Annotated in this window: 48 protein-coding genes (2 of these 48 only partly in view); 18 read left to right on the top strand and 30 right to left on the bottom strand. The window is 71.2% G+C overall.

The window, feature by feature from the left end; genetic code table 11:
• The 9 genes from AB0K28_RS40265 to AB0K28_RS40305 form a co-directional block, all read right to left on the bottom strand.
• Nucleotides 1–1,191 carry the start of a ThuA domain-containing protein gene (locus tag AB0K28_RS40265; RefSeq protein ID WP_364380742.1) on the bottom strand. The gene continues 2,277 nt to the left of window position 1, outside the view, so 1,191 of the gene's 3,468 nt are visible here — the first part of the coding sequence; it begins with the start codon at nt 1,189–1,191; its stop codon lies off the left edge, out of view.
• A gap of 27 nt (nt 1,192–1,218) precedes the next feature.
• Complete coding sequence (locus AB0K28_RS40270) at nt 1,219–2,052, bottom strand: sugar phosphate isomerase/epimerase family protein (protein WP_364380745.1); 834 nt, start codon at nt 2,050–2,052, stop codon at nt 1,219–1,221.
• Nucleotides 2,053–2,089: 37 nt separating this feature from the next.
• Nucleotides 2,090–3,304, bottom strand: coding sequence for a substrate-binding domain-containing protein (locus AB0K28_RS40275; RefSeq protein ID WP_364380748.1), 1,215 nt, complete (start codon nt 3,302–3,304; stop codon nt 2,090–2,092).
• Nucleotides 3,291–4,241, bottom strand: coding sequence for an ABC transporter permease (locus AB0K28_RS40280; RefSeq protein WP_364380751.1), 951 nt, complete (start codon nt 4,239–4,241; stop codon nt 3,291–3,293). The genes AB0K28_RS40275 and AB0K28_RS40280 overlap by 14 nt, the downstream gene beginning before the upstream one ends.
• Complete coding sequence (locus AB0K28_RS40285; protein WP_345408947.1) at nt 4,238–5,233, bottom strand: ABC transporter permease; 996 nt, start codon at nt 5,231–5,233, stop codon at nt 4,238–4,240. The genes AB0K28_RS40280 and AB0K28_RS40285 overlap by 4 nt, the downstream gene beginning before the upstream one ends.
• Entirely contained in the window at nt 5,234–6,667 is a 1,434-nt protein-coding gene (locus AB0K28_RS40290; RefSeq protein WP_364380754.1) for a sugar ABC transporter ATP-binding protein, read from the bottom strand.
• A gap of 85 nt (nt 6,668–6,752) precedes the next feature.
• Nucleotides 6,753–8,450 carry a ThuA domain-containing protein gene (locus AB0K28_RS40295; RefSeq protein ID WP_364380757.1) on the bottom strand — a complete coding sequence of 566 codons (1,698 nt, stop codon included), beginning with the start codon at nt 8,448–8,450 and terminating at the stop codon, nt 6,753–6,755.
• Nucleotides 8,451–8,461: 11 nt separating this feature from the next.
• Complete coding sequence (locus tag AB0K28_RS40300) at nt 8,462–11,281, bottom strand: PQQ-dependent sugar dehydrogenase (RefSeq protein ID WP_364380759.1); 2,820 nt, start codon at nt 11,279–11,281, stop codon at nt 8,462–8,464.
• Between the two features lie 34 nt (nt 11,282–11,315).
• Nucleotides 11,316–13,676 (bottom strand): ricin-type beta-trefoil lectin domain protein, encoded by a 2,361-nt coding sequence (locus tag AB0K28_RS40305; protein ID WP_345408954.1) that lies wholly within the window; start codon nt 13,674–13,676, stop codon nt 11,316–11,318.
• A 211-nt stretch (nt 13,677–13,887) separates the two neighbouring features.
• Between AB0K28_RS40305 and AB0K28_RS40310 the strand changes: the two genes are divergently transcribed.
• Nucleotides 13,888–14,625, top strand: a complete 738-nt coding sequence (locus AB0K28_RS40310; protein ID WP_364380762.1) for a FadR/GntR family transcriptional regulator — start codon at nt 13,888–13,890, stop codon at nt 14,623–14,625.
• Nucleotides 14,626–14,642: 17 nt separating this feature from the next.
• Here the strand turns inward: AB0K28_RS40310 and AB0K28_RS40315 are convergent, their stop codons facing one another.
• Nucleotides 14,643–17,423, bottom strand: coding sequence for a glycoside hydrolase N-terminal domain-containing protein (locus tag AB0K28_RS40315; protein WP_364380765.1), 2,781 nt, complete (start codon nt 17,421–17,423; stop codon nt 14,643–14,645).
• Between the two features lie 653 nt (nt 17,424–18,076).
• Here AB0K28_RS40315 and AB0K28_RS40320 point away from each other — a divergent pair.
• Genes AB0K28_RS40320 through AB0K28_RS40330 form a run of 3 tightly spaced genes read left to right on the top strand, consistent with a single transcriptional unit; the run spans nt 18,077 to nt 24,291 of the window.
• The gene (locus AB0K28_RS40320) at nt 18,077–20,797 is read left to right on the top strand and encodes a beta-L-arabinofuranosidase domain-containing protein (protein ID WP_364380768.1); all 2,721 of its coding nucleotides are present in this window, start codon (nt 18,077–18,079) and stop codon (nt 20,795–20,797) included.
• Between the two features lie 26 nt (nt 20,798–20,823).
• Entirely contained in the window at nt 20,824–22,638 is a 1,815-nt protein-coding gene (locus AB0K28_RS40325; protein ID WP_364380771.1) for a family 43 glycosylhydrolase, read from the top strand.
• A 30-nt stretch (nt 22,639–22,668) separates the two neighbouring features.
• Nucleotides 22,669–24,291 carry a ricin-type beta-trefoil lectin domain protein gene (locus AB0K28_RS40330; RefSeq protein ID WP_364380774.1) on the top strand — a complete coding sequence of 541 codons (1,623 nt, stop codon included), beginning with the start codon at nt 22,669–22,671 and terminating at the stop codon, nt 24,289–24,291.
• A 59-nt stretch (nt 24,292–24,350) separates the two neighbouring features.
• On the opposite strand, the gene AB0K28_RS40335 is transcribed toward AB0K28_RS40330, so the two are convergent.
• On the bottom strand, nt 24,351–25,547 hold the full coding sequence (locus AB0K28_RS40335) for an FAD-dependent oxidoreductase (RefSeq protein WP_364380777.1): 1,197 nt from the start codon (nt 25,545–25,547) through the stop codon (nt 24,351–24,353).
• Between the two features lie 390 nt (nt 25,548–25,937).
• Entirely contained in the window at nt 25,938–27,074 is a 1,137-nt protein-coding gene (locus AB0K28_RS40340; protein ID WP_364380780.1) for a winged helix DNA-binding domain-containing protein, read from the bottom strand.
• Between the two features lie 32 nt (nt 27,075–27,106).
• On the opposite strand from AB0K28_RS40340, the gene AB0K28_RS40345 reads away from it, so the two are divergent.
• Nucleotides 27,107–27,499: a hypothetical protein gene (locus AB0K28_RS40345; RefSeq protein WP_345408970.1), complete on the top strand. Its 393-nt coding sequence runs from the start codon at nt 27,107–27,109 to the stop codon at nt 27,497–27,499.
• Here the strand turns inward: AB0K28_RS40345 and AB0K28_RS40350 are convergent.
• From AB0K28_RS40350 to AB0K28_RS40360, 3 genes are read right to left on the bottom strand one after another with little or no spacing between them, the layout of a single operon-like run.
• Complete coding sequence (locus AB0K28_RS40350; RefSeq protein WP_364380783.1) at nt 27,426–28,301, bottom strand: hypothetical protein; 876 nt, start codon at nt 28,299–28,301, stop codon at nt 27,426–27,428. The two genes, AB0K28_RS40345 and AB0K28_RS40350, sit on opposite strands and share 74 nt — an antisense overlap.
• Before the next feature lie 16 nt (nt 28,302–28,317).
• Nucleotides 28,318–28,932, bottom strand: a complete 615-nt coding sequence (locus AB0K28_RS40355) for a class I SAM-dependent methyltransferase (protein WP_364380786.1) — start codon at nt 28,930–28,932, stop codon at nt 28,318–28,320.
• Nucleotides 28,933–28,959: 27 nt separating this feature from the next.
• Entirely contained in the window at nt 28,960–29,670 is a 711-nt protein-coding gene (locus AB0K28_RS40360) for a TetR/AcrR family transcriptional regulator (RefSeq protein ID WP_364380788.1), read from the bottom strand.
• Between the two features lie 190 nt (nt 29,671–29,860).
• On the opposite strand from AB0K28_RS40360, the gene AB0K28_RS40365 reads away from it, so the two are divergent.
• Entirely contained in the window at nt 29,861–30,601 is a 741-nt protein-coding gene (locus tag AB0K28_RS40365) for a siderophore-interacting protein (RefSeq protein ID WP_364380791.1), read from the top strand.
• Nucleotides 30,602–30,618: 17 nt separating this feature from the next.
• On the top strand, nt 30,619–30,861 hold the full coding sequence (locus tag AB0K28_RS40370; protein WP_364380794.1) for a hypothetical protein: 243 nt from the start codon (nt 30,619–30,621) through the stop codon (nt 30,859–30,861).
• Between the two features lie 61 nt (nt 30,862–30,922).
• Here the strand turns inward: AB0K28_RS40370 and AB0K28_RS40375 are convergent, their stop codons facing one another.
• Nucleotides 30,923–32,776 (bottom strand): PHB depolymerase family esterase, encoded by a 1,854-nt coding sequence (locus AB0K28_RS40375; protein WP_345408984.1) that lies wholly within the window; start codon nt 32,774–32,776, stop codon nt 30,923–30,925.
• 188 nt (nt 32,777–32,964) lie between these two features.
• Between AB0K28_RS40375 and AB0K28_RS40380 the strand changes: the two genes are divergently transcribed.
• A complete protein-coding gene (locus AB0K28_RS40380; RefSeq protein ID WP_364380797.1) occupies nt 32,965–33,438 on the top strand; it encodes a MarR family transcriptional regulator in 474 nt (157 codons plus the stop codon).
• Here the strand turns inward: AB0K28_RS40380 and AB0K28_RS40385 are convergent.
• Entirely contained in the window at nt 33,419–34,492 is a 1,074-nt protein-coding gene (locus tag AB0K28_RS40385) for a zinc-binding alcohol dehydrogenase family protein (protein WP_364380800.1), read from the bottom strand. The two genes, AB0K28_RS40380 and AB0K28_RS40385, sit on opposite strands and share 20 nt — an antisense overlap.
• Before the next feature lie 114 nt (nt 34,493–34,606).
• On the opposite strand from AB0K28_RS40385, the gene AB0K28_RS40390 reads away from it, so the two are divergent.
• Nucleotides 34,607–35,368, top strand: coding sequence for a helix-turn-helix transcriptional regulator (locus AB0K28_RS40390; RefSeq protein WP_364380803.1), 762 nt, complete (start codon nt 34,607–34,609; stop codon nt 35,366–35,368).
• 48 nt (nt 35,369–35,416) lie between these two features.
• Here AB0K28_RS40390 and AB0K28_RS40395 read toward each other — a convergent pair whose 3' ends face one another.
• A complete protein-coding gene (locus tag AB0K28_RS40395) occupies nt 35,417–36,010 on the bottom strand; it encodes a TetR/AcrR family transcriptional regulator (RefSeq protein WP_364380806.1) in 594 nt (197 codons plus the stop codon).
• Between the two features lie 101 nt (nt 36,011–36,111).
• On the opposite strand from AB0K28_RS40395, the gene AB0K28_RS40400 reads away from it, so the two are divergent.
• Nucleotides 36,112–36,861: an SDR family oxidoreductase gene (locus AB0K28_RS40400; protein ID WP_364380809.1), complete on the top strand. Its 750-nt coding sequence runs from the start codon at nt 36,112–36,114 to the stop codon at nt 36,859–36,861.
• 11 nt (nt 36,862–36,872) lie between these two features.
• Here the strand turns inward: AB0K28_RS40400 and AB0K28_RS40405 are convergent, their stop codons facing one another.
• The 3 genes from AB0K28_RS40405 to AB0K28_RS40415 all read right to left on the bottom strand — a co-directional run bounded on the left by AB0K28_RS40405 (nt 36,873) and on the right by AB0K28_RS40415 (nt 39,428).
• A complete protein-coding gene (locus tag AB0K28_RS40405) occupies nt 36,873–37,904 on the bottom strand; it encodes a hypothetical protein (RefSeq protein WP_364380812.1) in 1,032 nt (343 codons plus the stop codon).
• On the bottom strand, nt 37,901–38,710 hold the full coding sequence (locus tag AB0K28_RS40410) for a hypothetical protein (RefSeq protein WP_364380815.1): 810 nt from the start codon (nt 38,708–38,710) through the stop codon (nt 37,901–37,903). The genes AB0K28_RS40405 and AB0K28_RS40410 overlap by 4 nt, the downstream gene beginning before the upstream one ends.
• Nucleotides 38,711–38,789: 79 nt before the next feature.
• Nucleotides 38,790–39,428, bottom strand: a complete 639-nt coding sequence (locus tag AB0K28_RS40415; protein ID WP_364380818.1) for a TetR/AcrR family transcriptional regulator — start codon at nt 39,426–39,428, stop codon at nt 38,790–38,792.
• Nucleotides 39,429–39,452: 24 nt separating this feature from the next.
• On the opposite strand from AB0K28_RS40415, the gene AB0K28_RS40420 reads away from it, so the two are divergent.
• The 3 genes from AB0K28_RS40420 (at nt 39,453) to msrA (ending at nt 43,064) form a co-directional block, all read left to right on the top strand.
• Nucleotides 39,453–40,919, top strand: coding sequence for an FAD-dependent monooxygenase (locus tag AB0K28_RS40420; protein WP_364380821.1), 1,467 nt, complete (start codon nt 39,453–39,455; stop codon nt 40,917–40,919).
• Between the two features lie 120 nt (nt 40,920–41,039).
• On the top strand, nt 41,040–42,548 hold the full coding sequence (locus AB0K28_RS40425; RefSeq protein ID WP_364380824.1) for a HAMP domain-containing sensor histidine kinase: 1,509 nt from the start codon (nt 41,040–41,042) through the stop codon (nt 42,546–42,548).
• A 9-nt stretch (nt 42,549–42,557) separates the two neighbouring features.
• Nucleotides 42,558–43,064, top strand: a complete 507-nt coding sequence (gene msrA, locus AB0K28_RS40430) for a peptide-methionine (S)-S-oxide reductase MsrA (RefSeq protein ID WP_364380827.1) — start codon at nt 42,558–42,560, stop codon at nt 43,062–43,064.
• A 51-nt stretch (nt 43,065–43,115) separates the two neighbouring features.
• On the opposite strand, the gene AB0K28_RS40435 is transcribed toward msrA, so the two are convergent.
• Nucleotides 43,116–43,745, bottom strand: a complete 630-nt coding sequence (locus AB0K28_RS40435; protein ID WP_345409003.1) for a TetR/AcrR family transcriptional regulator — start codon at nt 43,743–43,745, stop codon at nt 43,116–43,118.
• 202 nt (nt 43,746–43,947) lie between these two features.
• On the opposite strand from AB0K28_RS40435, the gene AB0K28_RS40440 reads away from it, so the two are divergent.
• Entirely contained in the window at nt 43,948–44,865 is a 918-nt protein-coding gene (locus AB0K28_RS40440) for an NADP-dependent oxidoreductase (RefSeq protein ID WP_364380830.1), read from the top strand.
• 122 nt (nt 44,866–44,987) lie between these two features.
• On the opposite strand, the gene AB0K28_RS40445 is transcribed toward AB0K28_RS40440, so the two are convergent.
• The gene (locus tag AB0K28_RS40445) at nt 44,988–46,169 is read right to left on the bottom strand and encodes an MFS transporter (protein ID WP_364380833.1); all 1,182 of its coding nucleotides are present in this window, start codon (nt 46,167–46,169) and stop codon (nt 44,988–44,990) included.
• Between the two features lie 223 nt (nt 46,170–46,392).
• Here AB0K28_RS40445 and AB0K28_RS40450 point away from each other — a divergent pair, with 223 nt between their 5' ends.
• Together AB0K28_RS40450 and AB0K28_RS40455 are read left to right on the top strand one after the other, a co-directional pair.
• Nucleotides 46,393–47,019, top strand: coding sequence for an ATP-dependent Clp protease proteolytic subunit (locus tag AB0K28_RS40450; protein ID WP_345409011.1), 627 nt, complete (start codon nt 46,393–46,395; stop codon nt 47,017–47,019).
• On the top strand, nt 47,016–47,606 hold the full coding sequence (locus tag AB0K28_RS40455) for an ATP-dependent Clp protease proteolytic subunit (RefSeq protein ID WP_355425154.1): 591 nt from the start codon (nt 47,016–47,018) through the stop codon (nt 47,604–47,606). The genes AB0K28_RS40450 and AB0K28_RS40455 overlap by 4 nt, the downstream gene beginning before the upstream one ends.
• A gap of 7 nt (nt 47,607–47,613) precedes the next feature.
• Here the strand turns inward: AB0K28_RS40455 and AB0K28_RS40460 are convergent, their stop codons facing one another.
• Together AB0K28_RS40460 and AB0K28_RS40465 are read right to left on the bottom strand one after the other, a co-directional pair.
• A complete protein-coding gene (locus tag AB0K28_RS40460; RefSeq protein ID WP_364380836.1) occupies nt 47,614–47,976 on the bottom strand; it encodes a helix-turn-helix transcriptional regulator in 363 nt (120 codons plus the stop codon).
• 224 nt (nt 47,977–48,200) lie between these two features.
• Nucleotides 48,201–49,325 carry an ROK family protein gene (locus AB0K28_RS40465; RefSeq protein ID WP_364380839.1) on the bottom strand — a complete coding sequence of 375 codons (1,125 nt, stop codon included), beginning with the start codon at nt 49,323–49,325 and terminating at the stop codon, nt 48,201–48,203.
• Between the two features lie 72 nt (nt 49,326–49,397).
• Here AB0K28_RS40465 and AB0K28_RS40470 point away from each other — a divergent pair, with 72 nt between their 5' ends.
• On the top strand, nt 49,398–50,618 hold the full coding sequence (locus AB0K28_RS40470; protein ID WP_364380842.1) for a Gfo/Idh/MocA family oxidoreductase: 1,221 nt from the start codon (nt 49,398–49,400) through the stop codon (nt 50,616–50,618).
• A gap of 11 nt (nt 50,619–50,629) precedes the next feature.
• On the opposite strand, the gene AB0K28_RS40475 is transcribed toward AB0K28_RS40470, so the two are convergent.
• The 5 genes from AB0K28_RS40475 to AB0K28_RS40495 form a co-directional block, all read right to left on the bottom strand.
• Nucleotides 50,630–51,322, bottom strand: a complete 693-nt coding sequence (locus AB0K28_RS40475) for a hypothetical protein (protein WP_364380845.1) — start codon at nt 51,320–51,322, stop codon at nt 50,630–50,632.
• The gene (locus AB0K28_RS40480; RefSeq protein WP_364380848.1) at nt 51,319–51,852 is read right to left on the bottom strand and encodes a hypothetical protein; all 534 of its coding nucleotides are present in this window, start codon (nt 51,850–51,852) and stop codon (nt 51,319–51,321) included. Before AB0K28_RS40480 ends, AB0K28_RS40475 begins: the two co-directional genes overlap by 4 nt.
• Nucleotide 51,853: 1 nt before the next feature.
• On the bottom strand, nt 51,854–53,170 hold the full coding sequence (locus tag AB0K28_RS40485; RefSeq protein WP_364380851.1) for a hypothetical protein: 1,317 nt from the start codon (nt 53,168–53,170) through the stop codon (nt 51,854–51,856).
• A 79-nt stretch (nt 53,171–53,249) separates the two neighbouring features.
• On the bottom strand, nt 53,250–54,221 hold the full coding sequence (locus AB0K28_RS40490; RefSeq protein WP_364380854.1) for a helix-turn-helix domain-containing protein: 972 nt from the start codon (nt 54,219–54,221) through the stop codon (nt 53,250–53,252).
• A gap of 352 nt (nt 54,222–54,573) precedes the next feature.
• The gene (locus tag AB0K28_RS40495; protein WP_364380857.1) at nt 54,574–55,437 is read right to left on the bottom strand and encodes a serine/threonine-protein kinase; all 864 of its coding nucleotides are present in this window, start codon (nt 55,435–55,437) and stop codon (nt 54,574–54,576) included.
• Between AB0K28_RS40495 and AB0K28_RS40500 the strand changes: the two genes are divergently transcribed.
• Nucleotides 55,397–56,995, top strand: partial view of a hypothetical protein gene (locus AB0K28_RS40500; RefSeq protein ID WP_364380860.1) — the 5' portion only. Its footprint extends 822 nt past the window's final position; 1,599 of the gene's 2,421 nt are visible here — the first part of the coding sequence; the start codon lies at nt 55,397–55,399; its stop codon lies beyond the right edge, outside the window. The two genes, AB0K28_RS40495 and AB0K28_RS40500, sit on opposite strands and share 41 nt — an antisense overlap.

The following is a 56,995-nucleotide window of genomic DNA, read 5'->3' on the forward strand; positions in this document are numbered from 1 at the left end:
GGCGAGGTAGCCGCCGGTGTGGCCGGGCTCGTCGACGTTCCGGTACGCCGGAATCTCGATGATCTTCTTCTCGCTGGCCGGGTCGAGGGCGGTGCCGTTGAAGGTGAAGCGCGACACCCGGTTCACCTCGCCGCCGCTCGCGGGCGAGTAGTTGAGGTAGATCCAGCCGTTGTCGGCGAAGTCCGGGTCGAGCGCCAGCCCGATGCCGCCGTCCTCGCCGCCGTCGTAGACCGGCAGGGTGCCGATGACGCGCGTGCCGCCGCCGTTGGCGGGGATGAGGTTCACCTTGCCGGAGCGCGAGATGTAGAAGACGTCGCCGTCGGCGGCCACGTCCAGCTCCATGGGCTGGTCGGGCGCGCCGTCGAGGGTGACCTTCTGGTAGCGGGCCTCGACGGTGCCGCCGCAGTCGCCCGGCGCCGCGCCGGCCGCCCACTGCACGGCGCCCAGCAGGTGCTGCCGGAACAGCGGCTCGCTGTAGGAGGACGCCTGGTGGCCCATCGCGGTGGCGAACACCCGGCCGCCCTCCGGCTGGTGGCACCAGGAGATCGGGTGGTCGGCGCCCATTCTGCTCGACCCGGCGTCATAGGTGGTCTCGTCGGCGGTCACCAGCACGTGGACCGAGCCCCGCATGTTCGTGTCGAAGTTGTACCACTCCTCGGTGCGGGTCCACCGGTCGGGTAAGCCCTGGGTGGCGGGGTGGACCTGGTCGGCCACCTTGGCGGTGCCCTGCACGATCGACGAGTGCGCGGTCATGTGGGCGCCGGCCAGGACGACCTCGTCCCACCAGGGGAACTGCGCCTCGATGTTCATGTCGGTGGCGTTGTGGATCGCCACGACGCCGCGCCCGCCGCGTACGTACGACTGGAAGGCCTGGCGCTGGGCGTCGTTGTCCCACACCATGCCGTTGGTCTGGAACATGATCACCGCGTCGTAGGTGCTCATCGCCGCGCTGGTGAAGACGGAGGAGTCCTCGCTGTGGTCGAGCTTGAAGTCGTTGTCGGCCGCCAGCTGCTGGAACATCGCGACGCCGGCGGAGATGGAGTCGTGCCGGTAGGCGCCGCCCGCCGTCTCGGTGAACAGCAGCACCTTGAACGGGTCCGCGAGCGCGTGCGCGACGGGCGGTGACGACGACAGCAGCAGCAGTCCTGACAGGGCCGCGGCCAGGGCGGTGAGCAGGCGTGATCTTCGCATGGGAGAGCTCCTGAGGGGGTGGATGGTTCACAGCGCGCGCAGGTACGCCAGGCCGTCCACGGCCAGGGCGTCCTGGCTGCGCGCGAGCGGCCGCCAGATGGAGGCCGCGGTGGCGATGCTCCGGTTGTGCGCGGTGAACGACTCGATGACGAGCGGGCCCTGATAGCCCACCTGGCGCAGGGCCTGCGTGAAGCCGGGCCAGTCGAACCGGTCGGCGCCCGGCGTGCCGCGGTCGGTGCCGCACACCTGGACGTGCGCGAGGCGGTCGGCCGCGGCCAGGACGGCCAGGGCGGGGTCCTTCTCCTCGATGTTCAGGTGGTAGACGTCGAGTGCCAGGTGGCAGTCCTCCGGCAACGTCTCGAGCGCCTGCTCGACGGTGTTGACGAGGCTGGTCTCGTACCGGTTGAGCGGCTCGACCGCGAGTTTCACGCCGCGCCCGGCGGCGTGGTCCAGGACGGGGCGCAGGTTCTCGCGCAGCTCGGCGCCGGCCTTCCCGCGCTCGTACGGCGACAGCCGCCACGTGCGGCCGACCGACGCGTACGCCGGCCCCGCGACCACCGGCGACCCGACGGTCACCGCCACGTCGACGCAGTGCCGCAGGTAGTCCTGGGTGTCGCGGACGGTCCGCGGGGAGGCGGCCACGAGCTCGCGTCCCGGCGGCATGACCAGCACCACGGACGCGGCCAGCCCGTGCTCGGCCAGCACCGCGGCGGCCTTGTCCGGGTCCCAGTCGCCGGGCCGCTCGACGGGCAGCTCGATGACGTCGAAGCCCCACCGGGCGATGCGGGGGGCGAGCCTGGCCAGGTCGTCGTCGGTCAGCGGGGAGACCCAGACCCAGGTGTTCACTCCGATGGAGAACATGGCGTCCCTCTTCGTCGTCGTTCGCGGGGGGGAGCGGTCAGCTCCGCTTCCCGCCCCAGTCCTCCGGGAAGCCGGGCAGGTCCTCACAGCCGCACAGCGCGTAGTGCAGGGGCGGCATGCCGGGCTTGAGGTGGGCATTCAGGGTGTCGGCGGTGACCTTCGGCTGCGGCAGGTTCCACGTCTCGGGCACCTCCTGGCCCTTGAGGATCCTCAGCGCGGCGATGACGGGGGTGCGCCACTGGTAGGTGGGGTACGTGGGTGCGACGGCGGTGAGGCCGGCGTCCTTCCACTTCTGCAGGAAGTCCTGCTGGTCCTCGCCGCTGATCGGCGGCACCGGCACGCCGGCGTCCTCGAACGCCTCGATCGCGGCCACGGCCGTGGCGCCCGCGTCCATCCAGACGCCGTCGATGGTGCCGTGCCGCTGGATGTAGTCGCCGACGATGCTCTTGGTCTTGGCGGCGTCGCCGTCGGTGAACTCCACGCCCACCACCTGGACGCGGCTGTCGTCGAAGACCACCTTCGCCGCCGACCAGCGGGTCTCCAGCACGTCCACGCCGGGCAGGATGCGCAGCGCCAGCACCTTCCCGCCGGCCGGCACCTTCTCGGCGAGGAACTCGGCGGCGTCGGCGCCGAAGGCGTAGCCGCCGATGGGCTTGATGAACGTCACCGGGCAGCCGGTCCGCACGCCCCGGTCGAACACGATGACGGGCACCTTCTCGCAGGCGGCCGCCACGGCGGGGGTGAGCGTGGCGGTGGTGTTCGGCGAGACGATCAGCGCGTCGCAGCCCTTGTCCTGCAGCTCGGCGATGTCGGAGATCTGCTTGTCGTCCTTGCCCTCGGCGTCCAGCACGGTGAACGTCTCGATCTCGTCGTGCAGGCCCACCTCGGCCTGCATGGTCTTCCAGCCGACCTGGCGCCAGGGGTTGTCGACCGCCGCGTTGGAGAAGCACAGGTGGTAGGGCCCGTCCTTCTTGTACCGGGTCGTGTCGACCATCTTCGGGGCGATGGCCTGCTCCCACGGCTTGTCCGCGGGGCCCTCCGGCTCCTGGGAGCGCATGGCCAGCTGAGCGTCGAAGTCGGCCTGAACGAAGAACGCCGACTGCGCGCCCGTGCCTGAGCCCTGGGTGCTTTCGGCGGACGCCTCCGAGGTGGTGGTGGCGGCCGGCTTGTCGACGGTGCAGGCGGCGGTGCAGGCGACCGCGAGGGCGCCGGCCGCCATGAGCGCGGCGGCTGCGGCCTTAGGGCGCGGCATGTGCGTCTCCTCTTGACGGGAAGGGTTTCCTGGGGAGCCGGACGGCTCCTGCCGCGACCGCGGCGATGATGATGACGCCCTGCACGGTGGACTCCAGTGCCCCCGAGATCCCGTACAGGTTGAGCAGGGTGAACAGCGCCTCCAGCGTGCAGGCCCCGGCCATGGCGGCGACCACGGAGCCGCGCCCGCCGCCCAGCGCCACGCCGCCGAGCACGACCGCGGTGATGGCGGAGAACTCCAGCCCCTGCCCCACCTGCGCCGAGACCCCGGCGAACCCGCCGAGCAGGACGGCCGCGACCGCCGCCGACAGGCCGGAGAGCATGAACGCGTAGATCTTGACCCGGTCGACCCGGACGCCGGACAGCGCGGCGGCGCGCGCGTTGTCGCCGGTGGCCACCAGCGTCCTGCCGAAGCGGGCGCGCGTGAGCGCGATCGCCGCCGCGCCCGCGGCCAGCAGGATCAGCACCGACCACGGCACCGGCCCGAACCCGCCGCGGCCGAACGCGCGGAAGCCCTCCGACAGCGCGCCACGTGGCGCGCCGCCGGTCCAGAGGAAGACCGCCCCGCTGAGGACGAGCAGCATGCCGAGCGTCACGATGAACGACGGCACCCGCAGCTTGGTGGTGAGCAGGCCGTTGACCAGGCCGACGAGCAGCCCGGCGACGAGCAGCAGGGCGAGGACCGGCCAGGTGGCGGACTCCTCGCCGTCGATGAGCCGGGCGGCGATCACCACCTCGGCCGTCACCAGCGAGCCGACCGACAGGTCGAACTCACCGGAGACGATGACGAAGTACTGCCCCGCGGCGAGGATCACCAGCGGCGCGGCCCGCTTGAGCAACGCCAGGAACCCGGCCGGCTCCAGGAACAGCGGGTTGGCGACCGCGATCGCGACCAGCAGGGCCGCGAGGACGGTGAGGATGGGCAGCGCTCGTCTCATGTCACCCGCCTGGTGCCACGCCGGGCATAGACGGCCACCGCGACGACGATGACCGCGCCGCGGACCACGTCCTTGGCGAAGGAGTCGACTTCGAGCTGGTTGAACAGGGTGTCCAGGACGGCCAGCAGCAGCACCCCGCCGACCGTTCCCGCGACGCCGCCCCTGCCGCCGGCCAGCGCGGTCCCGCCGAGCACGACCGCGGCGATGGACTCCAGGTCGTACCCGCCGTCGGGGCCCACCGTGGGCGCTCCCGCCCCGAGCCTGGCGGCCAGCAGCAGGCCCGCGACGCCGGCGCAGAGCGAGCAGAGCACGTGGGTGATCACGATGACGCGGGACGTGCGGATCCCGGACAGCCGGGCGACGTCCTCGCCGCCGCCCACCGCGTAGATCCGGTGGCCCAGCCGGGTCCGCGCCAGCAGGACCCAGGCCGCCACCGCCACGCCCGCCCAGAGCATGGCCGAGACGGGGACGGGTCCGGCGCGCGCGTAGCCGAGGAGCTGGAACGACTCGGGCACCTCGCCGGCCGGGCCGTCGTACAGGTGGTCGACGACGCCCTTGATGATCAGGCCGACGCCGAGCGTGGCGATGAAGGCGTGCACCCGGAGCCGGGTGATGACCAGCCCGTTGACCAGCCCCACCAGCGCGCTGACGGCCAGCACGGCGGCGCAGGCCGCGACGACGTTGCCGCTCTGGCCCGCCATGACCTCCGCCGCGACCAGCGAGGTCAGGCTGATGAGGTACGCCACCGACAGGTCGAGCGAGCCGGCCAGGATCGCCAGCGTCTGCCCGATCGCCACGATGCCGAGGGCCGCGGAGCGCTGCTGGATGCCGACGACGCTCTCCAGGGTGAGGAACCGGCCGCCGTCGAGCGCGACGATGAGCCAGCCGGCCGCGAGCAGGGCGAACAGGGCGAGGAACACCACGCGCGCGGGATCGCGCAGGTGCCCGGCCAAACCGCCGCCGGTGCGGCCGGTGCGGGCGAGCAGGTCCATTCAGGCCACCTCGCCCGCGGCCAGGCGCATGACGGCCTCCTCGGAGGCACCGGCCGGCAGCGTGCCCGCGACGCGGCCGTCGCGCAGCACGACGATGCGGTCGCTCATGCCGATGAGCTCGGGCAGCTCGGACGAGATCATCATGATGGCCGTGCCGTCGCCGGCCAGGTCGCGCATGAGGTCGTGGATCGCGGCCTTGGCCCCGACGTCCACGCCCCGCGTCGGTTCGTCGAACAGCAGCACCCGTGGCGCCATCGTCAGCCACTTGACGAGCACGACCTTCTGCTGGTTGCCGCCGGACAGGTAGCGGACCTCCCGGTGCGGGGGCGGCAGGCGCACCCGGTCGAGCAGGCCGCTCATCAGGGTGCTGTTCCCGCCGCCGGTCGCGCGGGCGGCGAGCAGGACGTTGTCGCGTACGGACTGGCCCAGCGCGAGCCCCTCGGCCTTGCGGTCCTCGGTCACGAGCCCGATGCCGTGAGCCATGGCCTCGCGGACCGAGCGCGGGCGCGCGGGGCTCATCTCGCCCGTGGTGAACGGCTCCGCGCCGAAGATCGCCTTGGCCAGCTCCGTCCTGCCGGACCCCTGCAGGCCCGCGACGCCGACGATCTCCCCGGCGCGCAGCTCCAGATCGATGTCGCGCAGCTGGTGGTTGCCCGCCCCGCGCAGGCTGAGGCGTACCTCGCCGGCGCCCGCCGAGCGGGGCGGGTAGTAGGTGCCGAGGTCGCGGCCCACCATGAGGCGGATCAGCTCGTCACGGGTCACCTCGCCGGCGGGGACCGTGGTGACGCGGGCGCCGTCCTTGAGCACGGTGACCCGGTCGGCGAGGTCGAGCACCTCGCGTAATCGGTGGGAGATGTACATGACGGCGACGCCGCGCTCGCGCAGCCGCCGGATCAGCCGGTAGAGCAGCGCGACCTCGTGCTCGGCGAGCGCCGCGCTGGGCTCGTCCATGACGAGGAGCCGGGCGTGCACCGACAGCGCCTTGACGATCTCGACGATCTGCTGCTGGGCGACCGGCAGGCGCTTGACGGTGGCGCGGGGGCCGATCTGGGTCTCCCCCAGCTCGTCGAGGAGCGCGGCGGTGGCCCGCTCCATGGCGGCGCGGTCGACCAGGCCGCGCCTGACGGGCTCGCGGCCGAGGAACACGTTCTCGGCGACCGTGCGTTCTGGCAGCAGGTTGAACTCCTGGTGGATGATCGCGATGCCGGCGCGCTGCGCCTCCAGCGGGTGGGCGAAGGAGACGGGCCGGCCGTCGACCTCGATCACGCCCTCGTCCGGCGCGTGCACCCCGCAGATGATCTTCATGAGGGTGGACTTGCCCGCGCCGTTCTCGCCGACGACGGCGTGCACCTCGCCGGCCTTCGCCTCCAGGTCCACCCGGGACAGCACCCGCACGCCCAGGAAGCTCTTGCCGATGCCGCGCAGCCTCAGCACCGGGCCGCCTGCCTGGTCGTGCGGGTGGTGGATCGTGTCCTCATGCTCCTCCTGACGGGGACCCCGGATGGTGGCCTGGACCGCTTCAGGTGCGGGTCCAGCGCTGGTTGGTGCCGCCGTGGCAGGACCAGATGTGCACCTTGCTGCCGTTGGCGGTGCCGTAGCCGCTGACGTCCAGGCACTTGTTCGCTCCTACGGCGGTGATCGTGCCGTCGGCGTTCAGACGCCACTTCTGGTTGTTCTGGCCGTTGCAGCTCCAGGTGATGACCGCCGCGCCGTCGGCCGTGCTGCCGCCGTTGACGTCCAGGCACCGGTTGCCGTGCACCCGCAGCTCGCCCGCGGCAGTCGGGGTCCACTGCTGGTTCGCCTGGCCGTTGCAGTCCCAGATCTGCATCTGCGTGGCGCCGGCGTCCAGGCAGCGGTTCGAGCCCACGCCGCGCAGCGCGGTCGCGCCGCCCGGGGCGCCGGTCAGTTCCTTGATGCGGATGTCGCGGAAGGACACGACGTCGCCGGGGCCGTGGTTCTGGATGCCGATGTGGCCCTGCTGGAGCGAGCGGGCCGGGTCGGCGTTGGTGAAATCGTTGATCTTGGTGCCGTTGAGGAAGACCTGCAGCCGCTCGCCCTCGACCAGCAGCTCGTAGGTGTTCCATTGGCCCGGCGGGTTGAGCGCGGCGTCGCGGGCGGCGAGGTCGGCGGCCTGGAAGCCGTAGACGGCCCCGGTCGTCCTGTCGGCGGCGTCGGTCGCGTCGATCTGCACCTCGTACCCGGTGTCGAGCGCCGTGGCCGGGTCGGTGGTCGCCGGGAATCCGATGATGACGCCGGAGTTGGAGTCGCCGGTCAGCTTCCAGTCGAGCTTGAGCGAGTAGGAGCCGAACTCCTTGGTGTCGTACCACAGCATGCCCATGCCGCCCTCGGAGGTCAGCGTGGCGTTGCCGCTGGTGAAGGAGCCGGGGCCGGCCTGCGACCAGCCCGCGGTGGAGCCGTTGTAGAGGGCCGTGTAGCCGGTCTCGGGGCGGCAGTCGGCGTTGACGGCGCCGGCCGCGTACCGGATGCCGCCGAGCAGCAGCGCGCGGAAGTCCGGGTCGGCGTACGACTCCTGGGTGTGCCCGAGCCCGGTGTAGAACGCGCGGCCGGACGCCTGCGTGCGGCACCACGTGATCGGGTGGTCGCCCATGCTGCCGCCGCTGTAGCTGCTCTCGTCGAGGCTCTGCAGCACCCGGACGTTCTGGCGGGGGTTGGTGCGGTAGTTGTACCACTCGTCGGTGCGGGTCCAGGCCGGCCCGAGGTGCGCGGTCGCGGCGTGCGCCCGGTCCTCGTTGCGGACGGTGGCCTGCTGGATCGCCGGGTGGCTGCTGAACCAGGCGCCCATCAGCTGCCCGTAGTAGGGCCAGTTGTACTCGGTGTCGGCCGCCGCGTGCACTCCGACGTAGCCGCCTCCGCCGTCCACGTACGCCTCGAAGGCGGCCTGCTGGCTGCTGTTGAGCACGTCGCCGGTGGTGCTGAGGAAGACGACCGCCTGGTACTGGGCCAGGTTGCCGGTGGTGAAGGCGGCGGAGTCCTCGGTGGCGTCCACGTCGAAGTCGCCCGCGCCGCCGAGGTCGCGGATGGCCTGGATGCCGGCGGGGATGGCGTCGTGCCGGAAGCCGGCCGTCTTGGAGAAGACCAGCACCTTGAAGGCGGCGGCCTCGGCCGGGACGGCGTGGACGGCCATCGCCGCCGCCGCGGTGATCGCCACCGCCGCGGCCGACAGGCGTTTCAGCAAGGGGGTGGGTTGACGCAGCATGGGGGGTCCTTTCAGACGCGGGTCCAGCGCTGGTTGTTTCCTCCGCCGCAGGTCCAGATGCGCGCCTTGGTGCCGCCCGCGGTGGCGGCGACCTCCAGGCACTTGTTCGCTCCTACGGCGGTGATCGTGCCGTCGGCGTTCAGACGCCACTTCTGGTTGCTCTGGCCGTTGCAGTCCCAGATGATCACCGCGGTGCCGTCGGCCGTGCCGGCGCCGTTCACGTCCAGGCACTTGCCGCTGTAGACCCGCAGCTCGCCGCTGGAGGTAGCGGTCCACTGCTGGTTCGCCTGGCCGTTGCAGTCCCAGATCTGCACCGCAGCGCCGTTGGCCTGTGAGGCGCCGTCCACGTCCAGGCAGCGGTTCGAGCCCACGCCGCGCAACGCGCTCGTGCCGCCGGGGTCGCCGGAATCGCCGGTGGACAGGGTGAAGGCGTCCACGTCGAACAGGTAGCCCTGCCCCGTCGGGCCGCGGAAGACGAGGGAGAGCGTCGTGGTCCCGGCCGGCGCGCCGCTGAGCGCGGCCGAGACGTCGGTGAAGGTGTCCCAGCCGCCGGTGCTCGTCACGGTCGCGGTGCCGAGCAGCGTGCCCGTCGCCGAGCCGGCCCGCACCTCGATCCTGCCGCCCGCGCCCGCCGAGGACACGCGGGCGGTGAACCGCGTCGCGCCCGCGAGCTGGTACGGCTGGAAGGAGATCCAGTCGCCGTCGTCGATGAAGCCGGCCGTCACCCCGCCTTCCGCGGTGGCGTGCTCGGCCGTCTGGATGCCCTGGTGGGCGCCGAAGTGCTCCGCCTGGCGGTGCCGCGGCTGCAGGGTGCGGGCGCTGGTGGAGGTGAGGCCGCCGCCGTCGGTGTACGACGCCTCGAAGACGCCGTAGATGTTGGCCGCGGCGTCGTGCTCGCCGTCCACGGGCACCGCGATGGAGCCCGTGCAGCCGCTCGTGGAGGTGATCTGGTGCCGGTGGCTGTCGTGGCCGAGGAAGTAGGCGACGGTGACCTCGTCGCAGTCGATCGTGCCGTCCTCGGGGTCGCTGACGGTGACCTGGAAGGGCACGGTGTCGCCGAAGGAGAACAGCCGCCCGTCGGCCGGGGTGGTGAGGGTGACGGTGGGCGCGGTGTTGCCGACGGTCACGATCAGGCTCGCCGTGCCGGTCAGCCCCTGCGGGTCGCGGACCGTGAGCGTCACCGTGTAGGTGCCCTCCGTGGTGTAGGTCCTGGTCGGGTTCGCCGCCGTGGAGGTGGCGCCGTCGCCGAAGTCCCACGCGTACGTCAGCGCGCCGCCCTCCGGGTCGGAGCTGCCCGCGGAGGAGAAGGCCACCGTGAGCGGCGCCGGCCCTGACGTCTTGTCGGCGGACGCCTTGGCGATCGGGTTGCGGTCGGCGTCGCCGATGTACTCGATGCGGTAGAGGGCCTGGTTGTTGGCGCCGGTGCCGTAGTCGAGGACGTACAGGGCGCCGTCGGGGCCGAAGGCCATGTCCATGACCTGCGTCCCCGACCAGGGGAAGGCGGCGATCTCGCCGTACCCGCCGTCCTGCTCGACCTCGATCGCCTTGATCCAGCGGCGGCCGTACTCACCGGCGAAGAAGCGCCCGTCGAGCGAGGAGGGGAACTTGACGGCCGAGTTCAGAGCGGGGTCGTAGCGGTAGACGGGGCCGCCCATGGGCGACTCCGCGCCGGAGCCGAACTCGGGCGGGCTGCCGGCGTCGCCCGCGTACCGGATCCAGGCGGGTTGCGCCGGGGGCAGGGTGGTCCGGCCGGTGTTGCGGAAGGAGTCGTTCGTCGGCCCGCCCGCGCAGTTGTACTTCGGGCCGGTGCTGTTGGTGGCGAAGTTCCACGCGTTGTAGGTCTCCGTGGTGGTGTTCGTGCCCGTGCAGTACGGCCATCCGTAGTTGCCCGGGCCGGTGACGCGGTTGAACTCCACCTGCCCGCTGGGCCCGCGGCTGGAGTTGGTGACGCCGGCGTCGGGCCCGTAGTCGCCGAGGTAGACGACGCCGGTCGCCTTGTCCACGCTCATCCTGAACGGGTTGCGGAAGCCCATCGCGTAGATCTCCGGCCGGGTGTTCGCGGTGCCCGGCGGGAACATGTTGCCGCCGGGGATGGTGTAGCTCCCGTCGGGCTGGGGTGTGATGCGCAGCAGCTTGCCGCGCAGGTCGTTGGTGTTGGCGGCGGAGCGCTGGGCGTCGTACTGCGGGTTGCGGTTGGTGCGCTCGTCCAGCGGGGAGTAGCCGCTCGACTCGAACGGGTTGGTGTCGTCCCCGGTGGTGAGGTAGAGGTTGCCGGCGGCGTCGAAGTCGATGTCGCCGCCCACGTGGCAGCACTGGCCGCGGTCGTTCGGCACCCGCAGGACCACCTTCTCGCTGCTCATGTCGAGGGTGTCGTCCGCGTTGAGGGTGAAGCGGGACAGGTGCAGCTCGCCCTTCCACTGGTCGAACTGGGACTGCGTGCCCGTGCTCGGCGCGTCGCCGCCGGGGGTGTTGAGCCGCGGCGAGTAGTAGAGCCAGATGTGCCGGTTGGAGGCGAAGCCGGGGTCGGCCGCGACGCCCTGCAGGCCCTCCTCGTCGTGGGTGTAGACGTTGAGCCGGCCGGCCACCTTCGTGGTGCCCGCGGCGTTGGTGACGCGTACCGTGCCGTCGCGTGCCGTGTGCACCACCGACCGGTTCGGCAGCACGGCCAGGGACATCGCCTCGCCCAGCTCGGAGCCGCCCGAGGCGAGGGACACCTGCTGGTAGTCGGAGGCCGGGATGTCGGCGGCGGCCGGGGTGGCGCCGAAGGTGAGCGCTGCGGGGGTGATGAGCGCCAGCGTGGTCAGCAGCGTGAGCCACGGGTGTCGGGACATGGTGTTCTCTCCTGCGGCACTTCGGGGGATGGTGTCAGGCGCGGGACCACTGCTGGTTGGTGCCGCCGTGGCAGGTCCAGATGTGCACCTTGCTGCCGTTGGCGGTGCCGTAGCCGCTGACGTCCAGGCACTTGTTCGCTCCTACGGCGGTGATCGTGCCGTCGGCGTTCAGACGCCACTTCTGGTTGTTCTGGCCGTTGCAGTCCCAGATGATCACCGCGGTGCCGTCGGCCGTGCCGGCGCCGTTCACGTCCAGGCATTTCCCGCCGTAGACCTGCAGCTCGCCGCTGGAGGTAGCGGTCCACTGCTGGTTGCTCTGGCCGTTGCAGTCCCAGATCTGCACCTGCGCGCCGTTCGTCTGCGAGGCGCCGTTGACGTCCAGGCAGCGGTTCGAGCCCACGCCGCGCAGCGCGGTCGCGTCGGCCGGGCCGTCCGAGCCTTCGGGGCCGGCGGCGGCGATCACGGCCTGGGCTCCGGACGGCCAGGCGCCGTTGGTGACGGTGACGTTGCTGTTCACCACGTTGCCGCGGTCGCCGTTGGTGACGTTGGTGCTGCCGTTGGTCGACCAGTTGCCGGTGACGGTGAAGTTGCCCATGTTCTCGCCGTACCAGTAGTTGGCGGTGGCCCAGGTGCCGGTGTCGGCCAGGACGTTGTTCCTGACCGTGTAGTACCGGGAGCCCTCGTCGAAGTAGATGCCGAACCAGCCGTTCGTCCGCCGGCAGTGGTTGCCGCTGATCACCGCGCCCGGGTTCCACGACAGCGTGTAGATGCAGCCGCCGTCGGTCATCTGCCGCATGACGTCGTGCACGTAGTTGCCGACGAGCCGGTTGCCCGATGCGGTGGTGGGCGTGGTGTAGCGGGGCTGGAAGTCGTACAGGCCGCGCTGGGCGTAGTGGTCGCTGCCGCCCGGCTCATTGGCGCCCCAGCCGTACCCGATCGACATGCCGGTGTAGGGCAGGTTGTAGACCTCGTTGTGGGAGACGTCGGTGCCGGTGACGTACGTGGTCAGGACCGAGACGATGCCCCGGTGGTCGAGGCCGAGGTCGTGGATGCGGTTGTGGCTGACGGTGATGTTCCTGTTGACCATCCGCTGGTCGCTCGGGTGGTGGGCGTCGGCGCGGACGCCGCCGGCCACGATGCCGCCGGCCGCGCTGTGGGCGATCTCCGACCGGGTGACCGTGATGTCGGAGGCGCCGAGGCCGACCCCGCTGGCGTGGGCGTTGGCGTCGTTGCCGATGCCGATGGCCGTCTGTCCCAGGTTGACGAAGCGCGAGCCGGTGAAGGTGATGGTGTTCGCGGCGGAGACCTGGACGGCGGCGGGCGACTGGAACCAGTGCGGCCGGGTCGCCTCGAACTCGCGGCAGCCCTGGTGGCAGGCGCTGAAGGCGGGCCGGTTCCAGTCGCCGGCGATGTAGGCGCCGGTCTGCTGGTCCACGTAGCCCTGGTCCCTGCCCGGTCCGAGCCAGCTCGTGCCGGTGAAGGTGATCCCGCTGAACGTGATGTGGTGCGCGGGCGCGCCGTAGGTGCCGCCGACGTGCACCAGCGACTGCAGCACCGGCAGCTCCACGCTCACCCCGGCCATGTCCTGCCCGGGGAGCGGGATGTAGGACAGGGCGCCGGTCGCGGGGTTCAGGTGCCACTCCCCCGGTGTGTCGAGGAACTCGTAGGCGTTGACCAGGTAGAGCGGGCCCGCCCGGTGCGGGCTGGTGAAGGTGTCGTAGCCGAAGTTGTTGTTGCTCCAGGCGGGCTGCCGCATCGTGATGAGGTTGCCGCTGATGCTCTGCACCGGGGCGTACCGGTCGGTGAACGAGCCGACGCTCTCCATCTCGACCCTGCCCGGGTCGGCGAGGTTGTTCAGGTAGCCGAGCGCGCTGCTGGTGAACCTCATCCCGGCGCTGCTCGCGGTGAAGTCGGAGCGGTTGACGGCGGTGCGGGCCCGGGTGGCGAGCGCCCCGTCCACGTACAGCTGCCGGGTGTCGCTGCCGGCGGCGACGGCGGCGCGCCAGATGTTCCTGCCGGGGTCGGCCAGTGTCCAGCCGGTGACCGGGCGGGCTCCGCTGATGACCGGGACGGCGCCCTCGGCGGCCTGCCACCTGACGGTGTGGCCGTTGGCGCCGGAGTCGGCGGCGGTCAGCCGGAGCGGCGCGGACAGCCGGTACACGCCGCCGGCCAGCTCCACGACGATGTCGCCTGACATGCCGGCGGTCCGCTCCCTGACCGCCTCCTGGGCCGCGGCCAGTGAGCACGGCTGGGCGGAGGTGCAGGCGGTGCCGGTGCCGGCGGGTGCGGCGTACAGGGTCGTGGTGTCGGCGAGCGCCGGAGGGGCGGGAGCGAGGAGGGCGAACGCCGCGATGAGGAGGCCGACCAGGGGGAGTCTCGGCGAGGGTAAGGGCACGGTTCGTTCCTTCGGGGGGTAGGGACGCCCACTCATTACCTGCGGATCTCGGTGACCCGTCAAGAAACTAAGCGGGCCTATTCACGTCGGTCGCTCAGCTGTAGTGCGTTCACCTGCGCGGATTTCACCGGCTCCGCAATGAACGTTTCATATGTGTCGTACTCATCCGGCATCGGTCATACTCAGGCAGAAGCGGCGAGGAAGGAGCACGGTGACCGACATCCCCCGCGAGAGCGGATACCGGCCGGGCTACGAGGTGGCGGCCGAGCAGGTGCTGGAGCTGATCGTCCGGCTCGGCCTGCGTCCGGGCGACCGCATGCCGACCGAGCACGAGCTGGCCGGGCAGCTCGGCACCAGCCGGACCGTGGTGCGCGAGGCGGTGAAGATCCTCTCCGCGCTCGGCCGCGTACGCGCCCAGAAGGGCCGCGGCCTGTACGTGGCCGACGACGAGGGCATGCTCGGCACCGGCCGCTGGGGCTCCTTCTTCCTGCCGACCGACCTCGACCACGTCTACAGCCTGTTCGAGTTCCGCCGGGCGCAGGAGATGGAGACCAGCCGGCTGGCCGCCCGCCGGGCCACCCCGGCCGAGCTGCGGGCCATCGAAGAGGCGGCCGGCCGCTGCCGCGAGGGCTTCGAGACGGGGCGCGAGGAGCTGTTCAACGAGGGCGACGACGCCTTCCACACCGCCCTCGCCGCCGCGTCGCACAACATGTTCCTGCAGGTGGCCGTGCGTGAGGCGCGCCGGCTGCAGGCGCAGTCGAGCCTGATCGGCCTGCGCGGCTCGGTGGGCGGGCACGCCGCGAAGGCCGTCGAGGAGCACGACGCGATCTGGCAGGCCATCCGCGCCGGCGATCCCGAGGCGGCCGCGCAGGCCGCGGCCGCCCACATCGACAACACGCTCGACGACTACCGCAGGGAGATCCAGCAGCGCCTGTTCTCCTCCCGCTGAGCTCGCCCGGCCGGGGGTCACACCGGGGTGATGGTCCACTGGTTGTTGGTGCTGCCGTTCGGGGCCCACATCCCCACGGTGGAGCCGACGGTGGCGTTGCCCATGCCGTCGAGAGCGGTCCCGGTGCTCCGGTTGATGATCTGGTGGCGGCCGCCGGACACCGCGTTGAGGCGCCACTGCTGGGCGGCGCCGCCGTTCCAGGGCGCCTGCCGCGCGTTCGCGCCGTTGGCGGCGTCGCCCCGGCTGTCGATGACCATGCCGTTGGTGCGGTTGACGATGCGGTACCAGCCGCCGCCCAGGTCGATGAGCCGCCACTGCAGGTTGGTGCTGCCGTCGTAGGACCACTGCTTGACCACCGAGCCGGAGGGGACGTTGCCGCCACTGTCCAGGACGAGGCCGGTGGTGGCGTTGGCGATGCGGACGTAGGTGACGGGCGCGGCGGTCACCGTGACGCGGTAGGTGCGGCCGGCCTGGCCGGTCAGGGTGATGACGTCCTGCTCCGGCTTCGTGACGGTGACGGTCCCGCCGGTCGTGGTGTCGGTCACCTGGAGGGCGCCGGCGAACGAGCGGTTGCGGACGTTCACCGTCGCGTCGCGGTCGAAGCCGACGAGGACCTCGGTGGCCGCGCCGGATCGCCAGGTCGCGCCCACGGTGTGGCCGCCGCGGCCCCGCAGGCCCTGCACGGCGCCGCTCTGCCAGGCCGACGGCAGGGCGGGCAGCACGTGCAGCTCGCCGGCGTGGCTCTGCAGCAGCATCTCGGCGATGCCGGACGTGGCGCCGAAGTTGCCGTCGATCTGGAACGGGGGATGCAGGTCGAACATGTTGGGCGCGAGCCGGTCCGTACGGACGAGGAGGCCGAGCAGCTGGTGGGCCCGGCCGCCCTCCTCCAGGCGCGCCCAGTAGTTGATCTTCCAGGCGAGCGACCAGCCGGTGCCGTCGTCGCCGCGCAGCTCCAGGGTGCGCCGGGCGGCGGTGTGCAGCGAGGGGGTGCCGCGCTTGGTGATCTGGTTGCTCGGGTGCAGGCCGTACAGGTGGGAGACGTGCCGGTGGGCCCGCTCGGGCTCGATCCAGTCGTACAGCCATTCCTGGATGTTGCCGCGCGAGCCGATCTTCATCGGCGGCAGCTGGTCGCGGGCGGCGAGGACCTGCGTCCTGAAGCCGGCGTCGGTGCCGAGCTCCTGCGCGGCCTTGGCGACGCCGTCGAACAGGTCGCGCAGGATCTGGTTGTCCATCGTGGGGCCCGCGCAGACGCTGGCGTCACTATGGTGGGCCAGCTCCGGGGAGTTCGACGGGTTCGTGACGAGGTGGCCGAGGGCCGGCTCGCGGACGAGGGTGTCGAGGAAGAACTGCGCGGCGCCCTTCATGGCCGGGTAGTGCCGCTCCAGGAACTCCTTGTCGCCGGTGAAGGTGTAGTGGTCCCAGATGAGGGTGGCCAGCCAGGCGCCGCCGGTCTGCCACATGCCCCAGAACGCGCCGTCCACGACCGACGTCCCGCGCCAGGCGTCGGTGTTGTGGTGGGTCACCCAGCCGCCGGCGCCGTACTGGACCTGGGCCGTGCGGGCGCCGGTGACCGTGAGGTCGTCAATCATCGCGAAGACCGGTTCGTAGCATTCGGCGAGGTTCGTGGTGTCGGCCGGCCAGTAGTTCATCGGCAGGTTGGCGTTGATGGTGTATTTGGAGTCCCACGCCGGGGTCAGCGAGTCGTTCCAGATGCCCTGCAGGTTGGCCGGTTGGGTGCCCGGCCTGGAGGAGGAGATCAGCAGGTAGCGGCCGTACTGGAAGAGCAGCGTGGCGAACTGCGGGTCGTCGGTGCTCGCGTACTGCGCGATCCGCACGTCGGTCGGCTGGTCGGCGGCGGCGGTGCGGCCGAGGTCGAGGGTGGTGCGCCCGAACAGCCGCTGGTAGTCGGCGACGTGCCGGCTGCGCAGCTCGTCGTACGTCCGCCCGGCCGCGGCGTCGAGATGGCGCCGGGCGATGCCCTGGTGGTCGCCGCCGACGTCGCGGAAGCTGACGTAACCGGAGCCGATGGAGATCAGTAAGGTCACGCTGTCGGCGCCGCGGACCTGCAGCGTGCCGCCCGAGCTGGTCACGCTGCCGCCCTCGGCGACAGCCCTGGCCAGGGCGCGGAACTTGACCGAGCCCGGCACGCCCTCCATGTCGCCGGAGACGCCGTCGAGCGCCACGGTGGTCCCGTCCGGGCTGCTGCGCGTCGTCCGCTGGGGGCTGTCGAACGTCGCGGAGAACGTGATCGAGCCCGGCCTGTCAGCGGTCAGGCGGAGGGCGATCACCTGGTCGGGGGCGCTGGCGAACGCCTCGCGCGTGTACCGTACGCCGTTGCGCACATAAGAGACGGCGGTGGTGGCCGTGGTGAGGTCGAGGTGGCGCTGGTACTCCGAGACGCCGCCGCTGCCGACGCTGAGGCGCAGGTCGCCCACGGTCTGGTACGCGAGCTGGCCGGCCGGGGAGCCGAGCATGGTCTGGTCGATCAGGGCCTGGGCCTGGCCCCACTGGTTCTGGAAGACCAGCTGCCTGATCTGCCCCAGCGCCGCCGCCCCTCGGGGGTTGCTCTGGTCGTAGGGGCCGCCGGCCCAGACGGTGTCCTCGTTGAGCTGCAGCCGCTCGTTGTCGGTGTTGCCGAACACCATGGCGCCCAGGCGGCCGTTGCCGATCGGCAGGGCGCGCAGCCAGTCGGTGCCGGCGCTCTCGTCGTACCAGAGGGCCAGGTCGTTCGCGGCGCGCACCTCTGGAGGGGGCGCCGAGGCGGCTCGGGCGGTGGCCGTCCAGGACAGCGGCAGCATCGCGGCTCCGGCACCGGCCGCGCCGAATCTTAAGACTTGTCTTCGCGATAGGTCGGACATCTCGCTTCTCGTTCCCTTGCGGGTCGCGGGCGTGCGGGAGCGTGGACCGGCCATCCGGGCACTGCCTGCGGGCACGCTCGCGCCGGCGTCCGGCGCGGGGAGCGCTGCCGCCCTGGTACGGCTCAGGTCCGGTCGTCTGGGACGGGGAAGTAGTGGTGATCGGTGGTTCTGGAGGAACGTAAAGGCCCCTGACACGGCTCGTCAACCGTCGGCAGGCAGAAACTTGATCCGGCGCCACCGCCCCCATGGCCTGCTGCGCCCGCTCACCGGCCGCGCTGAGGGAGCGATTTCGCGCGGCAACTTAACATCGGATCTCTGTCACGTTACTGCTTGCCAAGCGGGTGCATCTGTGAAACTTTCACAGGCACGGGCACCGCGTCGTGATCTCGCCCAGAGGCGAAACTCCAGGCGAGATGGCGTTCCCGCGGCAGCGCCCGGGTCGGCAGGGGCTCCCCCTCGTTGACGCCAGGTCGGACCGTCGGATGTACTCCGCGACAACGCCTCCACGAAGGAGACCCGCACCCTCCCCCAATTGTTAGCGCTAACAGGCGGCCCCGCTGTTAACGCTAACATCCGAAGCCGAGGAGTCCCGTATGTCCTTGAGCCGTCGCCAGCTCCTCCAGGCCGCGGGCGCGACCGCCGCGCTCTCGGTCGCCGGCCAGGTGGCCGGCGCCTCCCCCGCCCAGGCGGCAGTCCCCTGGGCCAGGCCCGACATCGGCGTGTCGGCCTACGCCTTCGACCTCGGCGAGGTCCGGCTGACCTCGGGCCGCTGGCTGGACAACCAGAACCGCACGCTCAGCTACCTGCGCTTCGTCGACGTCGACCGGCTCCTGTACGTCTTCCGTGCCAACCACCGGCTGTCCACCGGCGGCGCGGCGGCCAACGGCGGCTGGGACGCGCCCAGCTTCCCGTTCCGCTCCCACATGCAGGGCCACTTCCTGACGGCGTGGGCACACGCCTACGCCGTGCTCGGCGACACCGTCTGCCGGGACAAGGCCGCGTACATGGTGGCCGAGCTGGCCCGCTGCCAGGCCAACAACGCCGCCGCCGGCTTCACCTCCGGCTACCTGTCCGGTTTCCCCGAGTCCGACATCACGGCCGTGGAGAACCGCACACTCAGCAACGGCAACGTCCCGTACTACTGCATCCACAAGACCATGGCCGGGCTGCTCGACGTCTGGCGGCTGACCGAGAACACGCAGGCCAGGACCGTGCTGCTGGCTTTGGCCGGGTGGGTGGACGCGCGGACGTCGCGGCTGTCGTACGCCCAGACGCAGGCCATGCTCGGCACCGAGTTCGGCGGCATGAACGCCGTGCTGACGGACCTGTACCAGCTCACCGGCGAGGCCCGCTGGCTGGCCACGGCCCAGCGCTTCGACCACGCGGCCGTCTTCGACCCGCTGGCCGCCGGCCAGGACCGGCTCAACGGGCTGCACGCCAACACCCAGGTTCCCAAGTGGGTCGGGGCGGCCCGCGAGTACAAGGCGACGGGCACGACCCGCTACCGCGACATCGCCGCCAACGCCTGGGCCTTCACGGTCGGCGCGCACACGTACGTGAACGGCTCCAACAGCCAGGCCGAGCACTTCCGCGCGCCCAACGCGATCGCCGCCCACCTGACCAGGGACACCGGCGAGGCGTGCAACACCTACAACATGCTCAAGCTCACGCGGGAGCTGTGGCTGCTGTCGCCGTCCCGGGCCGACTACTTCGACTACTACGAGAACGCCCTGATGAACCACCTGATCGGGCAGCAGAACCCGGCCGACGGGCACGGGCACGTCACCTACTTCACCCCGCTCAACCCCGGCGGGCGGCGCGGGGTCGGCCCGGCCTGGGGCGGCGGCACCTGGAGCACGGACTACGCCTCGTTCTGGTGCTGCCAGGGCACCGGGATCGAGACCAACAGCAAGCTGATGGACTCGATCTACTTCCACGACGGCAACACCCTGTACGTGAACCTGTTCGTCCCCTCCACGCTCGACTGGACCCGGCGCGGCATCACGGTCACCCAGACGACTTCGTACCCGGCGAGCGACACCACGTCGTTACGGGTCACCGGCGAGGTGGCGGGCACGTGGACGATGCGCATCCGCATCCCGGGCTGGACCCAGGGCGCGACGATCAGCGTCAACGGAGCCCAGCAGGACGTCACCACCACCCCGGGCACCTACGCCGCCCTCACCCGCTCATGGGCGTCCGGCGACACCGTGACCGTGCGGCTGCCCATGCGGGTGGTCATGAAGGCCGCCAACGACGACCCCGGCCTGCAGGCCGTCACCTACGGCCCGGTCGTGCTGTCGGGCGACTACGGCAGCACGAGCCTGTCGGCCGCGCCGGTCCTCGACCCCTCCTCGATCACCCGGACCAGCACCTCCGCCCTGGCGTTCACCGCCTCGGCCGGCGGGGCGGCGGTGCGGCTGGGGCCGTTCCACGACGCCCACGGCCACAACTACGTCGTGTACTGGAACACCGGCGGCGGAGGAGGCGGCGGCGCGAGTTTCCGGCTGGTCAACGCGGCCAGCGGGCTGGTGCTCGGCATCCAGAACATGTCCACCGCCGACGGCGGCCTGGCGCTGCAGTGGACCGACAGCGGCACCGCCGACCACGACTGGGTCCCGATCGTCGACGGCGCCGCCCTGCGCTTCCGCAACGCGCACAGCGGCAAGGTGCTCGGCGTCGAGAACATGTCCACCGCCGACGACGCCCGGGTGCTGCAGTGGAGCGACAACGGCACCGCCGACCACCGCTGGACGATCACCGACGCCGGCGACGGGTCCGTCACGATCCGCAACGCGCACAGCGGCAAGCTGCTCGGGATCAGGAACGGCTCGACGGCCAACGGCGCGCAGGCCGTCCAGGACTCCGACAACGGCAGCCGGGACAACCAGTGGCGGTTCGTGCCGAACGGGGCGCGGCGCATCCAGAACGTCGGCACCGGGATGGTGCTCGGCGTCACCGGCATGTCCACCGCCGACGGCGCACTCGTCCTGCAGTGGGGCGACACGGGCACCGCCGACCACCTGTGGACGGCGATCACCGACAGCGGCGGCTGGCTGCGGCTGCGCAACTCCCACAGCCAGAAGGTGCTGGGCGTGGAGAACATGGGCACCGCCGCCGGGTCGCGGGTCGTGCAGTGGGCCGACAACGGCACCGCCGACCACCGCTGGCGGCTGCGTCACGGGTCGGGCGCCACGTTCCGCATCCAGTGCGCCAACGGCGGCCGCGTCCTCGGACTCTCCGGCACCGCACAGGGCGCTCAGGTCGTGCTCGCCGACGACGGCGCGTCCGGCACCCTCTGGAGATTCCTGTGAACCGCTTTCCCCCAAGGAGACCTCTGGTGAGATCCGTCCTGCGTACCGTCTTATGCGTCGTGAGCCTGCTGCTCGCGGCCGTGGTGGTCCCGTCGGCGGCCCGCGCCGACAACCCGATCGTGCAGACGATCTACACGGCCGACCCGGCGCCGCTCGTGCACAACGGCCGCCTCTACCTCTACACCGGCCACGACGAGGACGGCTCCACGTACTTCACCATGCGCGACTGGCGCGTCTACTCCACCACGGACATGGCCAACTGGACCGACCACGGCTCCCCCATGAGCCTGGCCACGTTCGCCTGGGCCGACGCCGACGCCTGGGCCGGGCACGTCGCGTACCGCAACGGCCGCTTCTACTGGTACGTCCCGGTCCGTCAGCGCTCCACCGGCTCGAAGGTCATCGGTGTCGCGGTGTCCGACAGCCCGACCGGACCGTTCCGTGACGCGCTCGGCCGCCCGCTGGTCGGCAACGGCGAGATCGACCCGAACGTGTTCATCGACGACGACGGCCAGGCCTACCTGTACTGGGGCAACCCTCGCCTCTGGTACGTCCGGCTGAACCAGGACATGATCTCCTACTCCGGCAGCCCGACCCAGATTCCGCTCACCACCGCGGGCTTCGGCACCCGCCCGGGCAATACCAGCCGCCCGACCCTGTACGAGGAAGGCCCGTGGGTCTTCAAGCGCAACGGCCTGTACTACAACGTCTTCGCCGCGGAGTGCTGCTCGGAGTTCATCGCCTATTCGACGGCGCCAGGACCCACGGGCCCGTGGACGTACCGGGGGACGATCATGCCGCGCCAGGGCGGCAGCTTCACCAACCACGCCGGGGTGATCGACTACAAGGGCGGCTCGTACTTCTTCTACCACAACGGCGCTCTGCCGGGCGGGGGCGGTTTCACCAGGTCGGTGGCCGTGGAGAAGTTCACGTACAACGGCGACGGCACGTTCCCCACGATCAACATGACCGCCGCGGGGCCGCCCCAGGTCGGCACGCTCGACCCGTACGTCCGCCAGGAGGCCGAGACGACCGCCTGGGCCTCCGGGGTCGAGACAGAGCCGTCCGGTGAGGGCGGCATGAACGTCGGCTTCATCGAGAACGGCGACCACCTCAAGGTCAAGGGCGTCGCCTTCGGCGGCGGTGCCTCCTCCTTCACCGCCCGCGCGGCATCGGCGACCAGCGGCGGCCGCATCGAGCTGCGGCTCGGCAGCGCCACCGGCACCCTCGTCGGCACCTGCACCGTCGGCGGCACCGGCGGCTGGCAGACCTGGACCTCGGTCACCTGCCCGGTCTCCGGCGCGACCGGCACGCACGACCTCTACCTCCGCTTCACCGGCGGCAGCGGCTACCTGCTCAACCTCGACTGGTGGCGGTTCACGTCAGGCGGCGGCAGCGGCGGCGGCGAACTGCTGACCAACGGCGGCATGGAGGACGGCACGACCGGCTGGACCACCTCCGGCGGCACCCTGTCCGCCGCAACCGGCGTCGCCCACGCGGGCAGCCGATCCCTGCTCAACTCCGGGCGTACCGCGGCCTGGAACGGCCCTCACCAGAACGTGACCGCCAAGCTCACCAACGGCCGGAGCTACACCACAAGCGTCTGGGTGCGCTCGCAGAGCGGCTCCCCCAGCGCGAAGGCGACCCTGACGATCACGGCGGACGGCACGACGAGCTACCACCAGCTCACCCCGGCGCGCACGGTGGGCACGGACGGCTGGACCGAGCTGACCGGCACCGCGACCGTGTCGTGGACGGGAACGCTGACCAACGCCTCCTTCTACGTCGAGACGGCCGCCGGCACCGACGGCCTCTACGTCGATGACGCTTCCTTCCGCTGACCCGTTCACACGGACCCCATGAGGAGCGAGATGAAACGCACCCGGTTATCCCTTGTCCTGTCCCTGCTGCTGACCCTGACGGCGGGCGCCGTCGTGACCGGCCCGGCGCAGGCGCTGGACAACGGCGTCGGCCGCACCCCGCCGATGGGCTGGAACACCTGGAACACCTTCGGCTGCAACATCAACGAGACGCTGATCAAGCAGACGGCCGACGCGATGGTCAGCAACGGCATGCGCGACCTCGGCTACGAGTACGTCGTGGTCGACGACTGCTGGTTCGACCCCAACCGCGACTCCGCGGGCAACCTCCAGGCGAACCTGTCGCGCTTCCCCAGCGGCATGAAGGCGCTCGGCGACTACCTGCACGCCAGGAACCTCAAGTTCGGCCTCTACCAGGCGCCGCTGGACAAGACCTGCGCCCAGTACTTCAACAGCTATCCGGGCGCGACCGGCAGCCTCGGCCACGAGGAGCAGGACGCCCGGCAGTTCGCCGCCTGGGGCGTCGACTACCTCAAGTACGACTGGTGCTCCCCCACCGGCAGCATCGACGACCAGGTGCGCACGTTCGCGAAGATGCGCGACGCGCTGGCCGCCACCGGCCGGCCGATCCTCTACAGCATCAACCCCAACAGCATCCACGAGAAGACAGGCCCGCAGCGCAACTGGGGCGACGTCGCCAACATCTGGCGCACCACCGAGGACATCACCAACGCCTGGAACACGGGGCAGACCAACGGCTACCCGATGGGCATCCAGAACATCGTCAACGTGACCGTCCCCCTCGCGGGCTACGCCCGGCCGGGGCAGTTCAACGACCCGGACATGATGGTCGTCGGCCGGGGCGGCATGAACGACACCGAGATGCGCAGCCACTTCGCCCTGTGGGCGATCATGGCCTCGCCGCTGATCGCCGGGAACGACGTCAGGAACATGAACGCGGCGACCTCCACGATCCTCAAGAACGCGAACCTCATCGCCATCAACCAGGACCCGCTCGGCCTCCAGGCCACCCAGGTCAGCAATGACGGCACCCGCCGCGTCCTGGCCAAGCGGCTCAGCAACGGCGATGTCGCGGTCGCGCTGTTCAACCAGGGCGGCGGCACCACCACGGTCAGCACCACCGCCGCCGCCATCGGCCTGACCGGCGGCCCGTTCACCCTGCGTGACGCCTGGACGAACGCCGTCACCACGACGACCGGCACCATCTCGGCGAGCGTCCCCGCCCACGGCACCGCCGTCTTCCGCGTCAGCGGCGGCACGGCCCTGCCCGCCAACCGCATCCAGGGCGTGGGCTCCGGCCGCTGCCTGGACGTGAACGGCGCCTCCCAGACGAGCGGCACCGCCGTGATCATCTGGGACTGCCACCAGCAGCCCAACCAGCAGTGGACCGCCACCCCCAGCGGTGAGCTGCGCGTCTACGGCAGCAAGTGCCTGGACGTCGACAACGCCGGCACCGCCGACGGCACCGGCGTCATCATCTGGGACTGCAACGGCCAGAGCAACCAGCAGTGGCGCTTCAACAGCGACGGCAGCATCACCGCCGTCGGCGCGAACAAGTGCCTGGACGTCGCCGGCAACGCCACGGCGAACGGCAGCCGGCTGCAGATCTGGTCCTGCACGGGCGGCGCCAACCAGCGCTGGTCCCGCATCTAGGGGCGCGGCATCTAGGCGCGGCTTCCAGGGGCGGCTTCCAGGGGCGGCGAGCGGGCCGGTCATCCGGTTGCGACCGGACGGCCGGCCCGCGCGCCGGTGCGCGACAGCATCCTGGCCGGGATGGTCAGCCACCGCGACACCCGGTAGATCGTGGCCGGGCTCGACGTCACCGCCTCCTTGTACGCCACCGCCGCCCGTCCCGTGAGAAACCACCGGCCCGGCGTGTCGTCGGGCCGGGTGAACTGGATGACCGCGTCCCGGCGGCCCAGGCTGACGGGCTGATGCAGGTAGCCGAACCGGAACGGCCTGGGCCTCCTGCCGCGCAGCCGGCGGGCGATCGCGTCGGCGGCGTGCGCGCCGGTCGGGATGCCGCTCTGGCACGTGCCGTGGATCTCGCCCCAGGGCTGCCGGACGGCCGCGGCGTCGCCCACGGCGTACACCGTCGGGTGCGAGACCGACGCGAGGCTCGCGTCCACCACGACCCGGCCGGCGCCGTCCACCTCCAGCCCCGCCTCCCGCGCCAGCGGATGGGCCACCACCCCGGCGGTCCACAGCAGCACGTCCACCGGCATCGGCTCGCCTGCGTCCAGCTCCACCGCGTCCGGCAGCACCCTGGTCACCCGGACCCCGGCGCGCACGTGCACGCCGAGCCGGTCCAGCGCCCGGCGCAGATGGCGGCGCGCCTTCGGCCCCATCGTGGAACCGGGCTCATCGCGGCCGAGCAGCACCACCCGCAGGTCCGGATGGCTTTCCGCGATCTCGGCCGCCGCCTCGACACCGGTGAGCCCGGACCCCGCCACCGCGACCATGCCGCCGCCCTGGCGGCTCAGCTCCGACAGCCGCGCGGCGAGCCCGGCCGCCGTGGCCGCGCTGTCCAGCGTGCATGCGTGCGCCTCCACTCCCGGCACGGTGGTGGCGGTGACACCGCCGAGGGCGTACACCAGATAGTCGTAGCGCAACTGCCGCTCACCACCCGTGCCCGCGACACGGACGGTACACCCTTCCGGATCGAGCCGGACGGCCCGTCCGCGAACGAACTCGACACCACTGCCCTTCACCAGCTCCGGAATCCGATAATCCACCGGCTCCTGCCCGGCCGCCCGCTGATGCAGCCGCAGCCGCTCGGTGAACCGGTCGGTCGGATTGACGAGTATCACCTGGGCGGCGGTCCTGCGAGCCAGCCGGACCGCGCTCATGACGCCGGTATAGCCGCCACCGAGCACCACAATCGTCGGGGTTTCTCGTGTCACTCTCATGCACCTCCGCCACACGGACGTGCCGAGCGACTCCCCGCGTGACACCGTCCCGCTGTGAGACCGGTCACCCTCCTCCGGGGACGTGGACGGCGAGCGCGGCGGCTGCTGGGGGTCGGCCGCTATGCGCGGCTACTGGCTTCGCCGCGCCCGAAGAACGATGAAAGTGGCCGCCACGGCGATGACCACGCCAATCGCCACTCCTGCCAGAACGGGCAGCCACTCCACCAACCGCACTGCGAAGGTGGGGTCGTCGGCAGGGTCAACAGACGGCGGCAGGGGGAAGAGCTCTTCCGGGACGGCCGCTCCGTATGAGTCGCCGTCCTGTAACGCGCCGGGGGTCGGAGTCACGACCCCATGATGGCGTAGCCTCGGGCGGCCCGCCAGCGTCCCCTAGCCCGGAAGCAGCATGGTCTTCAGGTCGGGGAGTTTGTGCCACCAACGGTCGTAGCGGCGGTAGGGGTGTGGGTCGCGGTCAGCCAGCCAGGTCACCAAGGCTTTCGCCTCGGTGGCGAGTGCGTCCCATGTCTCGTCGGGCAGCGGGTGGAAGGGAGCAGCCTCGATTCCGCTGTCCGTCGGACGCCACACGCCGGCGACGTGGCCGTCCACGAGTAGCGTCGGGAGGACGTCGCCGTTGGCGCGGATGACGAGTTTGCGGTAGGCGGGTGGGAGGAGGCGGTCGCGGGCGGTGTGGGCGAGCAGGGTGTTGTCCCACATGGCCATCAGGCGCGGCGGCGCCGGGGTGTCCTCGGGCGGGCGGGACGCGTCCCGCAGGTCCCACAGCGGCCTGCCGTCCGGGCCTTCGAGCTGCTCGACCTCGCCGTCCATGGCGCGCAGCACCTTCTTGACGCGCGCCTGCTGCACCAGCGCGAACTGCGCGACGTCCGCCACCGTGGCCGGGCCGAACGCCTGCAGATAGCGTCGGGTCAGCACCCCCAGGGCCTCGGCCGAGGCGTTGAGGTCGAGCGTGGGCCTGGGTGAGGAGGCGACGCAGGACACGCGGGTGGTGAACGACCACGGCCCGCCGGTCGGCACCCGCACCATCGGCGTGTACGAGCGGAGGACCGCCCACACACCCGCCGCCGGCAGCCCGCCGAGGCGCGGCTCCAGCCAGTCCTTCATCTCCTGCACCGTCCGCGGCTCAGCCGTGAACGCCATCAACCCCTCGACCAGCGCCTGCCCCGCTTCGACGGTGAGCCCCGGCGGGGTGAAGCGGCCGTCGAGGTGGGTGGCGTACATGGTCGGCTCGATGGCGTCGCGGAGGGCCGGGTAGTCGTCGGGGTGCACGGCGTGCAGCGTCATCCGCATCGTCGTCCCCCGTACGACCCGACGGCCCGCGAAGGCGGTGTCGAGGTCGGCGGCTTCCAGGTCCGCGACGCGGTTCCAGAGCGCGATGTACGGCGAGGCCGCCTCCTGGGCCTGTAACGCCATCACCCGCCGCACCGCCTCGGCGACGTCCAGCGGCTCCCTGCGCAGCAGGAGCTGCCGATCCAAGGTGGCCCGGTTGAGCGCCCGCGCGGAGAGCTTCATACCAGACTCCTCTTTCGATAAGGTGTTCGGCCATGGGCGTTTTAGTGGACTATTTCACGGCTGAGTCGGACCAGTCAGCCGAGCGGGCCATGTCCGGCGGGCCGGCGCAGCTGGACCTCCCGTACGTCGACTGCAAGGGGTGGATCGACGACCTCAGCTACCTGGTGGCGGAGCTCAGCGAGCGGGACGCGAGCGAGTTCGGCGACAGCCAGGGCGTCGTGGACGACGGCGAGGCGTCGGGCGTCGATCGGGTGATGCCGGAGACGGTCGTCGCGCTCGCCGCCGTGGACGACGCACGTGTGCGCAAGTACGCCGACGACGAGTTGCTCGACGCGTACGAGGTCGAGCGCATCACCGAGCTGCGGGATCTGGCCCGGGAGGCGCTGCGGCTCGGCCACGGGATGTATCGCTGGTCGTGCGTCTGAGCGCGGCGAACAGCTCTTCGCGCAGGGCGGGCGGCAGCTTGCGGCCCAGGTCCGCCGGGCTCACCAGCGCCACGTCGTCGATCCTTTCCGGCGCGTCGGCGATGAGGAACTCCAACGTCAGTCGGGCCATGTCGCGATGCTCGGCATCCGGCCAGCGGTCGATCAACGGCAGCACGGCTTTCGCGCGTTCGGTGAACCGGTCGAGAAGGGCGTGGCCGGAGAAGCGCTGAGCGCGCACGTCGATGTGGTGGAAGGCGACGTCGTCGAGGCGGGCGGCGGCGAAGTCGTTGCCGCTGAAGTCGTTGTGGTCTCTGCCCAGTGCGGCCTGGTCGAAATCGTACGGGCGGCCCCAGAAGTTGACGCCGCGGATCGGGCCGGCGAAGACGCAGTCGACGAACTCCGCCTCATGGGTGTTCGTCTGCAGCCGGAGGCGGGACCGCTCGAACGTGCACCCCTCGAACCTGACATTGCCGAAGGCGGTCAGCGTCGGAAACTGCGTACGGCGGAACACGCACCCGCGAAAGACGCTCTGCGGCCGCACCGCACCGTCCCCGGGAGCGCCCAGCAGCAGCTGGTCGAAGGCGGTTCCGGAGAAGTCGCAGCCGTCGAACTCGCTGCCACGAGAGAGGAAGCAGACGAACCGCATCGCGCTGAAGTCCACGTCGACCAGCCGCATGCGGTCGAACACCGTGTTGTCCGGGCCGGCGGGTAACGGGAACCGCTGATCGCGCATTTCGCCGCGAACGATCTGAGTACGGAGAAAGCCCTCCTGAACGGGCTCGACGGTGAAGTCGGCATTCATGCGCGGAGTCTGGCATTCAGCTCCGACAATCTCTGGCGGCGATGATGCTCAGCCAGGTGCGGTGGGTGGAGGTCACGGCGTGTTCGCGTACCTCGAAGCCGATCTCCGTGAGGGCGGCGAGCAGGGGCTGCGGGTCGCGGTGGACGAACCAGCGGACGAGCCCCTCATGGTGCGGCACCGGCTCCCAGTCCGCGCCGTCGCCGGCCGAGGTGCTCAGCCCGAGCATGCCTCCTGGGCGCAGCGCCGCGTGCCAGGCGCGTAGCGTGGGGATGGTCTCGTCGGCCGGTACGTGCAGGAGTGCCGCCGCCGACCACAGCCCGGCCAGCGAGCCGGCGGCCAGTGGCGGGTGACGCAGGTCTCCCAGGGCCACCGGGACACCCCGGGCGGCGGCCAGCGCGGCCATGGCGGCCGACCGGTCCACGCCGATCGTGTGGAATCCCTGCTCGCGGAACCAGGCGGCGTCTCTGCCCGGGCCGCAGCCGAGGTCGGCGACACGGCCACCGGCGGGCAGGGCGGCGGCGAAGCGGGCGCGGAAGGCGAGGAACGTGGCGTCGGGGTTCTCGGAGCGGACGGCGAACTCGGGGGCTATGCGGTCGTACGTGGCGGTGGTCCGGGCGGTGGGATCGTCCATGGCGTGGATCTTGCCATGTCCTGGAGGTCAGGCGGGGTAGTCGATGGCGAGGGCGGCGGCCAGGTCGCGCAGGCATTCCTCGTAGAGGGGCGCGGCGTCGGTGAAGGCGAAGTCGAGCTGGTGCAGGACCTCCATGCAGAGCAGCCCGTACAGCCTGATCCAGCAGGACAGGAAGACGTGGGCGGCCTCCAGGGGCAGGCGTCCTTCGATGGCGGCCGAGTACGCGGAGAGCTGCTCGCGCAGGGAGGCGGGCAGGCTGCCGGGGTCGGGCACCGGGAACGGGCGGGTCTGCCACAGCTCGACCACCAGGTCAAGGAAGACCTGCTCGAAGCGTACGGCGGCCTCGTAGCGCACCGAGTCGGGGCGGCGGTTCGGCGGGGCTATGGGGCTGGCGAAGATCCAGCCGAACTCGGCGGGATGCGCGACGGCCCAGGTCCGCATGGCGCGGCAGGCGGCCAGCAGGCGCTCACCGACAGGCGCGTCGGCGCGGGCGTCGCGGGCCTGCTCCATGGTGGCGGCCAGTTCGCGGTAGAAGTCGGCGGTCACCGCGCCGATCAGCTCGTCGTGCCCTGCGTAGTAGTGGTACAGGGCCGGGCCGCTCATGCCCACCTGCCGGGCGACGGCGTTGATGGTCACCGCGGCCGACCCCTGCTCGACCAGCAGCTTGCGCGCCGCCGCGTGAATCTCCTCCAGCGTGGCCCTGCGCAACCGTTCGCGCCTGCTGGTCTGTTCGGACATCAGCACCTCTCTTGTCGTCGCCGTTGACATCTTAGGGCATCTATGTTTCCTTAATGGCTCTAACCAAACTTAGAGCCATTAAGGAGTCTTTCGATGTGGTGGATTCTTCTCGCGGTGCCGGTGCTGGTCACGGCCGTCTGGTGGCGGATGTCGAGGTCCGCGCACCTGCGGCGGCGGAAGGAGTCCTGACGTGGCCCGCACGGTGCGCGACCGCCTCTTCGGCAAGTACGCCATGGACGCGACGATCACCGTCGCCGAGCAGATCAACCCGGCCATCCGGCGCATCAGGCTGGAGACCGACCAGCCCGTCGCCTTCTCCTACACCCCCGGCCAGCACATCAGGATCCAGCTCAAGGACCCGCTGTCGGTGGCGGGCATCCTGCGTCCCGGCGAGACGCTGCGCACGTACACGATCTGGGAGCTCGCCCCCGGCAGGAGAGCGATCGAGCTGCGCGTCCACCTGTACGAGGGCGACGGCATCGGCCTCGCGTGGGCCAGGGACACCAGGCCGGGCGAGCGGGTGACGTTCTGGTGGCCGCAGGGCGACTTCTTCACCCGCGAGGCCGACTTCCACGTGTTCATCGGCGAGGAGACGGCCGGCGCCGCCTTCGGACCGATGATCAGGGCGCTGGGAGACGCGGCCGAGGTGCACGGCGTCGTGGAGAGCGAGGCCCCCGAACACGACCTGCCCCTGCCGGGAAGGCCGCTACGGCGCGTGCACCGCCACGGCTCCCCGGCCGTGGCCTCGCGGGTGCTGCTCGACGCCGTCGCCGGGCTGGACCTGCCGGGCAACACCGGCGCCGCCTACGTGGCCGGCGAGGCGCGGACGTGCCAGCTGGTCCGCGACTTCCTCGTCCGCGAACGCAACTGGCCACGGACGTCCATCAAGGTCAAACCCTTCTGGGCCCCGGGCAAGCGCGGCCTGCACTGACCGACCCTGGAGATGGAATGCGACTTCCCCGGATTCTGATCATCGCCGTCGCGGCGATCACGACGGTCGGCGCCGTGCTGGCCACGCCGTGGCTGGGCATGGTCGGCGCGCTGCTGTTGCCCGGCACCGCCACGTACGACCCGGAGTTCGCCGGCCGGACCGTTTTCGTTCTCGGCCTGCACGGGCAGGTCTTCATGGCGATCGTCCTGCTGCTGGCCCTGCTCGTCGCCACGGCGGCGGTTCTGCGGTCCGCCGCGTGACGGTGCGGGCGGTGCTGAGCCCTCGATCCGAGGGCTCAGCGGTGCGCGCGTCCGCCGGCGGTCAGGCGCAGGTGTAGCCGGAGGGCAGGGCGGTGTCGCCGTTCGGCCTGGTCGCCTGGAAGCCGAAGCTCCCGGTGCTCGCTCCCGGCGCGAGCGTGCCGTTGTGGCCGACGTTCCTTACGGTGACGGTCCCGCCGCTGGTGGAGACGGTGCCGTTCCAGGAGCCGGTCAGGGTGTGGCCGGGCGGCAGGGTGAACGTGACCGTCCAGCCGGTCATGGTCGAGGTGCCGGTGTTCGTGATGGTCAGGGGCTGGATCACGTACCCGTTGCCCCATTGGGACTGCACGGTCGGGGTGGCCGAGCACCCGCCGGTCGTGCCCCCCGGAGCGGTGGTGATCTGGACGGTACCGGAGACCGGAGAGACGTTGCCGGCGGCGTCGTACGCCCGGACCTGGTAGCGGTAGGTGGTGTTCGCGGTCAGGCCCGTGTCGGCGTACGAGGTGGTGGCCGAGGTGCCGACCTGGGTAAACGTGCCGCCCGACGCGCCGGGAGCGCGCAGGACGTGGTAACCGCTCACGCCGGTGTCGTCGGTGGCGGCCGTCCAGGTCAGGGTGGTGCCGCTCGCGGTGGTGCCCGACGCGGCCAGGCCGGACGGGGCGGTCGGCGGCGTCGTGTCGCCTCCCGTGGAGGTCGTGGTGAAGGTGACCGTCGCGGAGTTGCCCGACAGGTTGCCCGCGCCGTCACGCGCCCGTACGTACACCTGATACTGGGTGCCGGCGCTCAGCCCGGTGAGGGTGATCGAGTTCGTGGTGGACTGGCCGAGCTGCTGGTCGGTGGCGCCCTGCTCGCGGTAGACGGTGTACCCGGCCAGGCCGGAGCCGCCCTGGTCGGTGGAGGCCGTCCAGGTCAGCGTGGCGCCGGTGGCGGTCACGCCGGACGCGACGGGGGTGCCCGGCGTGGTCGGCGGCGTGGTGTCGGCCGCGCTGGTCAGGCCGAAGAACTGGATGGCGTACAGGGCCATGCCGCCTTGCGGCAGCGCGTGGCCGGCGCCCTGGATGCTGTACGACTCCACCTGCACGGTGCCGGAGGAGTCGGCGTAGCGGCTGCGGTTCCAGCCTGCCTGCGGGGTGTCGGTGCTGGTCGGGGTCTGGCTCAGCCCGAACACGTTGGTCCACTGCTCGACCGACTCGCGCAGCAGCGAGTACGGCACCAGGGTGTCGGCGGTGCCGTGCCAGAGCTGCATGCGCGGGCGGACGCCGGAGAAGCCCGGGTACGCCTGGCGTACCGCGTCGCCCCACTGCTGCGGCGTGCGGTCCATGCTGCCGCCGGTGCACCTGCTGCTGCCCGGCGGGTAGTCGGAGGCGCCGGCGAAGCAGTTGAACGGCACGCCCATGAAGGAGGCGCCGGCTTTGAACACGTCCGGGTGGACGGCGAGCATGTGCTGGGTCATCATGCCGCCGGACGAGCTGCCGGTGGCGTAGACGCGGTTCCGGTCTCCGCCGTAGGTCCGCTCGACGTAGCCGATCATCGACAGGATCGAGTCGGGGTCGCTGCCGCCGCCGCGCCGTTTGGCCGCGTCCGACCAGGTGTCGAAGCAGTTGCCGAACCCCGCCGACTGCGTGGCGCTCGGGTAGATGACGATGAAGCCGTAGCGGTCGGCCAGCGAGGCGAACTCGCTGCTCTGGTGGAAGCCGGGGCCTGAGCCGCCGCAGCCGTGCATGGCGACCACGATGGCCGGCGCGGCGGGGCGTGTGTCCGGTACGTAGACGTGCATGCGCATGTTGCCCGGGTTGCTGCCGAAGGTGGTCACCTCGACCAGGCTGGCGGCGGCGGCCGGCGAGCCGAGCACCACGGACATGACGGCGAAGAGCGCCGCCGCGCAGGCACCGGCCAGCATCTTCGTTAATCGTGTCATGCGCGATTCCTCCTCTCGATGGTGTCGTTCGCTGGACCGTAAAAGGGCCGCGGTGCAGCGTCAATGCGGGCCCGATCAAGATCATTTGACTGCGGGCCGTTTCCGCTGGTTATCAAGTAGCTTGTTATCAAGGACCTTGATAACGGCGTGAAACTTACATGCCGGACAGAGCGCGATATCGTCTCCTGGTGACCGATCCGGGTACCCCCTCGGCCGCCGCGCCGGACCCGCCGCCGCCCCACGTGAGCTATCTGGTGTTCCGCTTGGAGCGCCTCGTTCGCGCCTGCCTGGACGAGGCGCTGGCTCGCCACGGCGTGACCACGACCGCGTACATGGCGCTCAGCGAGCTGCGCCTGCGCGACGCCCCGTCCTCGGCCGACCTGGCCCGCATCGCCTTCGTCACCCCGCAGGCGATGAACCTGGTCATCCGCGACCTCGAACAACGCGGCCTGATCCGCCGCGACCCCCATCCCCGGGGCGGCCGCGCGTTGCGCACCCGCCTCACCCCCGAGGGCCTGCGCGTGCTGCGCCGCTGCGACCGCTCCCTGGACGCGATCGAGGCGGTCATGCTCGCCGACATCGACGACAAGGACCGGGCGACGCTCGCGGAGACGCTCACCTCGTGCGCCCGCGCCCTCCGGGTCAGGGACGGAGCACGGTGAGCCGGAAGGGGGCGGCCTTGTCGGCGGCGTGGGTCACCGCCTCCACGGCGTCGTCGAGCGGGAACTCCGTGACCTCCCACTGACGCAGGTCGAGCAGGCCGGAGCGGGCCAGCGCGACCAGCCGCAGCGGGGCGTCGCGCCGGTACATCCACTGCCCCCGCACTGTCACGTTGTTGCGCATCAGCCACCGGTACGGCAGCGCCAGCTCCGCGCCGTCCAGCATGCCGACGCCGCCCATGAGCACGACCCTGCCGCCCTCGCGCACCGTCATGGCGGCGGCCCGTACGGGAGCCGGCCCCGCCGCTGGCGGCAGGATGTCGAGCACCAGGTCCACGGGGCCGCCCGCCGCCGTGATCATGCGCTCGGTGTCCCCTTCTCCGGTGAGCCGTACGGGGGTGACGCGGTCGCCGAAGCGGCGTACCAGCTCGGCCAGCGCGCCCTCGTTGCGTCCCGGCGCGACGACGCGGGCCGCCCCCATGGCCAGCGCGACGGCGACCGCGGCGCCGCCGAAGTTGCCGGTCGCCCCGCTGACCAGCACCGTCTCCCCCGGCTCCAGCCCGCCCGCGAGGAACCCGCCGTACGGGACGAGGGCCGGCGTCAGCGCGGTCCACACCCCGGCGTCGGCGGGCTCGACGGGGCCGAGCGGCACCGCGTTCTCGGTGGGGATCAGCAGGCGCTCGGCGAACGAGCCCTGACCGAAGTGCCGCTGCAGGAGCAACCCGCCCTCGCCGCGCGCGCTCAGCCCCTGCAACGTCATGTCGGGGGTCAGGACGTCGTCGCGGGAGCGGATGGCGGGGTCGCACAGCACCCAGTCGCCCGGGGCGAGCCGGGTGGCGTCGGGGCCGCACGCGCGTACCCGGCCGATCGCCCCCGCGCCGGGTGTCACCGGCAGCGTCAGCGCGTACTGCCGCTCGCCGCTGAACACCTCCGTCGCGTACGGCAGCACCGGCGCCGCCACGACGTCCACCACCACCTCGCCGGTGCCCAGCACCGGGTCCGTCACCTGCTCCACCGCCAGCGGTGAGCCGAACTCCTTCAGCACGGCAGCCTTCATGATCATGCTCCTTTCCGCAGAACCGACCACATCCTGGCCGCCCGCCCAGGGTCGTGACCAGGACCGGTATCGTCCTGGGATTGCCCGATACCCCCCTGCGGAAAGGCGGCGATCATGCCCGAGCCCACCGGCCGCGCGCTCGGCGACTTCCTGCGTTCGCGTCGGGAGCGCCTGACCCCTGAGGCGGTCGGGCTGCCGCCGCGTCAGCGCCGCCGCGCCCCCGGCCTGCGGCGCGAGGACGTCGCCGAGCGGGCGGGCATCGGCATCGACTGGTACGTACGCCTCGAACAGGGCCGTGCCGTCAGCCCCTCCCCCGCCACCATCGACGCCCTGGCCGGCGCGCTCTGCCTCGACGAGACCGAGCACGCCCACCTGCGCACGCTGGCTCACCGGCCCGCGCTGCCGGCGTTCACCAGGGAGCGCGCCCCCGAGGGCTCGGTCCGCCTGCTGCGCGGCCTCGACCGGCCCGCCTACCTGACCGGCCGCCGCTGGGACGTCCTGGCCGCCAACGACGCCGCCGAGGAGTTGTTCACCGGCCTCGACCGGCTGCCGCCCGGCGACCGCAACGTGCTGGTCTACCTGCTGCTCACGCCGATGGCCCGCGACGTGTTCGGCGCCGGCTGGGCCGCGCAGGCGCGGCACGCCACCGCCCAGTTCCGCGCCACCTACGATCTGTGGGCTCCTGACGCCGCCTTCACCGCCCTGGCCGATCGCCTGCGGCGCGGCTGCCCCGAGTTCGGCCGCTGGTGGACGCGGCACGACGTCGCGCGGGGCGGCGCGGGCGGCAAGGTGCTGCACGGCCGCGCCTTCGACTACGCGACCTTCCAGGCCAACGAGGACCCCGGCCTCCGCCTCACCGTCTACACCCCCCGCTGACGCAGGGGGCAGGCGCGGAGCGCGCCGGCCGGCGCCTGATGCGGAGAGTCAGGCGCGGAGCGCGTCGATCAGGGCGTCGGCGGCGGCCAGTGCGGCGGCCTGGTCGACCCCCGCGCGGGAGACCAGGGAGAGGCCCTGCACGGTGAAGAGCAGGAGCTGCGCCTGGGCCTCGGGAGTGGCGGCCGTGGTGACCTCGCCCTCGACCTGCGCGCGCCGCAGGGCGCCGGCGACGATCTCGATGAACCGCGCGTGCGCGCGGGCCACGACCTCGCGGGCCTCGTCGTCCTGCGGGACGAGCTCGGCGGTGGTGTTGCCGATCATGCATCCATGGGGGGCGTCGGGGGTGTCCTCCGGCGTGCGGGCCGGGGTCACGAGCACCTCGCGCAGCGCCGGCAGCACCGGGCCCTCCCGCAGTGCCGCGATCAGGCTTCGCTCGTAGGTGTCCCAGTAGAGCCGGACCGCGGCCAGGTAGAAGCTCCGCTTGTCGCCGAAGGCGCCGTACAGGCTGCCCCGCTCCAAGGAGAGTGCCTCGACGAGGTCCTGCACGGAGGTCGCTCCGTAGCCGCGGGACCAGAAGAGCATGAGCGCGCGCTCCAGCGCCTGGCTCTCGTCGAATGCGCGGGGGCGCCCGGTACGTGCCATGGCCTGAGGTTATGACTTTTTGACCGCTTGCACAAAACGGCGTACGGTGGCGCCTGGCCGACTTTTTGAACGGCTGCACAGAACTATGTGAGGAGAGCACCATGAGCCGTCTTGCCGGGAAGTACGCACTGATCACGGGAGGGACGAGCGGCATCGGGCTGGAGACGGCCCGCCAGTTCCTCGCCGAAGGAGCGGCCGTCGCGATCACCGGCCGCTCGCAGAAGCGGCTGGAGGAGGCCGCCCGGCATCTGGACGGCCCGCTGCTCACCGTCGTCAGCGACGCCGGCGACGTACCCGGGCAGGCGGCGCTCGCGGCGCGGCTGCGCGAGGAGTGGCCGCGGCTCGACATCGTGATGAGCAACGCCGCCGACGTCACCCACCTGCCGATCGAGGAGTGGACGGAAGACGCCTTCGACAGGCTCGTCGCCACCGACCTCAAAGGCCCGTTCTTCCTGATCAAGGCGCTGCTGCCGCTTCTGTCGCGGCAGGCGTCGATCATCCTGGTCGGCTCGGTCTCCGCCTTCGTCGGGCACGAGAACGCGGCCGTCTACGGCGCCGCGAAGGCGGGTCTGCTGTCGTTCGCGCGCGGGCTGACGTACGAGCTGAAGGAACGCGGCGTCCGGGTCAACGGCCTGAGCCCCGGCCCCACCCGCACGGACGTCTTCGCCTCGCTCGGGCCGGAACGGCAGGCCGCCATCTACGACGAGTTCCGCCGCGTCGTCCCCCTCCACCGCATCGGCACCGCCACCGAGCTGGCCAAGGCCGCCGTCTACCTCGCCTCCGACGAGTCCGCCTACACCGCCGGCACCGTCCTGCGCGTCGACGGCGGCATCGGCGAGCTCGCCTACTGACCTCACGGCGGTCAGGGCTGCGAGATGAGCCGGATGCGGACGCCGTTGTCGTACGGGAGCACGATCGTCTGGTCGCGGCCCAGCCTCCACCGCGGGTTGACCAGGAACAGCCGTCCGCCGGAGGCGAGGAGGAGGCGGAAGCCGCGGTAGCGGTGCTCGTAGCCGGGGTCCTTGCCCGTGGTGCGGAGCCGGGTGTGGGTGATGCCCGCAGGCACGTCGTGCAGCTCCTGCTTCACGTCGATGACCACCTCGGCGCGCTGCGGCAGCTCGGCGGCGTCCTGCTCGCCGAGGCCGATGCCGTACGCCCAGGCGACCGTGGTGGACGCCCAGAACAGGCCGGCGACGGCCAGGCCCGCCACGCTCAGCACGCCGTTCCTGGCCAGCCGTGGCGACAGGAGCGGGCGGCCGCGGTTCCTGCCGTGGACGTGGATCCCGTACGCCAGCGCGGCCGGGCCGGACGCGAGTGCCAGGGGTGTCGTGCCGATGACGACGCTGGTCTGGGCGTCCTGGAGGAACATGCCGATCAGCGCGCGGGCGACCAGCAGCACCCCGACCAGCGCGATGCCGGCCGCCATGAACGTGTTGAGCGGGTCGCCCGGGCGGCGGGCCAGTTGCCTGGACACGGCGGCGTGGACGGCGATGACCAGGAGCGCGCCGAGGCACATCAGGGCCGCCGGGACGTACACGACCTCGAGGCCGTAGAGGAGCAGGCTCTGGTTGGACAGCTCCGCCATCTCCAGGGAGACGCCGAAGTAGTCGAAGCGGGCGCGGGTCGCCACATAGCCGAAGTAGATGAGCACCGCGGTGGCCAGCGTCGTGGGGCCGACGGCCTCGGCGAACTGCCGCATCCGCGCCGAAATCGGCTCCTGCCCGCCGTCCGCCGGCTGCTCGGACGCGGTCCGCACGGCCGGCCGCCGAGGCGTGGCCTCCTCGACCGGCTGCTCGGGCGCGGGCTCCGTCGCCCGCGCGGTCCGGCGGGAGGCCGGCTCTTCGCCTGTCGGCTGCGGCTTCCGCGCGTCCGCCTGTTCGACGTCGCTCGTCATTCTCCCTCCGGCGTCGTGGCCACGGTTTCGCCAGGTGTGGCCTCACCCGAAGTGTCCGGGGTTTCGGTGATCTCCAGGGAGGGTTCCGGGGAGGTGGCCGGGTCGTCCTCGTCACCGGAGGTGTCCGTGCCGCCGATGTAGTAGTCGAACTGCGGGACGTTATTGGCGGTCGCACCCCTGATCTCCACCGGCCGCTGCTCTGTCGGCGGCCGGCCACCCCAGTCCTGGACCTCGTCACAGGGCGAGTCTTCGACGTTGACGCACCTGTACCGGAAATGGACCACGGCCTGGATGACATACGGGCTGTCGGAGGGCTCTCCCGTGATGACCGCGCCGGCCAGGCACTGGGAGCCGGGCCGCAGCGTGACGCCCTGGCACAGCGGGTCGCCGGTGGGTTCGCAGCGGCCGGGAGCCGAGCGGGCGCCGGCGCGGCCGGGGCCGGAGCGCACCTCGAAGGAGACCGACTCGATCGTCCCGGCGGTCGAGGTCTTGTTGATGATGGTGACGCACCCGTCGTCACCGGGAGAACCGTCCAGGCGCACGCCGTTCCAGCGGACGCTCCTGCGGTTGTTGCGGGACTTCTCCTGCGACCTCTCCTGAGACGTCGGCTCGCCGGCGGGTGGTGGCACGTCGTCAACGTCCTGCTCGGGTACGTCCTCGTCGTCCACGGGCAGGTTCACCCCGGCACCGGTCGGCGACCCTCCCGGATCGCCGGTGGCGACGCCGACCAGCCAGACGATCCCGGCCACCGCCACGAGGCCGAGCACGCCGGCCATGATGATCACGCGCACTCGCGATGACGCCATGGCTCCCCCTGTGGACGCCGCTCACTTCTCCTGATCACTCAGGATCGGCCGCCCGCGCCGGGGAACGCATGAGTACCCTCTACTCAATTGGGGGCAAGAGCGCGCGGGCGGCCTGCTCGGCGAGCCAGTCCGCCGACTCCTTCCAGCTCCAGCCGAAGTCGCGTACGGTCCGCCACGCCTCGAAGCCGAAGTAGAACCACAACGTCTGCTCGATCTGCGTGCCGGTGAGCCCCTCGCGCAGGCCGCCGACGGCGATCAGGCGGGCGGTCACGGCCTTGAACCTGTCGCGCACGGCCCGGATCGCCACGTCGGCGGCCGCGGCGACGTCGGGATCGGCGTACTTGTTGTTCAGCAGGATCGCCAGCACGTCGTGGCGGCGCCTGCGCACCTGCCCGGTGCCGTCGGCCAGGATGCGGAGGATCTCGCGCGGGTCGGAGCACTCCTCGATCCTGCGCAGGGTCTCGACCGCCGCATCGTCGCCCGCGCCGTCCTCGGACAGCGCCATGATCAGGGCGGGCTTGTTGCCGACGCTGGTGTAGACCGTGTTGACGGCGACGCCGGCCGCTGCGGCGACAGCGGCGACACTCGTCCTGGGGTAACCCTGCTCGGCGAACAGGGTGGCCGCCGCCTCGATGATGGACCGCCGCGTGTCCTCGGCGTGCCTGGCCCGCACCGGTGACCGATAGCCGCGCTCAACCATGCCCTTGATCTTAACCACTCAATTCAATGTAGAGTCACTACTATGAATAGTAGCTCCATCCAATCAATCGAGGACGTCTTCGTGGTCGGCGCGGGTCCCGTCGGGCTGTGGGCCGCGGCGGAGCTGGCGCTGGCCGGGGTGCCAGTCGTGGTCCTGGAACGGGCGGCGGAGCGCAGCCCGCACTCGAAGGCGCTGGGTGTCCATCCGCGCACGATCGAGGTGCTTGCCATGCGCGGCCTGGCCGGGCTGTTCCTCGACGAGGGGACGCCGGTGCCGCGGTGGCACTTCGGGATGCTGGAGAGCCGGCTCGACTTCAGCGTGCTCGACACGCCGTACCCGTTCATGCTGGCCATTCCCCAGGTCCGCACCGAGGAGCTGCTTGAGGAGCACGCGCGCGCGAAGGGCGCGGTGATCCTGCGCGGTCACACCGTCACCGGGCTCGGCCAGGACGGCGAGCGGGTGACCCTGCACGTGGACGGCCCTGACGGCGCGTACACCCGAACGGCCGGTTACGTCGTGGGGGCCGACGGCGCGGGCAGCACCGTGCGCAAGGCGGCGGGCATCGCGTTCCCCGGGACCGACACGACGTCCTACGGCTACGTCGCCGAGGTGCGGCTCAGCGAACCCGCCGTGACCAGCGCGCACAACGAGCACGGGGCCCTCATCAGCGTCCCCGTGCGCGACGGGAGGCACCGGATCGCCGGCGTGGACGCGCACCACAACGGCGCGGCGGACCCGTTCACGCTGGAGGCACTGCGGGAGACCACGATCCGGGTGGCGGGCAGCGACTTCGGGATGCACGACCCGGGCTGGTTGTCCCGGTTCGGAAACGCGACGAGGGTCGCGGAGACGTACCGCAAGGGGCGGGTCCTGCTCGCGGGCGACGCGGCGCACATGCACCTGCCGGCGGGCGGAGTCGGCCTGAACGTCGGCGTGCAGGACGCGATGAACCTCGGCTGGCGGCTCGCCGCCGTGGCGCGCGGCGAGGCGGACCCCGCGCTGCTGGACGGCTACCACGACGAACGCCACCCGATCGGCGAGCAGCTCGCGGAGCACACGCTGGCCCAGTCGTCGCTGATCACCGCGACCTCACCGGACGGCGCCGCGTTGCGGTCGCTGCTGAACGGCCTGCTCGCGACGGTGCCCGAGCTCTCTCTGGCGCTGGCCCGCAAGCTGTCGGCGCTGGACGTGGCGTACCCGTCGGACGGGCATCCCCTCACCGGTGCCCGGGTGCCCGGCCGCTTCGAGCTGCTGGAGTCCGGCCGGCCCGTCCTGCTGCACCGGCCCGGCGCGCTGGGCGCTGAAGCGGCCGCGCTCGCGACGGCGATGGGGATCGACGTGGTCGCCGGAGAGCCGGCGTGGACCACCGCCGCGGGAGTGGTCGTGCGTCCCGACGGGCACGTGTGGTGGGCCTCCGACACCGCGGACGGCGCGGAGGTCATGACGGCGCTGAGGGGACTCGGCGCGACCTTCAGCCGGGCCATTCGTGAAAGGACCGGCAGGTCCTAGACCTCGGCTCGGCGCGATTTGGCTGATCTGAAACGGGACTATATAGTCCAAATCCTATGCCGAGACGGCGCCCACGGCACTCCAGTCATGGGCCGCTGCCGGCGGAGGAGCGACATCGTCATGAGCCATGCCACCGTTGGAGCCGTCCCCGGGCGGTCGGCGAAGAGCCCCCGGCGGCTGCTCACCCGTCCGCAGGGTGTGCCGTGCCGGCCCGTGTGCTCCGTCCGGGCCTGGTGCACCGTCATCGCGGCGCTGCTCACGACCAGCGCCTTCGTGGTGCTCGGCGTGACCCTGGATCTGGCGATCCGCTCCCACGTCGAGTCCACCTCCTTCCGCCTGTCAGAACGGGTGGCGAGCAAGTGGAGCCCGGTCGCCCGGCGCGGCGCGCTGCCCAGGACGATCCCCGCCGACCCGCACCTCGGCCTCATCCAGCTCGTGGACACCCAGGGCCGGGTGATGAACGCCAGCAGGGCGGCCTCGTCGAGCGTGCCGCTGAGCCGGCACCGGCCGCCGCCGGACGCGCGCTTCCAGCCGTACCGTGAATGCCGGCCGGACGGCGGATGCGTCCTGCTGGAGGCCATCCGCCTGACGCCGGCGCGAGACGCGAAGGTCCTGTACGCCGGCATCCCCGAGCCCGACCTGCTGGCCACCCACAAGCTCGAGTACGCCATCGCGGCCGGGATCGTCGCGGTCACCGGGGCCGCGGCCTGGACCGCATGGGTGCTGGTGGGGCGCGCGCTGCGTCCCGTCGAAGCGATCAGGGCGCGGATCGCGCAGATCACGGTCAGCGACCTCAGCCTGCGCGTCCCCGAGCCGCGGGGCAACGACGAGATCCACCGGCTCGCCACCACCGCCAACCAGACCCTCGACCGGCTGGAGGACGCGGTGGGGCAGCTGCGCGGCTTCGCATCCACGACGAGCCACGAGCTGCGCACGCCGATCTCCGGGCTGCGCACACAGCTGGAGGAGGCGCTGCTCTACCCGGACGACGTCAACGCCCAGGACGCGCTGCGCAGCGCGTTGACCACGGTCGACCGGCTGGAGGCGATCGTCGACGACCTGCTGCTGCTCGCCCGGCTCAGGTCGGCCGGCCCGCTGCCTCCCGCGACCCTCGATCTCGGCCGGCTCGTGGCCGATGAGGTGAGCGCGCATTCCTCGTCCGTGCCGGTCAGCGTCGACGCGCCGGCCGGGCTGGAGGTCTCCGGCTCCCGGATGCAACTGATCCGCGTACTGGACAATCTCCTGGCCAACGCTCTGCGGCACACCGCGTCCCGGGTGGAGGTCGGCGTCGCGCGGGCCGGCGACGGGGTCGCGCTCACCGTGGCCGACGACGGGCCCGGCATTCCGCCTCACCAGCGCGAACGCGTCTTCGACCGGTTCGTCCGCCTGGACGACGGCCGGCGGCGCGACCCCGGCGGGAGCGGTCTGGGCCTGGCCATCTCGCGCGACATCGCGCACGCCCACCACGGCACGCTCACGGTCGAGGACTCGCGGCGCGGGGCCAGGTTCGTCATGTGGCTGCCGCTCGCGGGCAGCGGGAATAGAACCGGCGTGCCCGCTCGCTGCATGGGGACGACCGGGCCGGCCGATCAGGGGACCCTGTTCTCCGGCGACACCGACGACTCATAGGGAGACGACATGACCACCGAAAAGGCGATTCTCGCCGGCGGCTGCTTCTGGGGCATGGAGGAGTTGTTCCGCCACCAGCCCGGCGTCGTGTCGACGCGCGTCGGCTACAGCGGCGGCGACGTCCCCAACGCCACCTACCGCAACCACGGCACTCACGCGGAGTCCATCGAGGTCGTCTACGACACCGACAAGACCGACTTCCGCGCGCTGCTCGAGTTCTTCTTCCAGATCCACGACCCGTCGACGAAGGACCGCCAGGGCAACGACATCGGCCTCAGCTACCGTTCTGCGATCTTCTACACCAGCGACGAGCAGAAGCGGATCGCCGAGGACACGATCGCCGACGTCGACGCCTCGGGCCTGTGGCCGGGCAAGGTCGTCACCGAGGTCACCCCTGCGGGCGACTTCTGGGAGGCCGAGCCGGAGCACCAGGACTACCTGCAGAAGTACCCCAACGGCTACACCTGCCACTTCCCCCGTCCCGGGTGGAAGCTGCCGAAGCGGGCGTCGGCCTGACCTCATCGGTGCGCGGACCTCGCTCCGCGCACCGGAGCCCTGCCCTCGCCGTCACCCGGCGAGGAACGACTTCACGTGGTCGAGCGCCATGTCGAGGGCGACCTCCATGGGCTTGATGTCGTGCGCGGCCTCGGCCAGCAGATAGCCGCCCTGGAGGGCGGCCAGCAGACCCGTGGCGAGTCTCTCCGGGTCGGCCTGCGGCCTGAGCACGCCGTTCTCGCGCATCCGCCGCAGGCCGGCGGCCAGCAGCCCTTCCCACTCCGCGAACGAGGCGGCGAGCGTGGTGCGGGCCTGGTCGTCCTGGTCGGCCAGCTCGCTCGCCAGCGAGCCGAGCGCGCAGCCGTAGGCGCCGTTCTGCAGCGCGTTGCGCTGCACCAGCGCGTTACGCCAGCGGACCAGGCCGTTGAACGACTTCAGCCGCTCCAGATTCCCGCGCTCCCGCTCGAGGACCTGCGCGGCGCGTGCCTCGACGACGGCGCGGACCAGCGCCTCCTTGTCGGGGAAGTGGTTGTAGAGCTGCGACTTGCTGGTGTTGCTCGCGGCCCGCACGTCGTCGAGCGTGGTCGCGTTGACGCCCTTCATGTACATCAGCTCGAGAGCGGCCGCGACGATGCGCGCGCGGGTCGTGGCGCCACGGGAGGTCAGCCTGCGTCCCGTCGGTGCGTTCTCCGGCTTGCCCACCCGTCCAGCCTACCCCGGCTGATCTCTTCTCCATGGACCGGAGAGTCCGCCCCAGCACACCCCCATCTCTGCGGAACGACCCCGCAAAGGGCCGCCATATCCCCTGGCCGCCATCGCTCCGGTGGTATCGTTGTGGACGAAATAGTCCAAACATGCGGCTCGCGGCTACGGCGGCGAGCACCCGGACGCAGGGAGGCGTCGCATGAAGGCGATCGTGGCGACGGACGAGGCCGCAGGAACGGCCGGAATGACTCTGACCGAGCGGCCCAAGCCCGAGCCGGGGCTCAACGACGTGCTGGTGGAGGTGCGCGCGGCGGGGTTCACCTCGGGAGAGCTGACGTGGCCATCGACGTGGGTCGACCGGTCCGGCCATGACAGGACGCCATTGATCCCCGGGCACGATCTGGCCGGCGTGGTCGTCGCGCTCGGCTACGGCACGACGGGGCTGTCGGTGGGCCAGCGGGTGTTCGGCATCACCGACTGGTACCGCGACGGCGCGCTCGCCGAGTACGTGGCCGTCGAAGCGCGCAACCTCGCCCCGCTGCCGGGCGACATCGACTTCACGCTGGGCGCGAGCCTGCCGATCTCGGGCCTGACCGCGTGGCAGGGGCTGTTCGATCACGGGCGCGTCCGGGCGGGGCAGAGCGTCCTCGTCCACGGCGCGGCGGGCGCGGTCGGCTCCATGGCGGCGCAGCTCGCCCGCGAGGCCGGCGCCCACGTCATCGGCACCGGGCGCGCCGGCTCCCGGCAGACGGCGCTCGGCTTCGGCGCGCACGAGTTCGTCGACCTGGAGAACGACACGCTGGAGGACGTCGGACAGGTCGACCTGGTCTTCGACGTCCTCGGCGGCGACATCGGACGCCGCTCCGCCGCCCTGGTGCGCCCCGGCGGCACCCTCGTGTCCGTCACCGGCCCCGTGGAGGCGCGCCCCGCCGACGGCCTGGCGATCGACTTCGTCGTCGTGTCCGACCCTGCCCAGCTGAGCGAGCTCGCCCAGCGCGTGCGCGACGGACGGCTGCGGATGGCCATCGGCAACGTCGCCACCCTGGACGACGCCGTCGCCGCCCTCAACCCGACCGAGCACGTCAAGGGCAAGACCATCATCAGCGTCCACCCGTGAGAACCCGGCGCCACGATCGCCTCACCCGCAGCCGGGCACCTCGCCGTGGTTCAGCGAGACGGACCTCGGCCGGCCCCTCAAGGGCCAAACTTGCTACAGGGCACTCACCAGAGGGCCGGTCTTCATGGACTTCTTCGGGCGCGGGGGATGAGGGGCAGGGTGGCCGCCATGAGGACGGCGGTGATCAGCAGGGCCGGGGGGTAGCCGGTGAGCGGGGCCAGGAGGCCGACGGCGAAGGCGCCCGCGGCCATGCCGCTGTCGTAGGCGGCGTTCCATAGAGCGCTGACGGTGCTGAACTGTTCGGGGCGGACGCGGGCGTACATGACGGTCATGGTGGCGTTCTGCAGGACGCCGAATCCGGCGCCGAACACCGCCGCCCCGGCCAGCACGCTCACGCTGGAGGAGGTCACCGACACGGCGGCCAGCCCGGCCGCGCTCATCAGCAGCCCCGGCAGCAGCAGCCGTTCGTGCCCGCGCCGGTCACCCGCGCGGCCCGCGACCCAGCGGGCGAGCGCGGCGGTGGCCGACTGGGCCAGCAGCGCGGCGGGCGCGAGCCAGACGGGCCCGCCGCGCACCGCCAGCGGCACGAACGTGGCCAGGACGCCGGTCCCCGCCGCCGACGCGGCGAAGATCGCCGCCGGCCACATCAGGGCCGGCGTACGCAGCCCGGCCAACACCCCTGCAGCCCGCTTCACCCCTGCGGCCCGCCCCGCCCCTGCGGCCCGTTCCGCCATCGCGGGACGGCCCGGCAGGAACGGTACGGTCAGCACCGACACGATCGGGACGACGGCGGTCGCGGCGAAGACGACCCCATAACCCGCGACCTGCGAAAGCCAGCTCCCCGCGGGCAGCCCTACGAGCGCGCTTACCCCGCTGACCAGGCCCACCAGCGCCAGCCCTTCGCCGCGCCGCTCGGCGGGGACCAGTTCCGCGGTGAGCGCGCCGCCCGCCACGACGGTGATCGCGAAACCCACGCCGCGCAGGGCGCTGACGGCGATGACGACCGCGGCGTCGGAGGAGGCGAGGAGGACGAGGGTGGGCGCGCCCAGGGCGAGCAGGCCGAGGCCGAGCGCCCAGCGGTAACCGATCCTGGCGACCAGCGCGGGCGCGGCGAGTTCGACGGCGACAGTGGTCACGAGCAGGGCGGCGTTCGCGGCGCCGGCCACGGCAGGGCCGGCGGAGCGCTCGGCGTACTCGGGGACGACGGAGAACGGCAGGAAGAACCCGATCGACGAGGCCACCACCGTGGCCATCCGCACCAGCAACGCCCCGGTGACGATCGGCGGACGGGCGACGACGCTCATCGGCGCGGCCCCGTCTTCAGGGGCGTCGACTCGCCGCGTTCGATCATGGGAACCCTCCAGTGGCCGCGGGAAGAGTGACCGGGACATCCGTAGAGACCGCCCGGCCGCCGCGAACTCACCGCGGATCCGCCACCGGCTTTCCGGCCGGCCACGCTGCTCACAGCAGATCTGCCGCAGGCAGATCCAGGCGACTCCGCTCCGAAGGGCCGCACATGATGGACGCATGAGCGAAGAAGAGAAAGTTCCGCTGTTCGACCGGCGAATGCGACGTGAGCTTTACGAGCGGCGCATTCTCGTTCTCGACGGCCCGCTCGACGACGACAACGGCACTTTGCTGGCGACGCAGCTGATGGCACTCGCCACTCAGGAGCCGTCGGCCGACATCGCCTTGTGGATTCATTCGCCGGGCGGCTCGGTGCCGGCGATGCTGGCCATTCGCGACGTCATGCGTCTCATTCCCTGTGACGTTTCGACGCTCGTGCTGGGCATCGCCTACAGCGCCGGCCAGTTCCTGCTGTCGTCGGGGACCAAGGGCAAGCGCCGCGCCCTGCCGCACTCCCGCGTCCTGATGCACCAGGGCTCGGCGGGCATCGGCGGCACCGCCGTCGACATCGAACTGCAGGCCAACGACCTGCGGCACACCCGTGACACGGTGCTCGGGCTCATCGCCGAGGACACCGGCCAGCCCGTCGAGCGCATCTTCGAGGATTCGCTGCACGACCGTTGGTACACCGCGCAGGAGGCGCGCGAATACGGGTTCATCGACGCGATCGTGCAGTCCTTTGACGAAATAGCCCCGCACGCTCGTCCGCGACCCGGATTCGGCGTGGCAGAAGGAGACGCCAAGTGAGTTCCTACACGATTCCGAACGTCATCGCGCAGAATCCCCGTGGCGAGCGGATCATGGATGTCTATTCGCATCTGCTCACCGAGCGCATCGTTTATCTCGGCACCGCGATCGACGCGGGGGTCGCCAATGCCCTCATCGCGCAGCTGATTTTCCTGGAGTCGGACAACCCCGACGGAGAAATCCAGTTCTACATCAACTGCGAGGGCGGGGATCCGAGCGCGATGCTCGCGATCTACGACACCATGCGCCACATCCGGCCGCGGGTCTCGACGACCTGCGTCGGGCAGGCCGTCGCGGTCGGCGCCGTCCTCCTCGCCGCGGGGGCCGAGGGGAAACGCGCCGCTCTCCCCCACGCCCGCGTGATCCTGCACCAGCCGGCCGCTCAGGGCCGCGGCACGATCCCCGATCTCATCCTGCAGGCCGACGAGGTCGTACGGGTGCGGGCCGACATCGAGCGCATCCTGTCACGGCACACCGGCCAGAGCATCGAGACCCTGCGCGCCGACACCGACCACGACCGCGTGTTCACCGCGGCCGCGGCCATGGAATATGGGCTCATCGACCAGATCATCGAGGAGCACCGCTAGGCCCGCGCTACGCGGCCAGGCAGACGGCGCCCTGCGACGTGCTCGGCTGTGCGGACCGCACGCGGTCGGCGACGGCGAGCGTCAGATCGACCAGGGTCACATCGAGCGCGCCGGCGACCGCCGCGATCATCTCACTCGACGGCTCCTTGACGCCTCGTTCCATCTCGGAGAGATATTGCGGCGAGACTCCGGCGCGCCCGGCCGTGTCGCTCAGCTTCTCGCCCCGCTCCTGCCGCATGCTCCGCAGGCACTCGCCGAGCGCCTCCCGCCACAGCGGCTCGCGCGCGGCCGGGGCGGGCTTGAGCGCGGTGCGCTCGACGGCGGGGCGGAGCGGCGTGACGGAGGCTGACTGCTGGAAAGAGGAGGCCATACCCCACACGATAGGGAGATGAGGGGCCGCCGTCCCGCCTGCTTCGCGCACAGCGGAACCAGCGGGTTGACGTGAAGCACGTGGCGCGACCTCAGGCGTTCGAGGAGTTCGTGCGCCGGCTCAGGGTTCGTGCGCCGGCTCAACGGCTCCGGCTCCCACGCGGTCGCCGTTCCTCGTGCACATCGGGGAGACGATCGACACCAGGCGGCCGGGGGGCGAGGTGCTCATCGTGTACGACGGCGGGACGCGGTTCCTTCGTAAGGGTCCATGAGTTCCTGATCGACGTGGTCGAGCGCCATGCGTACGGCGCCGTACGCGATGCTCTCCTCGCCGAACGTGGACGGCGCGATCTCGGGCGGGTTGAGACACATGTCGGCCAGGTGCGCGCGCATGCGTTCCAGCAGCACCCCGCCGCCGCGGGCGAGCACGCCGCCCACGACGACCAGTTCGGGGTCCACGGCGACTACGAGCACGGACGCGCCCCGCGCGAGCCCGCGGGCGAGCCTGTCCACCAGCGCGAGCGCCTGCGCTTCGCCCGCCCGCGCCGCCTGGAAGAGCTCGTCCGCGTCCCGTCCCGTCCCGGCGAGCACGGCGGACGCGTCCTCCCAGCCGGTGAGCGGCAGCCTGCCCAGCTCGCCGGCGCTGCCGGTGCGGCCCGTACGCAGGCGGCCGTCGAGCAGCAGCCCGTGGCCGGACCGGTAGCCGGTGAGCACGTAGACGACGTCGTCGACGTGGCGGGCGCTGCCCCGCCAGTGCTCGGCGACGGCGGCGAGGTTGGCGTCGTTCGCCGCGAAGCCGGGGCAGCCGAACCATCGGCCGACCTGCCCGGCGAGGTCGAGCCCCGTCCAGCCCGGGATGAGGGTCGAGACCGACACCCGGCCCGAGCGGTCCACGACGCCCGAGGTGCCCGCCGTGGCCGCCCAGACGTCCCCGCGCGCCGGCCCGGCGGCCTCGACGCAGGCGGTGGCGGCTTGCTCGGCCAGCGTGAGGCGTTCGGCGGCGGGCAGGTGTTCGTCGGTGTCGAGCCGGTGTTCGCCGATCACGTCGCCGTTGAGGTCGGCCAGCATGGCGAGGATGCGGCGCGGCCCCACGTCGAGGCCGACGACGTGACCCGCCTCCGCCCTGAACGCGAAGCGCCGGGCCGGCCGTCCCGTGCCGCCCTCGGCCGGCGCGACCTCCCGCGCGAGCCCGCGCGCGGTCAGGTCGGCGAGCGCCACCTCGGCGGTCTGCCGCGACAGGCCGGCGGCGCGCGCGAGCCCGCTCAGCGTCTGCGGCCCGCCCCTGCGCAGGGCGTGCAGGATGGCGCGGGTGTTGAGGCGGCGCAGCAGCGCGGTGTCATGAGTCGTCATAAAGCCCCTTGACCATAGGACTGGGGCAACTCTAGCTTTATGTCGCGTCTTTACATAACTGGAGCTGAGAGCATGCCGCACATCGAGCTGGCCCTGGTCGGGGCGGGCGACCGGGGGACGAAGTACACGAGGTACGCGACGATGGACGGCCGTGCCAGGCTCACCGCCGTGGCGGAGCCCGATCCACGGCGCAGGGACGCCCTGCTCGCCGAGCACCCGGACGCCCTGAGCTTCGGCGACTGGCGCGACCTCGCCGAGCGGCCCAGGATCGCGGACGCCGTGGTGATCGCGACGCTGGACGCCGACCACGTGGAGCCGGCGGTGCGCTTCGCCGAGCTGGGCTACCACGTGCTGCTGGAGAAGCCGATGGCCATCGACCTGGAGGACTGCCGGCGGATCGTCGCGGCGGCCGAGCGGTCCGGCGTGATGTTCGCGGTCTGTCACGTGCTGCGCTACACCACCTACACGCAGCAGGTGAAGGACGTGCTCGACAGCGGACGGCTCGGGGAGATCGTCACCATCGAGCACCTGGAGCCCGTCGGCTGGTGGCACCACGCCCACTCCTACGTGCGGGGCAACTGGCGCCGTACGGACGAGGCCACGTTCATGCTGCTCGCCAAGTCGTGCCACGACCTCGACTGGCTGACGTACGTGATGGGCCGCCGCGTCACGCGGGTGTCGTCGTTCGGCGGCCTGAAGCACTTCACGGCCGAGAACCGGCCCGCGGGCGCCGCCGACCGCTGCCTCGACTGCGCCGTCGCGGCCGATTGTCCCTACGACGCCAGGCGCATCTACCAGCCCTACGTGGGCGAGGAGAAGCGCTGGCCCCTGGCCGTCCTGACCGACGACCCGTCGGAGGCGGGCCTGCTGCGGGCGCTGCGCGAGGGCCCGTACGGCAGGTGCGTGTACGCGTGCGACAACGACGTCGTGGACCACCAGGTGGTGAACCTCGACTTCGACGGCGGCGCGACGGCCTCGTTCACCATGACCGCCTTCTCACCGGCGGCCCTGCGCAAGACCCGCATCTTCGGCACGCACGGCTTCCTGGAGGGCGACGGCGCCCGGCTCACCGTGACGGACTTCGTGACCGGCGAGACCGAGGTCATCGACACGAACCCGCCCACGGACGGCCACGGCGGCGGCGACCAGGGCCTGATCACCGCCTTCCTGGACGCCCTCGACCGCGACGACCCGGCCGCGATCCTCTCGGCCCCGAGGGAGAGCCTGCACAGCCACGAGATCGCCTGGGCGGCGGAGGAGTCCCGCCTGACCGGCACCGTCGTCGCCCTGTAGGCGATCCACGGTCACGACTCCGGGGTGAGGCGGAGGCTGTGGGGGGACAGGTCGGCCTGGAGGCGGATGCCGCCGATGATCGTGCCGCGGTCGCCGGCGGCGTTCTTCGTGGCCCAGTCCATCGCGCGTTTGCGCAGCTCCGGCTGCGGGACCAGCGCGGTGTCGGCCATGGTGGCGAACAGTGTCGTGCAGGCCTCCGCGCGGGTGCCGAGGTGGCAGGTGGCCTTCAGGACTCTGATCCTGCGGGCGGCGTCGTACTCGATGTCGACGTACCTGTTCTCCTGGCCATCCGGCGGCAGGCAGCGCATCCACTGCTTGGCCTTGCTCCACGTGTCCGGGTCGCCGGGTTTGTTGGTGCAGGTGTAGGAGTTGGCCTTCTTCATCCACTCGTCGACGATCAAGGTGAGGGTGACGCCGGGCAGGTACTGGTCGTCCACGTCGGGGAAGTCGTCGGCGAAGGTGAGCGCGGCGGTGCCCGCCCTGGGCTCGGTGGTCAGCCAGCCGGCGCCGCCGCCCAGGACGATGCCCAGCACCAGGGCCGCGGCCGTCACGGCGGCGAGTGGAAGGACGAGACCCTTCTTCGCCGGAGGCCGGGGTGCCGGGGGGCGGTAGGGGTACGGGGGCGGCGGGGCGGTCTGGACAGGCTGCCAGGCGGAGCCGTCCCACCAGAAGCGGCCGTCGGGAGAGCGCTGTCCTGCGGTCATGTGGGAATCCTGATGTCGAGCTGCACGGCGTCGTCCTTGGACGTCACCAGCACGTACGTGTAGTCGAGGATCGTGGCCTGGGTGTCCTTGCCGGCCTCGATCATCGTGGTCAGCCAGTCGCGGACCTGGGCGGTTGCGGCCGGGTCGTCGCGGTACGGCAGGACGGCGAACCACGTCAGATAGGCCAGCCCCGCCTCGGTCAGCGGGTCGCCGTCGGCGTGGAAGACGGTGCCGGTCAGCCGGTGCACGCCGCCGTCGGAGACGTTCACCCGCGCCTGGAAGCCGATCGAGCCGACCACCATCTCGCACAGCCAGACGCCCGAGGCGTCCTCGCACTCGTGGCCGCGGCCCTTGAGCGCGTCGAGCAGCGCGGGCGCCTTGACCCCGGGGATGCAGGCGCGGGCGCCGCACGACTGCGTCACCTGGCCGGCGCGCAGGTCGTGGGCGTACAGGTACGAGCCCGTGCCCGCCGCGAGGAAGGCGGCCAGGCCGGCCGCGAGGATCACGAGCCAGCGGGAGCGTCCGGTCACGTCATGCACCGTTCCGTACGTACTGGTTCCACCGGCTGCGGAACGCGGCCGCGGACAGGCCGAGCACGTCCCGCGTCATCCTGTCGAAGATCGGCAGCTCGAAGAAGGAGGCGCCGACGCTGACGCGCTCGATCACCCGCGCGTACAGCTCGACCGCCGCGTCCCGGCCCTTGAGCCGCTCGGCCAGGCTGAACACGGTCGAGCCGAGGGCGTAGTCGAAGTGGATGCCGTCGTCGCCGTAGAAGTCCTCGTTGGACGGCGGCGTGCCACGGAACAGGCCACCCCGCACCCCGGCGGCCACCTGTGACCGGATCTCGGCGGCCCGCGCCGCGTCGCCGACCGTCTCGGTGTAGCGGGCGAAGCCCTCGATCGCCCAGGTGGGCGGGCCCAGCTCGCCCACGTTGGCCATGGTGGCCCGCGCGGTGACCGCGTGCGTCAGCTCGTGGCGGATCGTGCTCGCCGGGTCGGCGTCGCCGTGGCCGCTCAGGTTGACCACGATGCGCGAGGCGGCGTACTCGCCCTGGTGGAGCTTGCCGTTCCTGCCCACGCCGAGCTCCCGGTACTGCACGCCCAGGGCGTTGGCGATGTTCGGGCTGCCGAACCACTGGCGGAAGTTGCCCGCGTCGCGGGTGAAGAACAGGACGTGACCCGGGTACGTGAGCCGGTCGCCCCACAGCCGCTCGACGATGCCCAGCTCCCGCTCGGTGACGGCGGCGTAGCGGTCGAGGTCGGTGACGCTGCGGTCGCCCGCCAGCCACACCTTCTCCCCCACCTGCACCACCTTGAGCCGGTCGGTGTGCCAGGGCGCCTCGGCCGCCGGCGCGCTGCCGCTCTGCGCCGGCCGGTTCTTGAGCGTGACCCGGGTGATGCCGGTGATCACGTCGTCCTTCATCCGGTAGACGAACGACTCGGCGGGCGCGATGTCACCGGGACCGGCGTCCGCGGTCAGCTTCACCACCCGGATGACCGGCCCGAGGCTGCTCTCGCCGCCGGACCCGGGCCGCTCGGTGGTGTACGCGGTGCTGTGCCTGACCTCGGCCAGCTCGAACTGCCGCAGGTTCGCGAAGACCAGCTTCTCGTACCGCATGAGCTCGTCGTTGGAGTCGTCCAGATTCGCCAGGTACGCGCTCTCGTCGCCGCTCATCAGGGCCGCGGCCCGGCGCTCCAGGATCTTGCGCAGCCGCTGCCTGCCCGAGGCGCCGGTGTCGTAGTCCTCGCTCTGGATGAACGGCCGCGGCGGCCCCCCGCACCCGGCGACCAGCAGCCCTCCGGCCACCAGCACCGACCGCCTCGACCACATCCCCTTCGCCTCCGGCATCTCCGCATCCCCCTTGTGCGGGATGAGAATCTAACGAGGCTGCGGACGGCGGTCATTGGCGGTGAGTGCACAGTGGTTGTCACCGGGCGCGATCCAGGTGCCGGCGGTACTCGCCGGGCGGCATGCCGTACGCCCGCCTGAAGGCGCGGCTGAAGGCGGCGGCGTCGGGCATGCCCCAGCGCCGCGCGATCTCGGCGACGCCGCGCCGGCCGAGGCGGGGGTCGGCCAGGTCGGCGCGGCAGCGTTCCAGGCGTTGCGTCCTGACGTACTCGCTGACGGTCTGCCGCTCGTCCTCGAAGACGTTGTGCAGGTAGCGCACGGAGATGTTGTGCGCGGCGGCGATCCGCCCGGGGCTCAGCGTGCCGTCGCCGAGATGCTCGCGGACGTACGCCTTGATCTGCCGCGCGAGCGTCTGCCTGCGGGTCTCCTCGGGCAGCAGGCGGGTCACGTCCGCCTGCTCGGCGAGGAACGCGGCGGTCAGCTCGATCGCCGCCCTGCCCAGCGCGTCGCTCTCGGCGTCGCCCAGCGCGCGCCCTTCCCGCACCAGGCCGCGCAGGAACTGGGCCAGCAGCGCCCCCGAGCCCCGGGCGGACGGCAGCGGCCTGGCGACGTGCCGGCGCAGCTTCTGCTCGGGGACGGGCAGCGCGGCGCGCGGCACCTGCAGCGAGATGATCCCGGCCAGGCCGCCGTCGCGGCAGTGCACCCGGCTGTCGTACGGCTGCGAGGTGTCCATCAGCATCAGGTCGCCCGCCGCGAGGTCGGCGCGCCGGCTGCCCTGCTCGATCGACATCGACCCGGAGCAGGTCAGCGTCATCCACCACTGGTCGGGGTCCCCCTGGCGGATCAGCCGGGCGGTGCGCACCGTGTGCAGGTCGGGGTAGCGGGGCGCCGACACGGTGGCCTGCCCCAGGCTCAGCACCTTCAGCGAGGCCCGATAGTCGTCCTCGTGCTCGCTGCTGATCCGCAGCGGCATCATGTGCCGCCCGATGAGCCCGCACCACCAGTCGAAACGTTCGGCGGGCGGCACATCCGCGCTACGCCACTCGATCACGATCACTCCTCAGCTTCGCTAAGTACGTGATCGTAAAGCAATGTCCGATTCCGTCCGTTGATCAGCCGCGCACGTCGGTACGGAGCACTCGCCGCATCACCGACACCATCTCGCCCGCGCGATACCCCTGACGCGACTGATCATCCTCCTTGCCACAGCCGATTTGCAGGACACGCTCCTTTAGCACCAGGCCATGGTGGTGCGACCGCTCAAACAGGCGTAGGCATCGGTATTATGCAGGAGGGGAACGACGTTTCCGTTCGGGCGGCCGATGTTGCTCCATCGCCGCCTTACCAGGAGTTTCGCGTCGCTTTATCCGTCACAGGTTGCATTCGAAACCGATGATTCTCCGTCACACGACGGTGCGACGAGTTCGGCCGTTCGCCACAGCATTCGTCGTCGACCATCCTCGAAGTAGTTGGATAGCCGTTGCCGCGGACATCCGTTGCGCTGGCTCGTCCTTCATCAGACCGTCGATGACCGGATACAACAGAGCCGATTCGGCACCTGCGGCCGCCCGGAGGAGGGCTCCCACCGACCACAGGTCTCCACGTTCGGTAGCGGCACCACGCCGCAGAAGTTCCGGTGGAACGAAATCCAGGCCCGGGTTCTGATTGCCGCTGAAATCTGTCAGGACTGCGCAATTCCCATCCATGAGGATATTCTGCGGTTTCAGGTTTCCATGAACGATTCCTTTTTCATGGGCGTGCGTAAGGGCGAGGAGAATGTCACGACCGATCTTGGCGACGAACTCAGCTGGCAGACGGCCGGAGGAGTGACGGGCCCGCGCCATCGACGGCCCGTCGACGAGATTCATGACGATCCAGAGTGAGCCTCTGTCCTCAATGATGTTGTAGATCTTGATGATCCCTGGATGGGTCAGCCCGGCTGACAGGCGCGCTGCACGCAGCGCCAGGGGGATGAGTGCTCCTCGGACGTGCTTCACCGCGACGGTCCGGTGAAGCAGCTGATCACGAGCCCTGTACACGTGCCCTGCCGTTCCGGCGCCCAACCAGGCCGCGAGGACGTACCGTCCCGCCACTATTCGAGCTGACATCCTTTGTTCTCCCCACATGGCCGATGCCGTCGAAGTTAAGGTTTGAGCACCTACTCGGGTTTCTCTACAGAAAAGGCGTCCGGTTTCAGTCCCGGACATTCCGGACAGCGAGGCGGGTATGGCCGATCTGCGCGATGTCACCACGATCGAGGGCTTCATCAGCCTGCTTGAAGAATTACGCCTGTCGGCTGGGCTGTCCTTCCGGGATCTGGAAGCCCGCGCGAAGGAACGAGGGGACTGGCTGCCTCGTACAACCGCCAATGACGCGGTGAAGAGGCGTGTTCTTCCCCACCAGCAGAACCCCATGACCTTCATCTCAGCGTGGGTCAGCGCCTGTGGCGCGGATGTTGATGAGTGGTGCGCCGTATGGTCACGCATCGCCACGACGACGTCGGATACATCACGAAAGCTTCACGTCCCACACCAGCTGCCGGCAAGCATCGCCGGCTTCAGTGGGCGCGAACCGGAGATGGATTCGCTGGACGAAGTTCTCGCTCAGCCGCTTCACTACCCGTCCGCACCCGTGATCGTGGTGATCAGCGGAACTCCAGGAGTTGGCAAGACGGCTCTGGCGGTTGAGTGGGCGCACCGTCGAGCCGACCGTTTTCCTGACGGCCAGCTCTACTTGGACCTGCGCGGTTTCTCACAAGATCCACCGCTGGAACCCAAACAGTCGCTCAGCGCGCTGCTACACGCGTTCGGCCTCTCCGACGCCGAGATACCACTCGAGGTTGCGGCACAAACCGGGCTCTACCGATCTTCACTGTCCGGACGTCGTCTGTTGATCGTTCTCGATAACGCTGCTGACGTGCAGCAGGTTCGCCCCCTGCTGCCCGGCACACCGACGTGCGTTGTGCTCGTGACCAGCCGCCACGGCTTGCCGGGTTTGGTGGCCCGAGAAGGCGCCTGTCTACTCAAAGTCGGCAGAATGAGTGATGAGGCCGCACGCGACCTCGTCATCCAGGCCATCGGTGCGCCAAGAGGACTTGCTGAGCCCGCCGAGCTTGACGAACTCGTGAGACGATGTGCGCACCTCCCGCTGGCTCTGCGGATAAGCGGCGCGAATCTCGCCACCAGTCCGTTCCTCAGCCTGGGTGACTACGTCGGGTTGCTGCGCGAGAGTGATGGCCTGGCAACCTTTCAAGCAGAGGGCGATCCGGATACCGGGGTCCGAACGGCCTTCGACATGTCCTACGCCAAACTTTCTGCTCCGGCAAAAAAGATGTTCCGTCGGCTCGGCCTAGTGCCGGTGACTGACATGTGTGTGTCGGCAGCAGCAGCGCTGGCTGGTATGGCGAACCAGATTGCTCGTCAGGTGCTGGACACTCTCGTCTGTGCTCATCTGCTCGATCCGCTGCCTGGCGGACGCGTCGCCGCCCATGATCTGATGCATGCCTACGCCAGACAGCTGGCATTGGCAGAAGACACCGAGACTGAGCGCCTGGAGGCAGTCAATCGCCTTTTAGATTGGTATCTAGCGCACGCACAAGGCGCGAGCAAGAAAATCATGCCTGCGATCATGCACGGGCCCAGCCCTCGCCCGGATGTCGGCTCAGCGAGGTACGACGACAACGAGACGGCCTTCGCCTGGCTGCAGGACGAGCGCGCCAACCTGGTCGCCCTAGTCAAACATACCGCCCGCCAGGGTCCACGTCCGCTGGCCTGGTACCTGTCGGACCTCTTGCGCCCGGCCTATTACAGCGTTTTTCCGAGACAT

Source organism: Nonomuraea sp. NPDC049504 (assembly GCF_040676845.1).
Lineage (GTDB): Bacteria > Actinomycetota > Actinomycetes > Streptosporangiales > Streptosporangiaceae > Nonomuraea > Nonomuraea salmonea.

Excerpts from the sequence above, each read along its gene's own strand:
- AB0K28_RS40270 (WP_364380745.1), bottom strand. The coding sequence starts at position 2,052 with ATGTTCTCCATCGGAGTGAACACCTGGGTCTGGGTCTCCCCGCTGACC.
- AB0K28_RS40420 (WP_364380821.1), top strand. The coding sequence starts at position 39,453 with ATGAATAGTAGCTCCATCCAATCAATCGAGGACGTCTTCGTGGTCGGC.
- AB0K28_RS40400 (WP_364380809.1), top strand. The coding sequence starts at position 36,112 with ATGAGCCGTCTTGCCGGGAAGTACGCACTGATCACGGGAGGGACGAGC.
- AB0K28_RS40485 (WP_364380851.1), bottom strand. The coding sequence starts at position 53,170 with ATGCCGGAGGCGAAGGGGATGTGGTCGAGGCGGTCGGTGCTGGTGGCC.
- AB0K28_RS40410 (WP_364380815.1), bottom strand. The coding sequence starts at position 38,710 with ATGGCGTCATCGCGAGTGCGCGTGATCATCATGGCCGGCGTGCTCGGC.
- AB0K28_RS40275 (WP_364380748.1), bottom strand. The coding sequence starts at position 3,304 with ATGCCGCGCCCTAAGGCCGCAGCCGCCGCGCTCATGGCGGCCGGCGCC.
- AB0K28_RS40375 (WP_345408984.1), bottom strand. The coding sequence starts at position 32,776 with ATGACACGATTAACGAAGATGCTGGCCGGTGCCTGCGCGGCGGCGCTC.
- AB0K28_RS40295 (WP_364380757.1), bottom strand. The coding sequence starts at position 8,450 with ATGCTGCGTCAACCCACCCCCTTGCTGAAACGCCTGTCGGCCGCGGCG.
- AB0K28_RS40355 (WP_364380786.1), bottom strand. The coding sequence starts at position 28,932 with ATGGACGATCCCACCGCCCGGACCACCGCCACGTACGACCGCATAGCC.
- AB0K28_RS40495 (WP_364380857.1), bottom strand. The coding sequence starts at position 55,437 with ATGAAGCCCTCGATCGTGGTGACATCGCGCAGATCGGCCATACCCGCC.
- AB0K28_RS40280 (WP_364380751.1), bottom strand. The coding sequence starts at position 4,241 with ATGAGACGAGCGCTGCCCATCCTCACCGTCCTCGCGGCCCTGCTGGTC.
- AB0K28_RS40470 (WP_364380842.1), top strand. The coding sequence starts at position 49,398 with ATGCCGCACATCGAGCTGGCCCTGGTCGGGGCGGGCGACCGGGGGACG.
- AB0K28_RS40460 (WP_364380836.1), bottom strand. The coding sequence starts at position 47,976 with ATGGCCTCCTCTTTCCAGCAGTCAGCCTCCGTCACGCCGCTCCGCCCC.
- AB0K28_RS40345 (WP_345408970.1), top strand. The coding sequence starts at position 27,107 with ATGGGCGTTTTAGTGGACTATTTCACGGCTGAGTCGGACCAGTCAGCC.
- AB0K28_RS40340 (WP_364380780.1), bottom strand. The coding sequence starts at position 27,074 with ATGAAGCTCTCCGCGCGGGCGCTCAACCGGGCCACCTTGGATCGGCAG.
- AB0K28_RS40335 (WP_364380777.1), bottom strand. The coding sequence starts at position 25,547 with ATGAGAGTGACACGAGAAACCCCGACGATTGTGGTGCTCGGTGGCGGC.
- AB0K28_RS40445 (WP_364380833.1), bottom strand. The coding sequence starts at position 46,169 with ATGAGCGTCGTCGCCCGTCCGCCGATCGTCACCGGGGCGTTGCTGGTG.
- AB0K28_RS40315 (WP_364380765.1), bottom strand. The coding sequence starts at position 17,423 with ATGCTGCCGCTGTCCTGGACGGCCACCGCCCGAGCCGCCTCGGCGCCC.
- AB0K28_RS40390 (WP_364380803.1), top strand. The coding sequence starts at position 34,607 with ATGCCCGAGCCCACCGGCCGCGCGCTCGGCGACTTCCTGCGTTCGCGT.
- AB0K28_RS40395 (WP_364380806.1), bottom strand. The coding sequence starts at position 36,010 with ATGGCACGTACCGGGCGCCCCCGCGCATTCGACGAGAGCCAGGCGCTG.
- AB0K28_RS40405 (WP_364380812.1), bottom strand. The coding sequence starts at position 37,904 with ATGACGAGCGACGTCGAACAGGCGGACGCGCGGAAGCCGCAGCCGACA.
- AB0K28_RS40320 (WP_364380768.1), top strand. The coding sequence starts at position 18,077 with ATGTCCTTGAGCCGTCGCCAGCTCCTCCAGGCCGCGGGCGCGACCGCC.
- AB0K28_RS40360 (WP_364380788.1), bottom strand. The coding sequence starts at position 29,670 with ATGTCCGAACAGACCAGCAGGCGCGAACGGTTGCGCAGGGCCACGCTG.
- AB0K28_RS40350 (WP_364380783.1), bottom strand. The coding sequence starts at position 28,301 with ATGAATGCCGACTTCACCGTCGAGCCCGTTCAGGAGGGCTTTCTCCGT.
- AB0K28_RS40440 (WP_364380830.1), top strand. The coding sequence starts at position 43,948 with ATGAAGGCGATCGTGGCGACGGACGAGGCCGCAGGAACGGCCGGAATG.
- AB0K28_RS40475 (WP_364380845.1), bottom strand. The coding sequence starts at position 51,322 with ATGACCGCAGGACAGCGCTCTCCCGACGGCCGCTTCTGGTGGGACGGC.
- AB0K28_RS40465 (WP_364380839.1), bottom strand. The coding sequence starts at position 49,325 with ATGACGACTCATGACACCGCGCTGCTGCGCCGCCTCAACACCCGCGCC.
- AB0K28_RS40370 (WP_364380794.1), top strand. The coding sequence starts at position 30,619 with ATGCGACTTCCCCGGATTCTGATCATCGCCGTCGCGGCGATCACGACG.
- msrA (WP_364380827.1), top strand. The coding sequence starts at position 42,558 with ATGACCACCGAAAAGGCGATTCTCGCCGGCGGCTGCTTCTGGGGCATG.
- AB0K28_RS40300 (WP_364380759.1), bottom strand. The coding sequence starts at position 11,281 with ATGTCCCGACACCCGTGGCTCACGCTGCTGACCACGCTGGCGCTCATC.
- AB0K28_RS40425 (WP_364380824.1), top strand. The coding sequence starts at position 41,040 with ATGAGCCATGCCACCGTTGGAGCCGTCCCCGGGCGGTCGGCGAAGAGC.
- AB0K28_RS40330 (WP_364380774.1), top strand. The coding sequence starts at position 22,669 with ATGAAACGCACCCGGTTATCCCTTGTCCTGTCCCTGCTGCTGACCCTG.
- AB0K28_RS40385 (WP_364380800.1), bottom strand. The coding sequence starts at position 34,492 with ATGAAGGCTGCCGTGCTGAAGGAGTTCGGCTCACCGCTGGCGGTGGAG.
- AB0K28_RS40450 (WP_345409011.1), top strand. The coding sequence starts at position 46,393 with ATGAGCGAAGAAGAGAAAGTTCCGCTGTTCGACCGGCGAATGCGACGT.
- AB0K28_RS40285 (WP_345408947.1), bottom strand. The coding sequence starts at position 5,233 with ATGGACCTGCTCGCCCGCACCGGCCGCACCGGCGGCGGTTTGGCCGGG.